The sequence below is a fragment of the Streptomyces sp. SudanB182_2057 genome, assembly GCF_964272715.1.
Taxonomy (GTDB): domain Bacteria; phylum Actinomycetota; class Actinomycetes; order Streptomycetales; family Streptomycetaceae; genus Streptomyces; species Streptomyces rubradiris.
Genome location: NZ_OZ186798.1, coordinates 6,836,264 through 6,893,934, shown reverse-complemented (window position 1 = coordinate 6,893,934; position 57,671 = coordinate 6,836,264). Strand labels below are relative to the sequence as shown.

At 71.3% G+C, this 57,671-nt stretch carries 45 protein-coding genes, 3 rRNA genes, 1 pseudogene and 1 riboswitch (2 of these 50 running past the window's edge); of the genes and pseudogenes, 22 read left to right on the top strand and 27 right to left on the bottom strand.

Features of this window, described 5'->3' with window-relative positions; genetic code table 11:
• Positions 1 to 130, bottom strand: the beginning of a protein-coding gene (locus ACSURM_RS30640) for a Clp protease N-terminal domain-containing protein (RefSeq protein ID WP_436959005.1). 494 nt of this gene lie to the left of the window's left edge; 130 of the gene's 624 nt are visible here — the first part of the coding sequence; its start codon is at positions 128 to 130; its stop codon lies beyond the left edge, outside the window.
• A 269-nt stretch (positions 131 to 399) separates the two neighbouring features.
• On the opposite strand from ACSURM_RS30640, the gene ACSURM_RS30635 reads away from it, so the two are divergent.
• The gene (locus ACSURM_RS30635) at positions 400 to 828 is read left to right on the top strand and encodes a type II toxin-antitoxin system Rv0910 family toxin (RefSeq protein ID WP_436959004.1); all 429 of its coding nucleotides are present in this window, start codon (positions 400 to 402) and stop codon (positions 826 to 828) included.
• A gap of 81 nt (positions 829 to 909) precedes the next feature.
• Here ACSURM_RS30635 and ACSURM_RS30630 read toward each other — a convergent pair whose 3' ends face one another.
• Positions 910 to 1,557: a PadR family transcriptional regulator gene (locus tag ACSURM_RS30630; protein WP_436959003.1), complete on the bottom strand. Its 648-nt coding sequence runs from the start codon at positions 1,555 to 1,557 to the stop codon at positions 910 to 912.
• A gap of 283 nt (positions 1,558 to 1,840) precedes the next feature.
• Here ACSURM_RS30630 and ACSURM_RS30625 point away from each other — a divergent pair, with 283 nt between their 5' ends.
• Both ACSURM_RS30625 and ACSURM_RS30620 read left to right on the top strand, forming a co-directional pair.
• Entirely contained in the window at positions 1,841 to 2,521 is a 681-nt protein-coding gene (locus tag ACSURM_RS30625) for a class I SAM-dependent methyltransferase (RefSeq protein ID WP_436959002.1), read from the top strand.
• Positions 2,522 to 2,949: 428 nt separating this feature from the next.
• A complete protein-coding gene (locus ACSURM_RS30620; RefSeq protein ID WP_436959001.1) occupies positions 2,950 to 3,762 on the top strand; it encodes a PhzF family phenazine biosynthesis protein in 813 nt (270 codons plus the stop codon).
• Between the two features lie 24 nt (positions 3,763 to 3,786).
• On the opposite strand, the gene ACSURM_RS30615 is transcribed toward ACSURM_RS30620, so the two are convergent.
• Positions 3,787 to 4,599, bottom strand: coding sequence for a CPBP family intramembrane glutamic endopeptidase (locus ACSURM_RS30615; RefSeq protein ID WP_436961214.1), 813 nt, complete (start codon positions 4,597 to 4,599; stop codon positions 3,787 to 3,789).
• Between the two features lie 201 nt (positions 4,600 to 4,800).
• Positions 4,801 to 6,318 (bottom strand): glutamate--cysteine ligase, encoded by a 1,518-nt coding sequence (locus tag ACSURM_RS30610; RefSeq protein WP_436959000.1) that lies wholly within the window; start codon positions 6,316 to 6,318, stop codon positions 4,801 to 4,803.
• 570 nt (positions 6,319 to 6,888) lie between these two features.
• Here ACSURM_RS30610 and ACSURM_RS30605 point away from each other — a divergent pair.
• The 10 genes from ACSURM_RS30605 (at position 6,889) to ACSURM_RS30560 (ending at position 15,756) form a co-directional block, all read left to right on the top strand.
• Complete coding sequence (locus tag ACSURM_RS30605) at positions 6,889 to 7,491, top strand: hypothetical protein (RefSeq protein ID WP_436958999.1); 603 nt, start codon at positions 6,889 to 6,891, stop codon at positions 7,489 to 7,491.
• A 309-nt stretch (positions 7,492 to 7,800) separates the two neighbouring features.
• Positions 7,801 to 8,007, top strand: a complete 207-nt coding sequence (locus ACSURM_RS30600) for a DUF5999 family protein (protein WP_030603474.1) — start codon at positions 7,801 to 7,803, stop codon at positions 8,005 to 8,007.
• 214 nt (positions 8,008 to 8,221) lie between these two features.
• Positions 8,222 to 8,725: a universal stress protein gene (locus ACSURM_RS30595; RefSeq protein WP_436958998.1), complete on the top strand. Its 504-nt coding sequence runs from the start codon at positions 8,222 to 8,224 to the stop codon at positions 8,723 to 8,725.
• A 119-nt stretch (positions 8,726 to 8,844) separates the two neighbouring features.
• Positions 8,845 to 9,402, top strand: coding sequence for a hypothetical protein (locus tag ACSURM_RS30590; RefSeq protein ID WP_436958997.1), 558 nt, complete (start codon positions 8,845 to 8,847; stop codon positions 9,400 to 9,402).
• A 427-nt stretch (positions 9,403 to 9,829) separates the two neighbouring features.
• Positions 9,830 to 11,782, top strand: a complete 1,953-nt coding sequence (locus ACSURM_RS30585) for an amino acid transporter (RefSeq protein WP_436958996.1) — start codon at positions 9,830 to 9,832, stop codon at positions 11,780 to 11,782.
• Positions 11,783 to 11,880: 98 nt separating this feature from the next.
• The gene (locus ACSURM_RS30580) at positions 11,881 to 12,276 is read left to right on the top strand and encodes a TOBE domain-containing protein (protein ID WP_436958995.1); all 396 of its coding nucleotides are present in this window, start codon (positions 11,881 to 11,883) and stop codon (positions 12,274 to 12,276) included.
• Between the two features lie 226 nt (positions 12,277 to 12,502).
• Positions 12,503 to 13,324 carry a molybdate ABC transporter substrate-binding protein gene (gene modA, locus ACSURM_RS30575; RefSeq protein ID WP_436961213.1) on the top strand — a complete coding sequence of 274 codons (822 nt, stop codon included), beginning with the start codon at positions 12,503 to 12,505 and terminating at the stop codon, positions 13,322 to 13,324.
• Positions 13,321 to 14,181: a molybdate ABC transporter permease subunit gene (gene modB / locus ACSURM_RS30570; RefSeq protein ID WP_436958994.1), complete on the top strand. Its 861-nt coding sequence runs from the start codon at positions 13,321 to 13,323 to the stop codon at positions 14,179 to 14,181. Before modA ends, modB begins: the two co-directional genes overlap by 4 nt.
• A complete protein-coding gene (locus ACSURM_RS30565) occupies positions 14,178 to 15,308 on the top strand; it encodes an ABC transporter ATP-binding protein (RefSeq protein WP_436958993.1) in 1,131 nt (376 codons plus the stop codon). The genes modB and ACSURM_RS30565 overlap by 4 nt, the downstream gene beginning before the upstream one ends.
• A gap of 28 nt (positions 15,309 to 15,336) precedes the next feature.
• The gene (locus tag ACSURM_RS30560) at positions 15,337 to 15,756 is read left to right on the top strand and encodes a TOBE domain-containing protein (protein WP_436958992.1); all 420 of its coding nucleotides are present in this window, start codon (positions 15,337 to 15,339) and stop codon (positions 15,754 to 15,756) included.
• 64 nt (positions 15,757 to 15,820) lie between these two features.
• Here the strand turns inward: ACSURM_RS30560 and gcvP are convergent, their stop codons facing one another.
• Positions 15,821 to 18,706 carry an aminomethyl-transferring glycine dehydrogenase gene (gene gcvP / locus ACSURM_RS30555; protein WP_436958991.1) on the bottom strand — a complete coding sequence of 962 codons (2,886 nt, stop codon included), beginning with the start codon at positions 18,704 to 18,706 and terminating at the stop codon, positions 15,821 to 15,823.
• A gap of 174 nt (positions 18,707 to 18,880) precedes the next feature.
• Positions 18,881 to 18,975, bottom strand: a riboswitch (glycine riboswitch).
• Between the two features lie 119 nt (positions 18,976 to 19,094).
• On the opposite strand from gcvP, the gene ACSURM_RS30550 reads away from it, so the two are divergent.
• Positions 19,095 to 19,466 carry a PRC-barrel domain-containing protein gene (locus ACSURM_RS30550; RefSeq protein ID WP_436958990.1) on the top strand — a complete coding sequence of 124 codons (372 nt, stop codon included), beginning with the start codon at positions 19,095 to 19,097 and terminating at the stop codon, positions 19,464 to 19,466.
• Here the strand turns inward: ACSURM_RS30550 and ACSURM_RS30545 are convergent.
• The 13 genes from ACSURM_RS30545 to ACSURM_RS30485 form a co-directional block, all read right to left on the bottom strand.
• Complete coding sequence (locus ACSURM_RS30545) at positions 19,388 to 20,893, bottom strand: DNA polymerase IV (RefSeq protein WP_436958989.1); 1,506 nt, start codon at positions 20,891 to 20,893, stop codon at positions 19,388 to 19,390. The genes ACSURM_RS30550 and ACSURM_RS30545 overlap by 79 nt on opposite strands.
• 93 nt (positions 20,894 to 20,986) lie before the next feature.
• On the bottom strand, positions 20,987 to 21,670 hold the full coding sequence (locus tag ACSURM_RS30540) for a MerR family transcriptional regulator (protein WP_436958988.1): 684 nt from the start codon (positions 21,668 to 21,670) through the stop codon (positions 20,987 to 20,989).
• A 262-nt stretch (positions 21,671 to 21,932) separates the two neighbouring features.
• Entirely contained in the window at positions 21,933 to 22,406 is a 474-nt protein-coding gene (locus tag ACSURM_RS30535) for a bifunctional nuclease family protein (protein WP_026253112.1), read from the bottom strand.
• Positions 22,407 to 22,491: 85 nt separating this feature from the next.
• Entirely contained in the window at positions 22,492 to 23,229 is a 738-nt protein-coding gene (gene ftsR / locus ACSURM_RS30530) for a transcriptional regulator FtsR (RefSeq protein ID WP_436958987.1), read from the bottom strand.
• 44 nt (positions 23,230 to 23,273) lie between these two features.
• Positions 23,274 to 24,104, bottom strand: coding sequence for an FHA domain-containing protein (locus ACSURM_RS30525; RefSeq protein ID WP_189998659.1), 831 nt, complete (start codon positions 24,102 to 24,104; stop codon positions 23,274 to 23,276).
• 190 nt (positions 24,105 to 24,294) lie between these two features.
• Positions 24,295 to 25,176 carry a DUF881 domain-containing protein gene (locus ACSURM_RS30520; RefSeq protein WP_436961212.1) on the bottom strand — a complete coding sequence of 294 codons (882 nt, stop codon included), beginning with the start codon at positions 25,174 to 25,176 and terminating at the stop codon, positions 24,295 to 24,297.
• A gap of 5 nt (positions 25,177 to 25,181) precedes the next feature.
• Positions 25,182 to 25,514 (bottom strand): small basic family protein, encoded by a 333-nt coding sequence (locus tag ACSURM_RS30515; RefSeq protein WP_003988855.1) that lies wholly within the window; start codon positions 25,512 to 25,514, stop codon positions 25,182 to 25,184.
• A complete protein-coding gene (locus ACSURM_RS30510; protein WP_436958986.1) occupies positions 25,511 to 26,419 on the bottom strand; it encodes a DUF881 domain-containing protein in 909 nt (302 codons plus the stop codon). The genes ACSURM_RS30515 and ACSURM_RS30510 overlap by 4 nt, the downstream gene beginning before the upstream one ends.
• 175 nt (positions 26,420 to 26,594) lie before the next feature.
• The gene (locus ACSURM_RS30505) at positions 26,595 to 29,090 is read right to left on the bottom strand and encodes a sugar phosphate nucleotidyltransferase (RefSeq protein ID WP_436958985.1); all 2,496 of its coding nucleotides are present in this window, start codon (positions 29,088 to 29,090) and stop codon (positions 26,595 to 26,597) included.
• A gap of 115 nt (positions 29,091 to 29,205) precedes the next feature.
• Positions 29,206 to 29,814 carry a CDP-alcohol phosphatidyltransferase family protein gene (locus ACSURM_RS30500; protein WP_030603418.1) on the bottom strand — a complete coding sequence of 203 codons (609 nt, stop codon included), beginning with the start codon at positions 29,812 to 29,814 and terminating at the stop codon, positions 29,206 to 29,208.
• Between the two features lie 107 nt (positions 29,815 to 29,921).
• Positions 29,922 to 30,038: ribosomal RNA gene (gene rrf, locus ACSURM_RS30495) — 5S ribosomal RNA — on the bottom strand.
• A gap of 91 nt (positions 30,039 to 30,129) precedes the next feature.
• Positions 30,130 to 33,249: ribosomal RNA gene (locus tag ACSURM_RS30490) — 23S ribosomal RNA — on the bottom strand.
• Between the two features lie 299 nt (positions 33,250 to 33,548).
• A 16S ribosomal RNA gene (locus ACSURM_RS30485) occupies positions 33,549 to 35,075 on the bottom strand.
• Together the 16S, 23S and 5S rRNA genes form the textbook arrangement of a ribosomal RNA operon.
• Before the next feature lie 557 nt (positions 35,076 to 35,632).
• On the opposite strand from ACSURM_RS30485, the gene ACSURM_RS30480 reads away from it, so the two are divergent.
• Both ACSURM_RS30480 and ptsP read left to right on the top strand, forming a co-directional pair.
• Positions 35,633 to 36,082: a PTS sugar transporter subunit IIA gene (locus ACSURM_RS30480; protein WP_189996376.1), complete on the top strand. Its 450-nt coding sequence runs from the start codon at positions 35,633 to 35,635 to the stop codon at positions 36,080 to 36,082.
• A gap of 75 nt (positions 36,083 to 36,157) precedes the next feature.
• Entirely contained in the window at positions 36,158 to 37,828 is a 1,671-nt protein-coding gene (gene ptsP, locus ACSURM_RS30475) for a phosphoenolpyruvate--protein phosphotransferase (RefSeq protein ID WP_436958984.1), read from the top strand.
• 107 nt (positions 37,829 to 37,935) lie between these two features.
• On the opposite strand, the gene ACSURM_RS30470 is transcribed toward ptsP, so the two are convergent.
• Both ACSURM_RS30470 and ACSURM_RS30465 read right to left on the bottom strand, forming a co-directional pair.
• Complete coding sequence (locus ACSURM_RS30470) at positions 37,936 to 38,829, bottom strand: hypothetical protein (protein ID WP_436958983.1); 894 nt, start codon at positions 38,827 to 38,829, stop codon at positions 37,936 to 37,938.
• 198 nt (positions 38,830 to 39,027) lie between these two features.
• Positions 39,028 to 41,004: an acetoacetate--CoA ligase gene (locus ACSURM_RS30465; RefSeq protein ID WP_436958982.1), complete on the bottom strand. Its 1,977-nt coding sequence runs from the start codon at positions 41,002 to 41,004 to the stop codon at positions 39,028 to 39,030.
• Positions 41,005 to 41,217: 213 nt separating this feature from the next.
• On the opposite strand from ACSURM_RS30465, the gene ACSURM_RS30460 reads away from it, so the two are divergent.
• Positions 41,218 to 43,578 (top strand): glycoside hydrolase family 31 protein, encoded by a 2,361-nt coding sequence (locus ACSURM_RS30460; protein WP_436958981.1) that lies wholly within the window; start codon positions 41,218 to 41,220, stop codon positions 43,576 to 43,578.
• Positions 43,579 to 43,588: 10 nt separating this feature from the next.
• On the opposite strand, the gene ACSURM_RS30455 is transcribed toward ACSURM_RS30460, so the two are convergent.
• Complete coding sequence (locus ACSURM_RS30455; RefSeq protein WP_436958980.1) at positions 43,589 to 44,125, bottom strand: NUDIX domain-containing protein; 537 nt, start codon at positions 44,123 to 44,125, stop codon at positions 43,589 to 43,591.
• Positions 44,126 to 44,349: 224 nt separating this feature from the next.
• Between ACSURM_RS30455 and ACSURM_RS30450 the strand changes: the two genes are divergently transcribed.
• The 3 genes from ACSURM_RS30450 (at position 44,350) to ACSURM_RS30440 (ending at position 47,745) form a co-directional block, all read left to right on the top strand.
• The gene (locus tag ACSURM_RS30450) at positions 44,350 to 44,796 is read left to right on the top strand and encodes a Zn-ribbon domain-containing OB-fold protein (RefSeq protein ID WP_436958979.1); all 447 of its coding nucleotides are present in this window, start codon (positions 44,350 to 44,352) and stop codon (positions 44,794 to 44,796) included.
• On the top strand, positions 44,793 to 45,983 hold the full coding sequence (locus tag ACSURM_RS30445; protein ID WP_436961211.1) for a lipid-transfer protein: 1,191 nt from the start codon (positions 44,793 to 44,795) through the stop codon (positions 45,981 to 45,983). The genes ACSURM_RS30450 and ACSURM_RS30445 overlap by 4 nt, the downstream gene beginning before the upstream one ends.
• A 112-nt stretch (positions 45,984 to 46,095) precedes the next feature.
• The gene (locus tag ACSURM_RS30440; protein ID WP_436958978.1) at positions 46,096 to 47,745 is read left to right on the top strand and encodes a GGDEF domain-containing protein; all 1,650 of its coding nucleotides are present in this window, start codon (positions 46,096 to 46,098) and stop codon (positions 47,743 to 47,745) included.
• Positions 47,746 to 48,067: 322 nt separating this feature from the next.
• Here ACSURM_RS30440 and ACSURM_RS30435 read toward each other — a convergent pair whose 3' ends face one another.
• From ACSURM_RS30435 to ACSURM_RS30415, 5 genes and pseudogenes are all read right to left on the bottom strand, one after another.
• Complete coding sequence (locus tag ACSURM_RS30435) at positions 48,068 to 48,673, bottom strand: GTP-binding protein (protein ID WP_436958977.1); 606 nt, start codon at positions 48,671 to 48,673, stop codon at positions 48,068 to 48,070.
• Positions 48,654 to 48,899: pseudogene (locus ACSURM_RS30430) on the bottom strand (hypothetical protein); the annotation flags it as partial. The gene ACSURM_RS30435 and the pseudogene ACSURM_RS30430, both read right to left, overlap by 20 nt.
• Positions 48,900 to 49,076: 177 nt before the next feature.
• Positions 49,077 to 49,472 carry a DUF742 domain-containing protein gene (locus tag ACSURM_RS30425; protein ID WP_436958976.1) on the bottom strand — a complete coding sequence of 132 codons (396 nt, stop codon included), beginning with the start codon at positions 49,470 to 49,472 and terminating at the stop codon, positions 49,077 to 49,079.
• Between the two features lie 9 nt (positions 49,473 to 49,481).
• Entirely contained in the window at positions 49,482 to 49,916 is a 435-nt protein-coding gene (locus ACSURM_RS30420; RefSeq protein ID WP_030793366.1) for a roadblock/LC7 domain-containing protein, read from the bottom strand.
• Positions 49,913 to 52,696, bottom strand: a complete 2,784-nt coding sequence (locus ACSURM_RS30415; RefSeq protein ID WP_436958975.1) for a nitrate- and nitrite sensing domain-containing protein — start codon at positions 52,694 to 52,696, stop codon at positions 49,913 to 49,915. Before ACSURM_RS30415 ends, ACSURM_RS30420 begins: the two co-directional genes overlap by 4 nt.
• A gap of 417 nt (positions 52,697 to 53,113) precedes the next feature.
• Here ACSURM_RS30415 and ACSURM_RS30410 point away from each other — a divergent pair, with 417 nt between their 5' ends.
• Together ACSURM_RS30410 and ACSURM_RS30405 are read left to right on the top strand one after the other, a co-directional pair.
• On the top strand, positions 53,114 to 53,629 hold the full coding sequence (locus ACSURM_RS30410; RefSeq protein ID WP_436958974.1) for a hypothetical protein: 516 nt from the start codon (positions 53,114 to 53,116) through the stop codon (positions 53,627 to 53,629).
• Positions 53,630 to 53,720: 91 nt separating this feature from the next.
• Positions 53,721 to 54,560 carry an IclR family transcriptional regulator gene (locus ACSURM_RS30405; RefSeq protein WP_436958973.1) on the top strand — a complete coding sequence of 280 codons (840 nt, stop codon included), beginning with the start codon at positions 53,721 to 53,723 and terminating at the stop codon, positions 54,558 to 54,560.
• Positions 54,561 to 54,717: 157 nt separating this feature from the next.
• Here ACSURM_RS30405 and ACSURM_RS30400 read toward each other — a convergent pair whose 3' ends face one another.
• Positions 54,718 to 57,671, bottom strand: the 3' portion of a protein-coding gene (locus tag ACSURM_RS30400) for a hypothetical protein (protein WP_436958971.1). 1,687 nt of this gene lie beyond the right edge of the window; 2,954 of the gene's 4,641 nt are visible here — the last part of the coding sequence; its start codon lies beyond the right edge, outside the window; the stop codon is at positions 54,718 to 54,720.

The following is a 57,671-nucleotide window of genomic DNA, read 5'->3' as shown; positions in this document are numbered from 1 at the left end:
CCCCGTCCCGGACGGCCCTCCTGCGGGCACCGGCGACCACCGCCGCCAGCTCCGCGTCGAGCCCGGCGGCGCCGTCCTGGTGCGGAACCGCTTGGTCGGGGGCGGTCCGGTCGGCTGTACGGGGTTGCACATCCCCTACCTCATCAGCCCCAACGGGACGGGACATCCGCGACAGGAACCATTTTCGCGTCCCACGCGGAGTGGACATCACCGGCCCCGATTTCATCCTTACGGAGGAGATCCGGCCGGTGTGCCGCCACTCCGCGCGCGCCGCCTTGCCGTCCGCGCGCCGAACCTCCGGGGCCTTCCTGACGGTTCGTCAGTATTGAATGTTCGCGCCCCTGCGGCTACGTTCCGCGGCACCGCAGCCCGGTACGCCGGATCCGAAGGGGTGGTCGCATGGCCGAAGTCAGCGCGGAGGCACGCATCCAGGCGCCGGCCGGGGAGGTGTGGGCCCGGCTCACCGACTGGCCGTCGTACGGGGCGTGGAACGCGACCCACACCGGCTTTCCGCAGGGCGGCCCCGCGAGCCTGGCCGTGGGCGGGACGTTCCGGGAGAACATGAAGCTGATGGGCTTTCCGGCGGAGGTCGACTGGACCATCGAGGAGCTGGAGCCGGCCCGGGTCCTCGCCATCCGCGGCAAGGGCCCGATGGCGGTGACCGTCGCCACCCGCTACACGCTGACCCCGGACGGGGACGCCACGACGGTCCGGATCGACGGCGAGTTCACCGGCGCCGCCGTGACGCTGATGGCGGCCAGGCTCAAGGACTCGGCGACGACCGCGCTGACCGAGTCACTGCGCAGGCTGGGCGAGCTGGTGACCTGAGGGCGAACCCCGCCGGACGCGGACCGCGAGGCGAACCGTACGGGCCGGCCGGGGTCGACGGGACCGGTTCTCACGCAGACCTCAGTGCTCGTCGGCGAGGATCAGATACAGCTTCTTGCGGGCGTCGTTGAGGACGGCCAGCGCCTTCTCCCGCTGCTCCTTGCTGCCGGTCTTCCAGACCTGGCCGAATGCCTCCATCAGACCGAAGCCGGCCTGCCGGATCTCCCCGAGGGCCTCCCAGTCGACCCCGCGCGAGGCCTCCTCCCAGGGGGCGTCGGGCCCCTCCTCGGCGGCGGCGCGCCCGCTCTCGGTGAGCGCGAACAGTTTCTTGCCGCCCTCGCTCCGGCTGGCGATCAGGCCCTCGTCCTCCAGCAGCTGGAGGGTGGGGTAGACCGAGCCGGGACTGGGCTTCCAGGCGCCGCCGCTGCGTTCGGCGATCTCCTGGATCATCTCGTAGCCGTGCATGGGCCGCTCCTTGAGCAGGGCCAGGAGCGAGGCGCGCACATCACCGCGCCGGGCCCGCCCCCGCGGACCGCCGCGCCCGCGCGGCCCCCAGGGACCGGCCCCGAACCCGGGCCCACCGGCCCCGAACCCGGGCCCACCGGGCCCGAACCCCGGCCCGCCCGGCCCGAACGGCCCGAAGGCGCCCCGCCGCCCCTCGAAGCCGCCCACACCCCACCGTCCGGCCCCCTCGTGCCGGTGCCCACGCTCGAATCCATGGCCGCGCATGGCGATCACTCCATCCCATCGCTGATCAGTCACGTACACATCACGTATCGTTCGCGATGCTTCAACGATATATCGGAACAGTGGCTATGCCAATACCCACGCGGGTGGTTCGTCAGCCGCGCGCCACGCGCGGACTACCTCCTCTGACCGGCCTGCCCGTTTGCCGCCGGAAGTCGATTTCCCAGTGCGGCCGCGCCCGGCTGTTCCTCGCTCCCTGGGCGCCGTTTTGCCGGAGCGGCAACAGGAGTGGCGTGGCCGGGCCGCGATGGGTGACGTTGGGCCCGTGACCGAGAACATCGCAGCGGGATCGCCCGCGTCTGACACTTCCTGGCCTGCCGACGGCTACGTCGGTGACCCCGCGGTGCGGGCGGAGTGGGACAACCGGTACGCCGACCGGCAACAGCTGTGGAGCGGCCGGCCCAACGGTGCGCTCGTCGCCGAGGTCGCCGGGCTCACGCCCGGGCGGGTGCTCGACGTCGGCTGCGGCGAGGGCGCGGACGCCGTCTGGCTCGCGCGCGGCGGCTGGGACGTGACCGCGCTCGAGGTCTCGGGTGTGGCGCTGGAGCGGGCGGCCGGGCACGCGCGGGACGCGGGCGTCGCCGTTCGCTGGGTACACGCCGCGCTGACGGAGGCGGCGCTCCCGCCGGCCTCCTTCGACCTGGTCTCCGCACAGTATCCGGCCCTGCTGCGCACCCCCGACGCCGCGGCCGAGCGGGCGCTGCTCGCGGCCGTCGCGCCCGGCGGCGTGCTGCTGCTCGTGCACCACGCGGGGATGGACACCCAGCAGGCGCACGACGGCGGCTTCGACCCGGCTGACTACGTCTGGCCCTCGATGGTCGCCGCCCTGCTCACCGACGACTGGACGGTGGAGGTGAACGAGCAGCGCCCCCGCGTGGCACCGGAAGGCGGCGCCGGCGCGCACCACACCGACGACGTGGTACTGCGTGCCCGACGGCTGCGCTGAACCCCTCCGTCCACAGCAGGCCCGGCATCCGGGCAAACCCGGTGTCCGCACGAACCGGGCGCCGTACGGGCCCTGCTCGACGCGGCGTCGGACAGGGGCCGGCGGCCGGACGAGCCGCGGGCGGTGGAGGTCGACGGCCGGCCGCCGCTGGAGACGGTGACGGCCGGGACCGCCGAAGGCGCCGGCCCGTCGGCCGAACCGTGCCGATCGCTCCTGCGGAACTTCCAGGTCGTACCGAGCGGTTGCCGCACCGCGGCCACAGTGGCCGGCCACGCCCCTCCCGGCCGGCTCCGTCCCGCACCGGACGCGCACACCGGCGCACGGCGGCCCGGAAGATCCGGTCCAGCCCCTCGTGGCCCGGGAAACCAGTCCGGGCGTCGCGAATTGGCCTTGGTCCCGGCGCCGGCGCAGCCGCTAGCGTCGGCGTCATGCGCATTCGAATCGTGGACGCTTTCGCCGACCGCCCGTTCACCGGCAACCCGGCCGGAGTCCTGCTCCTGGACGACGTCTTCCCGGACGACGACTGGCTCCAGAACGTCGCCATGGAGGTGAACCACGCGGAGACGGCGTTCGCCCACCCGCTGCCCGAAGGCGGTGACGCCGACTGGGCGCTGCGCTGGTTCACCCCCGTCACCGAGGTCGCCATGTGCGGGCACGCCACCCTCGCGACGGCCCACGTCCTGCACACCACCGGCGCCCACGAGGGGCCGGTGCGGTTCGCCACCCGCAGTGGCGTGCTGATCGCCACCCCCGGCGCGGACGGCTCGCTCACCCTGGACTTCCCGACCGCCCCGCTCACCCGGGCCGACCTGCCGGCCGGGGTCGCCGAGGCGCTCGGCGCGCAGCCGCTCGCCGCCTTCGACACCGGGCCCGACGTCGGCGACCTGCTGGTGGAGCTGGCCGACGAGAAGACCGTGCTCGGCCTCTCCCCCGACCACAAGGCCCTCGGCGCCTACTCCGCGCGCGGCCTCATCGCCACGGCCCGCGCCGAGGATCCCGCCCGCGGGTACGACTACGTCTCCCGCTGCTTCTTCCCCAACGTCGGCATCGACGAGGACCCGGTGACCGGCAGCGCCCACACCGCGCTCGCCCCGTACTGGTCGCCCCGGCTCGGCAGTGACGACCTCACCGGGCTCCAGGCATCCCGCCGTACCGGAGTGGTCCGTACCGGCCTGCGCGGCGCGCGGACGCTGCTCACCGGCCGCGCGGTGACGGTCATCGAGGGCGACCTGCGCGCCTGAGCCGCCCGCCGACGGCCCGCGCGGTCAGGCCGTCGGCAGCCAGCCCACCTTGCCCGCGAGCAGGGCGTAGCCGACGAACGCCCCGATGTCGAGCAGGGAGTGGGCGACGACCAGCGGGCCGACGCGCCCCCAGCGGCGGTACAGCCAGACGAACACCACGCCCATCGCCAGGTTGCCGAGGAAGCCGCCGATGCCCTGGTAGAGGTGGTACGAGCCGCGCAGGACCGCGCCGGCCAGCAGGGCGGCGCCCGGGCCCCAGCCCAACTGGCCCAGCCTGCGCAGCAGATAGCCGACGACGATGACCTCTTCGAGGACCGCGTTCTGCACCGCCGACAGCACCAGCACCGGGTACTTCCACCAGACGTCCGGCAGGGCCTCGGGGACGACGGTGAGGTTGAAGCCGAGGCCGCGGGCGGCCAGGTAGAAGGCGATGCCGGTACTGCCGATCACGGCCGCGACCCCGGCGCCCCGGGCCAGGTCGCTCCAGGGGCGGGTGCGGTCGAAGCCGAGGACGCGCAGGCTCGCGCCCTCGCGCAGCAGCAGGTGGGCGACGAGGGCCACGGGGACCAGCGCGGTGGCGATGCCGAAGAGCTGCCAGGCCAGGTCCAGCCAGGGGCGGCCCGGCGCGGCGGAGGCGTTGAGGGTGGCCGCCTGGTCCTTGAGGCCGCCCGGCCTGGTGACCGAGCCGATGAAGCTGATCAGCGCGGACACCCCGCTCGCCCCGAGGGAGAGCGCCAGCACGAGCAGCGTCTCGTCCCGCAGCGTCCGCCGCGGGTCACGTGCCCGCGCCGGGGATCCGGCCCCCGCGTCCGTCTCCACCCGCACTCCCGCCTCCAGCCGGCTCATGGGCCCCCGGCCCACCTTCGCCTGGCAAGGATCGCAGAAGCGTACCCGCACCTCGCACACCAGCCCGCACCCGAACGCACCCGGATCCCCGGCGCCGGCCCGCACAGGCCGCCGGGCGGCGTCGCGCGGTGCGACGGCCTCGCCCCCGTCCGGCGTGCGCCCCTTCGCTCCGTTACGCCTCGCGTCCCGCCCTCAGCCCAGCGGCACCGGCTCCGGCAAGCCAACCGGCCAGGTGTGGACCGGTTCGCCGCCGTGCATCAGCTCGGCGTACCGGCGGGTCGTCGCCGCCAGGGCCGCCTCGCGGGACAGGCCCCCTTCCAGCGCCCGGTGGAAGGTGGCCGCCTGCCAGGACGCCCCGTTGACCCGGCGCCGGCAGCGCTCCTCGATCACACCCAGGTAGAGGTCCCGGTCGGCGGCCTCCACGCCCCACGCGTCCAGCCCGGCCGCGGCGAGCGGCAGCAACTCGTCGCGGACCAGCGTCACCGCGTCGACCTCGCCCGTGCCGCCGTAGCGTCCCCGGCGGGGCCAGACGAAGCGCGCGTCGATCCCGTACCGGCACGCCGCGTCGAAGTTCGCCTCGGCCGCGGCGAACGGCAGCCGCGTCCACACCGGCCGGGACTCCTCGGCGAGCGCCCGGACCAGGCCGTAGTAGAAGGCGGCGTTGGCGATGACGTCGGTGATGGTGGGCCCGGCGGGCAGCACCCGGTTCTCCACGCGCAGATGCGGGCGGCCGTCCGCGATGCCGTACACCGGCCGGTTCCAGCGGTAGATCGTGCCGTTGTGCAGCACGAGTTCGCCGAGCCGGGGCACTCCGCCGGCCTCGACGACCTCCAGCGGCTCCTCGTCGTCGCAGATCGGCAGCAGCGCCGGGAAGTAGCGCAGGTTCTCCTCGAACAGGTCGTACGCCGAGGAGATCCACCGCTCGCCGAACCAGGTACGCGGCCGTACCCCCTGTGCCTGCAACTCGGGCGGCCGGGTGTCGGTGGACTGCAGGAACAGCGGGGGCCGGGACTCGCGCCACAGCTCGTGCCCGAAGAGGAACGGTGAGTTGGCGCCTACGGCGATCTGCGCGGCGCTCGCCGCCTGGGCCGCGTTCCACACGTCCGCGAACCGGTCCGGGGTGACCTGGAGGTGCAGCTGCACCGAGGTGCACGCGGCTTCGGGCACGATCGACTTGGACGTGCAGACGAGGTGTTCCACGCCGTCGATGTCGAGCCGGAAGTCCTCGCCGCGGGCGGCGACGATCTGGTCGTTGAGGAGGGTGTAGCGGTCGACCTCGGAGAGGTTGGAGGAGACCAGGTCGTCCCGGCCGAGGGTGGGCAGGATGCCGATCATCACGATGCCCGCGTCCACCTCGCCGGCCTTGCGGTCGGCGTAGGCGAGCGAGGTGCGCAACTCCTCGGCGAGCCGGTCGAACACCCGCCCGCCCAGCCGGTGGGGCGCTATGTTCACTTCAAGGTTGAACATGGCGAGTTCTGTTTGGAAATCACGGCTCGCTATACGTTCCAGCACCTCACCGTTCAACATTTTAGGCATACCGTCGGGCCCGGCGAGATTCAATTCTATCTCCACCCCCATAAGATTCTTGGGGCGGTCGAATCGCTTCTCCCGCAGCAATCGCTCCAGTCCCGTCAGACACTTCTGGAGCTTTTCGCGATAGCGCTGGCGATCGGACAGGTCGAACTGCCCCGCCACGACCTTTTCCCCCATCGAAGTGTCCCTCCTCGGATGGGCGGGCCGGCGCTCCGGCCGCCAGGCTCCCGGTCAGGGGGGATGATGCCCAGCCGAAGCGATCGATAACGTCACGTGCCGGCCCGCCGCCGGTTACTCTGTCGGAATGTTCCCGGCGGCACATTCACGAGGCATGCCGCAGGGTGCCCCCTCGGGTGCCCCGTACGCCTCGTGAAAAACGCCGACGACATCCGGCCTACCGCTACCGGTGCGTAATGCGAGGTCAGCGGTGACCGGCCGGCCCGGAAATCGGGATGAGTTCGGCAAATCGACGGCCTAATTCATCCTTGCCCCCGGAACGGGAATCGGTTAGCCGAAACATCGGCCGAACAAACGTCGTATAAACTTCGTGCGCACGGCAGAGGTGGCACCCTCGGTCCCGGTTGCCGAGGCGTTACCGCCCTCCCGGTTGACGGGGGGCGGGCCGAGCCGCACCCTCGTTCACACCCGACCCGGGCCCCCACCTCTCCGGCTTTCCGTGAGCAGACAGCGCCGTCCGCCCCACCCCCTCCTCGCGCCGCCGCGCCTGTCGAACGAGAGGCGACCCACATGCCGCTGCACGTGCCCCCTGCCCCCGCGCCCGCCCTGCGCTCCGTCCTCGCCGCCCTCGGTTCTCCCACCGCGGTCCGTGAGGCGCGCACCCCTTCCCTGCGCGCCGCGCAGGGACCCGCGACCCCCGAACTCCCGTTGCCGGTCCATGTGTGGGACCGCATCTCCGAACAAGGCCTGTCCGCGACCCGGCTGGCCGGCTGGCGCTTCCTGATCCGGTGCGGCGACCGCGCGGTGGCCGCGGCCGACACCATGCTCACCCCCGACGGCTGGACCTTCTCGCACTTCTTCGAAGGCCCGTACATCACCTCCACCGAACGCGCCCTGGCGCAGGCCGAGGCACTCCAACTCCCGTACCAGCCAAGGCTGTTGTCCGTACCCGGGCTGTACATGCTCACCCTGTGGCTGCACACCGACCACTCCGGCGACGGCACGGAGGGCCATCCGGCCGCCGCCGATCTGCTGGTCCCGCTGGCCCCGGCCCCGCCTGGCATTCCGGCCCACCGTCCCTTCCGTGTCGCCGAGCTGCTTCCGGTGCTGACCCAGCGGGCGACTCCTCTCCCGCTGCTCGGCCCGACCGCGCTCGGTTCACCCGCCGCCTGACCGACACCCGCCTACCCCGCTTCCCGCCCGGGAAGCGGGGTAGGGCTGTTTCGGGATCCGGGGGGCGGCCGTACCCGTACCCGGAGCGTTCCCGCCGGCCGTACTAGTCCCTTCCGGTCAGTGCGAACCACCCGAAGTGACCGGGGGGTTGGGCTGAACCGCCCGCGCGGGTGACGCGTCTTGAACCTGTGAGAAGCGGTGGTGGGAAAACCCTGCGGAACGCGACGCAGGAGAGAACACTGGATGTACAGACCGACTCTTTCATCACGGGGGACGGACATGATCACGACAGAGCGAAAGATCCCGCCCATGTGCCAGCACCAGCCGCCGTGCCCGCCAGCCGAATCCGCCGACCGGGAGTCCGCCCGCCTTGTGGCGCACCACCCGGAGCAGGGGTGGAGCCTGCTGTGCAACGGCGTCCTGCTCTTCGAGGACACCGGTGAGCTGCTGCCCGACGGCCGCATCATCGCCCCGCACCGCCCGCTCGGCGCGGAGCAGGTGATGACCGCCGCCTGAGCAGGCACAGCAATCCAGGGGCCGGCCGCACGCACCCGTGCGCACCGGCCCCGACGCATGCCGGGACGCTCCTCGCGGATCGGGCGGCACCGGTGCCGCCCGGCTGGTCGGATCCCCGATCCCGGGGTGGGATGGAGACAAGGAGCCTCGGCAGGCGGGCACCCCGCTCGTGCCCGTACCCGTGGTGCCGGTGCCCGTGCGGAACGGTGGAGCGATGTCCGGTGACGACACCTCGGCGGTGGCCCGGGTGGTGGTCGGGGTCAGCGGTTCCCTGAGCAGTGTCACGGCCCTGTGGTGGGCCACCACGCCGGCCCGACGGCTGGGCGCCGAGCTGTGGCCGGTGCCGGCCTGGGCACCACCGGGTGGTGACGCGGCCGCGCGGCGCTCCGCCGCCGGGGAGTGGCAGCGACCGGCCGAGCAGCGGCTGGCCGCGGTGCTCGACGAGGTCTTCGGCGCCGAGCCGGCCGGCGTGCCGACGCACCCCGTCGTCGTACGCGACTCCCCGGGCCGGGCGCTGGTGCGCATCGCGGACCGGGAGGACGACGTCCTGGTGGTGGGCGCGGGACGGCGCGGCCTGCGGCGGGCCTTCACGGGACGGGTCTCCCGGCACTGCCTGGCCCACGCGAGCTGCCCGGTCCTGGCGGTCCCCCCGTCCCCACTCCAGACGGTCCACCGCCGCAACGCCTGGCACCTGCGCATCGACACCCGCGACCTGTGAGCCGGGACCGGGTCGCGCCGGGCCCCGGCGATACGGTTCCGTCAAGAACGGCCGCCCGGCCGTCAGGGCGCCGTCAACGGAGGGCCCTGAGGGCCGCCCGCGGGACTACCGTTTCTCGCATGGAGCACCGCGACGACACCCGCCCCCTGGCGACCGGCCGGGACCTGTCCGGCACCGCGGCCGTGGCGTACGACCGCAGCTGGGCCGGGGAGGTACGCGGCGCGGTCCGCTACGCCGCCGCGCTGCTCGGGCTGTCGCTGTGTCTGGACGGGGCGGCCGGCTCGCTGACCTGGTGGCGCGGCGTCCTGTGGCTGGTGACGGCCCTGCTGCTGCTCCTCGTCCTGTACCCGGCGCGCGTGTCGGCCGGGCAGGGCTGGCTGGCCTCCCGCCGCCTGGGGCGCACCCGCCGGGTCCGTACCGATCTGCTGATCGCGGTGCGCCCGCTGGACGGTGTCAGCCGGCGGCTGGTGCTGCGCGACGCCCTGGGCCACCGGGTGGAGATCGACCCCGAGGTGCTGGTCCGCAACCCGGACCTGTGGTACCGGCTCGACGAGGGTGCCCGGCGCGCCGAGACCGCCGGCATCCTGCTGACCGGTACGACCGCCCTGCACGCCCTCGCCCGCCGCGTGGACCGCGAGACCGCGCTCAGCGTGTTCCGCGCGTCCGGCATGGAGTAGCGGCTCCCGGGCCGGCCGGCGGCGGCCTCGGACACCGAAGGCCCGCTGGCCCTCGACCTCGAACACCACGGAGCCGGGTCCCCCTTCGGCGACGGTACGTGCTCCGTGCCCCGTGCCGCATGACACCGGGCGACCTCACCCCCCCGGCACGCCCCCTCGTACGCCCCTCGTACGCCATGACCCTCAGTGGCCGTCGCCCAGTCGTACCCGGCAGCCCCACCGTCAGGTCGCCCACTCGGCGCCGGCTCGGTGGACCGGTCCCGGCCTCCCCTTCTTCCTGCGCCCCCGGCGTTCGCGGGCCATTCTTAACGCAAGCTTGACGCCGTCGACCCGATGATCCGCAGGCCCGAGCGTCACTCTCTGCTTACGCTGGTGCCGCCGTCCGGGTGATGGCCGGAAAGAGCCGCCGTACGTCAGGAGCACGCCGATGGCCACGACCGAACGCCCTCCCAGTACCGGCCGCCTGCGCGCCTGGATGCTGGAGGGTCTGTCCGACCTGGCCAAACAGCATCCGGGTCCGCACGCCGAGCCGGAGCCCGCCCACAAGGGCCAGCGCTGGTGGCGGGTGATGTGCCTGACCGGTGTCGACTACTTCTCCACCCTCGGTTACCAGCCCGGCATCGCGGCCCTGGCGGCCGGTCTGCTGTCACCGGTGGCCACCATCGTGCTGGTCGTCGTCACGCTGGCCGGCGCCCTGCCGGTCTACCGGCGTGTGGCCGAGGAGAGCCCGCGCGGCGAGGGGTCCATCGCGATGCTGGAGCGGCTGCTCTCCTTCTGGAAGGGCAAGCTGTTCGTCCTCACCCTGCTGGGATTCGCGGCGACCGACTTCCTGATCACCATCACGCTCTCGGCCGCCGACGCCTCCACCCACCTGGTGGAGAACCCGCATCTGACGGAGGCCCTTCAGGGCAAGCAGATGCTGATCACCCTGTTCCTGGTGGCCCTGCTCGGCGCGGTGTTCCTCAAGGGCTTCCTGGAGGCCATCGGCGTCGCGGTCGCGCTGGTCGGCGTCTATCTCCTGCTCAACGTCGTCGTCGTGATCACCGGCCTGTGGCACGTCGTCACCGCCGGGCATGTGATCACCGACTGGACCGGCGCGCTGACCACGGAGCACGGCAACGTCTTCGTGATGATCGGCGTGGCGCTGATCGTCTTCCCGAAACTCGCCCTCGGCCTGTCCGGCTTCGAGACCGGCGTCGCCGTCATGCCGCACGTCCAAGGCGACCCGGGTGACACCGACGAGCGGCCGGCCGGCCGGATCCGGGACACCAAGAAGTTGCTGACCACCGCCGCGCTGGTGATGAGCTGCTTCCTGATCACCACCAGCTTCATCACGACGCTGCTCATCCCGGAGCGGGAGTTCAAGCCGGGCGGCGACGCCAACGGCCGCGCGCTCGCCTACCTCGCGCACGAGTACCTCGGCAACGCCTTCGGCACGGTGTACGACGTCTCGACGATCGCCATCCTGTGGTTCGCGGGCGCCTCCGCCATGGCCGGACTGCTCAACCTGATGCCGCGCTACCTGCCCCGCTACGGCATGGCCCCGCACTGGGCCCGGGCGGTACGCCCGATGGTCATCGTCTTCACCCTGGTCGCCTTCCTGGTGACGTGGATCTTCGACGCCGACGTCGACAAGCAGGGCGGTGCCTACGCCACCGGTGTGCTGGTGCTGATCAGCTCCGCCGCGATCGCCGTGACCATCGCCGCGCGCAGGGCGGGCCAGCGCGGCTGGACCCTGGCGTTCGGGGCGATCTCGGCGGTGTTCCTCTACACGACCGTGGTGAACGTCATCGAGCGTCCCGACGGTGTGAAGATCGGTGCCTGCTTCATCGTCGGGATCATGCTGATATCGCTGCTGTCCCGGCTGGCCCGCGCCTTCGAGCTGCGCGTGACCCACGTGTCGCTCGACCCGATGGCGGAGCGGTTCGTCCGGGACATGGCCCACCGGCGCATCCGTTTCATCGCCAACAAGCCGGGGCGGCGGGACCAGGCCGAATACCGGGACAAGGCCGAGCAGATCAGGGCCGACAACGACCTGCCGGAGCAGGAGGACTTCGTCTTCGTCGAGGTCACCGTCACCGATCCGTCCGAGTTCGAGGCGGGGCTGGCCGTGCGCGGCGAGGTGCTGCACGACCGCTACCGGGTGCTGACGCTGGAGTCCGCCTCCGTCCCGAACGCCCTCGCCGCGCTGCTGCTGCACGTCCGGGACACCACGGGCCGCACCCCGCACATCTACTTCGAGTGGACCGAGGGCAATCCGTTCGCCAACTTCCTCCGTTTCTTCCTCTTCGGCCAGGGCGAGGTCGCCCCGGTCACCCGTGAGGTACTACGCGTGGCGGAACCGGACCGCGAACGCCGCCCCCGGGTGCACACCGGTTGAGCCGGCCGTAACACCAAGCAGCCACGCTATATCGCGTTATACCGGTGTGGTCGGCCCCGAACACATGGTTCCCGGCGGTTGCCCCTATCGTGACCGGCATGCAGTCCTACACGATCGGCCAGGCCGCGCGGCTGCTCGGCGTCAGCGCCGACACCGCCCGCCGCTGGGCCGACGCGGGCCGGGTGGCCACCCATCGCGACGAGTCCGGGCGCCGGCTCATCGACGGCAGGGACCTCGCCGCGTTCTCCGTCGAACTCGCCAAGGGTGACAGCGGCGAGGAAGAGACCTCGTACACCTCCGCCCGCAACGCCTTCCCCGGCATCGTCACCGCGATCAAGCTCGGCGACGTAGCCGCCCAGGTGGAGATCCAGGCGGGCCCGCACCGGCTGGTGTCGCTGCTGACCCGGGAAGCCGTGGAGGAACTGGGCCTGGAGGTCGGCATGGAGGCCACCGCGCGCGTGAAGTCGACCAACGTGCACATCGACCGCGTCTGACCGGCCCGCGCCCCGGGGCCGCTCCCCCTGTCTCCACCGCCCCGGCCACGCCCCCGACACCCATGCCGTACGAACGCACATGCAAGCTACAAGCCCCGTACTCCCGGCTCATGCGATGCGACAGGAGACTTCTGCCTCGCAGATGCGGCAGTATCATCGCCGCACGGCCGATCAACGGGCGTGCCAGGGCGCGACCGTTGTCCCAGAACCGAGGAGTCGATCCGTGATGACCCGTTCCGTGCGCCGGACCCGGCGGATGCTGCGACTGGCCGGAGCCGGAGCCGCCGCCGCGCTGGCCCTGAGCGCCTGTTCCTCCTCGTCGGACTCGTCCGGGAAATCCGGCTCCTCGGGCCCGTCGGCTTCCCCGGAGCTGTCCGGCACGGTCACCGTGTTCGCCGCCGCCTCCCTGAAGGAGAGCTTCACGGCCCTCGGCAAGGAGTTCGAGCACCGGCACCCCGGGACCAAGGTCAGCTTCAGCTTCGGCGGCAGCGACACCCTCGCCGCGAGCATCACCGGCGGCGCCCCCGCCGACGTCTTCGCCGCGGCCAGCTCCAGGACGATGAAGACCGTGTCGGACGCGGGAGAAGCGTCCGGCGCCCCGGTCACCTTCGTGCGCAACCAGTTGGAGATCGCCACCCGGCCGGGCAACCCCGCGAAGGTGTCCTCCCTGAAGGACCTCACCAAGTCCGGGCTGAAGGTCGTCCTGTGCGACAGGACCGTGCCCTGCGGTGCCGCCGCGCGAAAGGCCCTGGACGCCGCCGGGATCGAGCTCACCCCGGTCTCCTACGAGCAGGACGTCAAGAGCGCCCTGAACAAGGTGGAGCTGGACGAGGCGGACGCCGCGGTCGTCTACAAGACCGATGTGAGGGCCGCGAAGGGCAAGGTGCAGGGCGTGGAGTTCCCCGAGTCCGCCGGCGCCGTCAACGACTACCCGATCACCGTGCTGAAGAACGGGCAGAATGCCGAGGCGGCCCGGGCATTCATCGCCCTCGTGCGGTCCGCCGACGGCCAGAAGGTGCTGGGCGAGGCCGGGTTCCTCAAGCCGTGACCTCGCCCGACAAGCCCGGCGCCGCGGCCGGCCTCCGCACGGGCCCGCCGCGACGCCGCCGCGCCGGCGCGGGCGGCCGGCGCGGGGTGCCGTTGCCGCTGCTGCTGCCGGGCCTGCTGGCGCTGGCGTTCCTGCTGCTGCCGCTGCTCGCGCTGCTCGTCCGCGCGCCCTGGCGCTCCTTGCCGGAGCAGCTGGGCAGCACCGAGGTGTGGCAGGCGCTCCAGCTGTCGCTGATCAGCGCCACCGCGGCGACCGCCGTGAGCCTCGTCCTCGGCGTGCCGCTGGCCTGGCTGCTGGCCCGTACGGACTTCCCCGGCCGTGGCCTGGTACGGGCCCTGGTCACCCTGCCGCTGGTGCTGCCTCCGGTCGTCGGCGGCGTGGCGCTGCTGCTGGCCCTGGGCCGCAACGGGGTCGTCGGGCGGTGGCTGGACGCGTGGTTCGGGATCACGCTGCCGTTCACCACCACCGGGGTCGTGATCGCGGAGGCGTTCGTGGCGATGCCGTTCCTGGTGATCAGCGTCGAGGGCACCCTGCGCGCCGCCGACCCGCGCTACGAGGAGGCGGCCACCACGCTCGGCGCCTCCCGCTTCACCGCGTTCCGCCGGGTCACGCTGCCGCTGATCGCGCCCGGCATCGCGGCCGGCGCGGTGCTGGCCTGGGCGCGGGCGCTCGGCGAGTTCGGCGCGACGATCACCTTCGCGGGCAACTTCCCCGGCCGCACCCAGACCATGCCCCTCTCGGTCTACCTCGCCCTCCAGAACGACCCGGAGGCCGCCATCGCCCTCAGCCTCGTGCTGCTCACCGTGTCGATCGCGGTCCTGGCAGCCCTCAGGGACCGCTGGATGACAACCCCATGACCCACACCGACCGCCACCCCGACGAGCGACCCGCCGACAGCACCACCCCCACCCCACCCGAACCCGCCGACAGCGCTCCGCCCCCGTCGACCGGCCTCGACGCCCGCCTCGTGGTCGACCGCCCCGCCTTCCGCCTGGACGTGACCCTCACGGCCGCCCCCGGCGAGGTCGTCGCCCTCCTCGGCCCCAACGGCGCCGGAAAGACCACCGCCCTGCGCGCCCTCGCGGGCCTCACCCCCCTCACGGACGGCCACCTGCGCCTGGACGGCACCCCCCTGGAGCACACGCCCCCCGAGGCCCGTCCGGTCGGCGTCGTCTTCCAGGACTACCTGCTCTTCCCCCACCTGTCCGCCCTGGACAACGTCGCCTTCGGCCCCCGCTGCCAGGGCGTGGGCAAGGCCGAGGCCCGCGCTCAGGCGGCGGCCTGGCTGGACCGCATGGGCCTGGCCGGCCACGCGGCCACCAAGCCACGCCGTCTGTCCGGCGGCCAGGCCCAGCGCGTGGCCCTCGCCCGCGCCCTCGCCACCCGCCCCCGCCTGCTGCTCCTGGACGAGCCGCTGGCGGCCCTGGACGCCCGTACCCGCCTGGAGGTCCGCGCCGGGCTCCGCCGCCATCTGGCCGAGTTCGAGGCGGTCTCCGTACTGGTCACGCACGACCCGCTGGACGCCATGGTGCTCGCGGACCGCCTGGTGGTCGTGGAGCACGGCCGGGTCGTACAGCGCGGCGCCCCTGCCGACATCGCCCGGCACCCGCGCACGGACTACATCGCCCGGCTCGTCGGCCTCAACCTCTACCGGGGACAGGCCGCCGGGCACACCGTACGGCTCGACTACGGGCCCGCGATCACTACGACGGAGGAGCTGTCCGGACCGGCCTTCGTGGCGTTCCCGCCGTCCGCCGTGACCCTGTTCCGGGACCGGCCCTCCGGGGTGAGCGCCCGCAACCTGTGGCGTTGCGAGGTCACCGGCCTGGAGACGCACGGCGACCGGATCCGCGCCGACCTCACCGGCGAACTCCCGCTCGCCGCGGACCTGACGACGGTGGCCGCCGCCGAGCTGGGCCTGCGCCCCGGTGCACCGGTCTGGGCGACGGTGAAGGCGACCCAGACCCACGCATACCCGGCCTGACCGGACCCGCGCCCTACGGTGGGTGCCCATGACCCTGAGCATCCGCAACCAGTTGCCCGGCACCGTCACCGAGGTCCACGCAGGCCAGGTCATGGCCACCGTCGACGTCCGGCTGGACGGCGGCCCGCACCTGTTGGCCGCCATCACCCTGGAGGCCGCCGAGCAGCTCTCCCTCGCGCCCGGCCGGCCCGTGCACGCCCTGGTGAAGTCCACCGGGGTCGCCCTCGCCGCCCGCCCGGCCGAAGGGCTGTCCATCCGCAACCGGTTCCCCGGCACCGTCACCGAGGTCCGTCCGGGCGAGGTCATGGCCTCCGTGAAGGTCGCCACGGCCGCCGGCGAACTCACCGCCGTCATCACCAGGGACGCGGTCGCCGACCTCGGCCTCTTCGCGGGCTCGGAGGTCATCGCCCTGATCAAGGCGACCGAGGTCGCGCTGGCGGCCCCGTAACAACGGAAAGGCCCCGCCCGGGGAACCTGACGTTCCGGGCGGGGCCTTACGAGCGGCGGTTCGCTCAGTCCTCGTAGGCGTCCAGCGGCGGGCAGGAGCACACCAGGTTGCGGTCGCCGAAGGCCTGGTCGATGCGGCGCACCGGCGGCCAGTACTTGTCGGCGGCCGAGCCGCCGGCCGGGAAGACGGCCTGCTCACGGCTGTAGGCGTGCGCCCACTCGCCGCCCAGCGCCGCAGCGGTGTGCGGGGCGTTCCGCAGCGGGTTGTCCTCCGCGGGCCACTCGCCCGAGCCGACCTTCTCGATCTCCGCGCGGATGGCGATCATCGCGTCGCAGAAACGGTCCAGCTCGGTGATGTCCTCCGACTCGGTCGGCTCGATCATCAGGGTGCCGGCCACCGGGAAGGACATGGTCGGCGCGTGGAAGCCGTAGTCGATCAGGCGCTTGGCGACATCGTCCACGCTCACGCCGGTCGCCTTGGTGATCGGGCGCAGGTCGATGATGCACTCGTGGGCGACCAGTCCGCCGGGGCCGGTGTAGAGCACCGGGTAGTGCGGCTCCAGGCGCTTGGCGATGTAGTTCGCCGACAGCACGGCCACCTGGGTGGCCCGCTTCAGGCCCTCGCCGCCCATCAGCCGGACGTACGCCCAGGAGATGGGCAGGATGCCCGCGCTGCCCCAGGGGGCCGCCGAGATCGGGCCCACGCCCGTCTCCGGGCCGGCCTCCGGCTGGAGCGGGTGGTTCGGCAGGTACGGCGCGAGGTGCGACCGGACCGCGACCGGACCGACGCCCGGACCGCCGCCGCCGTGCGGGATGCAGAAGGTCTTGTGCAGGTTCAGGTGGGAGACGTCACCGCCGAAGTGGCCCGGCTTGGCGAGGCCGACGAGCGCGTTGAGGTTGGCGCCGTCGACGTACACCTGACCGCCGGCCTCGTGGACCTGGGCGCAGATGTCGGCGACGTGCTCCTCGAACACACCGTGCGTCGACGGGTAGGTGATCATCAGCACGGCCAGCTCGTCGCGGTGCCGCTCGATCTTGGCGCGCAGGTCCTCGACGTCGATCTCGCCGTCCTCGGCGGTCTTGACGACGACGACCTTCATGCCGGCCATCACGGCGCTGGCGGCGTTGGTGCCGTGCGCGGAGGACGGGATCAGGCAGACGGTGCGCTGGTCGTCGCCGTTGGCGCGGTGGTAGCCGCGGACGGCGAGCAGACCGGCCAGCTCGCCCTGGGAGCCGGCGTTCGGCTGGAGGGAGACCTTGTCGTAGCCGGTGACCTCGGCGAGACGGTCCTCCAGCTCGCGGATGAGGGTGAGGTAGCCCTGCGCCTGCTCGGCGGGCGCGAAGGGGTGCAGCTGCCCGAACTCGGGCCAGGTGACCGGCTCCATCTCGGTGGTCGCGTTGAGCTTCATGGTGCAGGAGCCCAGCGGGATCATGCCGCGGTCGAGCGCGTAGTCGCGGTCGGCCAGCCTGCGCAGGTAGCGCAGCATGGCGGTCTCGGAGCGGTGCTGGTGGAAGACCGGGTGGGTGAGGTAGTCGTCGGTGCGCAGCAGCGCCTCGGGCAGGGCGTCCTCGGCGGTCGCGTCCAGCGCCTCGATGTCGGCCTCGGCGCCGAAGGCGGACCAGACGGCGTCCAGCCCGGCCCGGTCGGTGGTCTCGTCGCAGGCCATGGAGACGTGGTCGGCGTCGACCAGCCGCAGGTTGACGCCGTTGTCCCGGGCGGCGGCGACGATCCCGGCGGCCTTGCCGGGCACGCGCGCGGTGACCGTGTCGAAGAAGGCGCCGTGGACGATCTCGACACCGGCGGCCTTCAGGCCCTCGGCGAGGAGGGTGGCGTAGCGGTGCGTGCGCCGCGCGATGGTCTTCAGTCCCTCGGGCCCGTGGTAAACGGCGTACATGCCGGCCATGACGGCGAGCAGCACCTGCGCGGTACAGATGTTGCTGGTGGCCTTCTCACGGCGGATGTGCTGCTCACGGGTCTGCAGCGCGAGCCGGTAGGCCTTGTGGCCGTCGGCGTCGACGGAGACGCCGACCAGGCGGCCGGGCAGGCTGCGCGCGAACTTCTCGTGTACGGCCATGTAGCCGGCGTGCGGACCGCCGAAGCCCATGGGCACGCCGAAGCGCTGGGTGGTGCCCACGGCGATGTCCGCGCCCAGCTCGCCCGGCGAGGTCAGCAGGGTCAGGGCGAGCAGGTCGGCGGCCACCGTCACCAGGGCGCCCAGCTCGTGCGCCTGGTCGATGACGGGCTTGAGGTCCCGTACGGCACCGGAGGCGCCCGGGTACTGGAGCAGCACGCCGTTGATCTCGCGCTCGGCGATCTCCGCCGGGATGCCGGCGGACAGGTCGGCGACGACGACCTCCACGCCGGTCGGCTCGGCGCGGGTCTCGATCACGGCGATGGTCTGCGGCAGCGCGTCCGCGTCGACCAGGAACAGGCCCTTCTTGTTCTTGCCCATGCGCCGGGACAGGGCCATCGCCTCGGCGGCCGCCGTGCCCTCGTCCAGCAGGGAGGCGCCGGAGGTGGGCAGCCCGGTCAGCTCGGCGACCATCGTCTGGAAGTTCAGCAGGGCCTCCAGACGGCCCTGGGAGATCTCCGGCTGGTACGGCGTGTAGGCCGTGTACCAGGAGGGGTTCTCCATGACGTTGCGCAGGATGACGGGCGGGGTGAAGGTGCCGTGGTAGCCCAGGCCGATCATGGAGCGCAGGACCTGGTTGCGGTCGGCGAGCGAACGCAGTTCGGCGAGCACCTCGGCCTCGGTGCGGGCGCCCGGCAGGTCCAGGGAGTCGGCGTTCTTGATCACATCCGGGACCGCGGCGGCGGTCAGTTCGTCCAGCGAGCCGTAGCCGACCTGCGCGAGCATCTTGGCCCGCGCCTCCTGGTCGGGCCCGATGTGGCGCTGCTCGAACGGGATGCCCGCTTCGAGTTCGGAGAGCGGAATGCGATGGGCGGTCATTGCGGAGGCCTCCTGGTCTGACGCGACCTGCGAGGGGCACCCCGGCACGGGCACCCCGACGGCCTCCCCCTCTGTCATCTGCACCTGAGAGCTTCACCGGACACCCGTGGGCTCCGGCTTTCACCGTCGGTGAGGGCGGGAGCCGTCGACACCCGCCCTGCTTTCCAGAGTGACCTCGTCCGTGCGGTACGTGAGCCTGAGAGATTCCGGGGAGGAGTTGCTCCTTCGGCGCCTCCGAGGTGGTCGGAGGACTCTCCCGCGCGGGGTCAGCAGCCGCTGTCAGCCTACCAGCGAGGTCAATGGGGCAGCCTTCGAGTGGCCGCCGCCTCCAATGTGCTCTTTCGTAGTGCTTACGGATGAGTTGCGACCACGTGGAGGGAGAGGGAGCGTGCAGACCGACATCGATCCGCGCAGCCTGATCGGCCGCAAGGCGTTCGACCGCGAGGGCACCAAGATCGGCACGATCGACGAGGTGTACCTGGACGACGCGACCGGCGTGCCAGAGTGGGCGGCCATACGCACCGGACTGTTCTCCCGGGACGCCTTCGTGCCCCTGGAACCCAGCGAACTCGTCGACGGCACCCTGCGCGTCCCCTTCGACCGCGCCCTGATCAAGGGCGCACCGGACGTCGGCGTGGGCCGCCATCTCTCCCCCGAGCAGGAACTCCGGCTCTACCACCACTACGGCCTCGACACGGCCTCCCCTCCCCCGCTCCCCGACCACGACTTCGGCAGGCTGGCGGGCTCCGAAGAAACCTGACCACGCTCCTCCCGACCCCTGGACTCCTCCGGGGTCCGGGGCAAAGCCCCGTGCCGGTCACTGTCGGGCGGACCGAGAAGGGCGGACGGGCGGGAAAGGTCCGCGACCAACGGCAACGGGTCCGCGGACGCCAGCGCGGGATCGTCGACAGCAAAGGTCCGCACCCGCCCCGGCTCCGACTGAGGCGTCTCGAACCGCACCGTCACCCTCCCCAGCCCGCTCCCCTGCACCCAGCCGGGCCCGTACTCGGCGTGCCGCACATCCTGCCCGGCCCGCCAGTGCCGCTCCGCGGCCTCCGGCTGCTCCGTCTCCGCCTCGACGGCGGCCTCGTCCGGCTCCTCCACCACCGGCACCGGCATGGCCTGCGCGAACAGGTCCTCCTGGGTGTAGTCGGCGAGCCCGGACACCCCGACCCCGAGCAGCCGGACCCCGCCGGTGGTGTCCACGGAGTCCAGCAGCCGCGCCGCCGCCTCGCGGATGACGGCGGGATCGTCCGTGGGCCCTCTGAGCGTCTCGGAACGGGTCAGGGTCGAGAAGTCGTACCGCCGTACCTTGAGCACGATGGTCCGCCCGGACAGCCCGGCCCCGCGCAGCCGCCGCACGCACCGGTCGGCCAGCCGCTGCACCTCCAGGCCGACCCGCACCCGGTCGTGGATGTCCACGTCGTACGTGTCCTCCACCGACACCGACTTGGCCTCCCGCTCGGCCACCACCGGCCGCTCGTCCCGGGCGTGGGCCATCGCGTACAGCGCCTGCCCGTGCGCTTTGCCGAGCAGCCGGACCAGCTCGTCCTCGCCCGCCTCCGCCAGCTCCCGCACCGTGGTGATCCCGGCTCTGCGCAGATGGTCCCCGGTGGCCGGACCGACCCCCGGGAGCGTACGCACCGGCATGGGCGCCAGCATGTCCCGCTCGGTACCCGGCTCGATCAGCACCAGTCCGTCCGGCTTGGCCTGCTCGGAGGCGATCTTGGCGAGCATCTTGGAGGCGGCGAGCCCCACCGAACCGGTGAGCCCGGTGACCGCGCGGATGTCCGCCCGCAGCCTCTCTCCGGCCCGGCGCGCCGACTCCTCGTCCCAGGCCGCTCCCCCGGCCTCCAGGTCCACGAACGCCTCGTCCAGGCTCAGCGGCTCCACCAGCGGCGACAGCTCCCGCAGCAGCGTCATCACCTGCTCGCTGATCGCCCGGTACAAGGTGAAGCGCGGCACCAGATAGGCGGCGTTGGGGGCCAGCCGGCGCGCCTGCGCCATGGGCATCGCCGAGTGGACCCCGAACACCCGGGCCTCGTACGACGCGGTGGCAACCACACCGCGCGGTCCGAGCCCGCCCACGACGACCGCCTTCCCGCGCAGGCTCGGCTTGGACGCCTGCTCCACCGCGGCGAAGAAGGCATCCATGTCGAGATGCAGGATCGTGGGCGCGTTTCTCACATCTCCGATGCTGCACCACGCCACTGACAACGCGGTGGCACCGGGGCACCCCTCGGCGGAACCGGCCGGTGCTGAAACCGCCCGTGCGTCGCGTCAGACCGCCCGGTTGCGCCGCCGCGCCAGCTCGTCCGCGGGGTTGTGCCCGACCAGGGTCTCGCCGGTGTCGACGCGCTCGCCGTGCAGCTGGGAGAGGGCGCTTTCCACGTCCCGCCACACCACGCCGACGGCGATGCCGAAGATGCCCTGACCGCCCTGGAGCAGGGCGTGGACCTCGTCCGGCGAGGAGCACTCGTACACGGTGGCGCCGTCGCTCATCAGGGTCATCCGCTCCAGGTCACGGAAACCGCGTTCCCTCAGGTGCTGCACGGCCGTGCGGATGTTCTGCAGGGACACGCCCGTGTCGAGAAAGCGCTTCACGATCTTCAGGACGACGACGTCCCGGAAGCTGTACAGCCGCTGGGTGCCCGACCCGTAGGCGGGCCGCACGCTGGGCTCGACCAGACCGGTGCGGGCCCAGTAGTCCAGCTGTCGGTAGGTGATGCCGGCGGCAGCGCAGGCCGTGGGCCCGCGGTAGCCGATCTCCTCGGACGTCATGGACGCCACCCCTCCGCCGTTCGGCACCGCCGTCGGCAGCTGCGGAGCGTGCTCCACCGCGCCGCCGGGATGGGCATGTCCCCCGCCTGAGCGCAGCCGCGAGCTCGGGGGCGGGTACGGACCGCTTTCCCCGAAACCGCGTCCCGGGGCACCCCCGACCGTACCGTCGCCGCTGGTTCTCACGCCGACCTCCGTCCTTGACCTGCCTTCTCGACGGTAGGCAGTCACCAGGGGTGCGTCAACGATCGCCACACTCGGCACGCCGAGTGATAATCACCCTAGGAGTGGTTTCCCGTGTCCCACCGCGGGGAAAGGCTAGCCGAATGCGCTCGGGGCGAGCCGTAGGACGCTCATACTGCCGCAGGCATGTGCCAGAGCCACGGGCGTACCGAAGCCACCGGCCCCGCCGGGCGAAACCCCTGGTCCGACGGGCCGGCCGGGCCGCTCACTGGCTGCTGGTGCCGAAGTCCTCGGGGGAGATCTGGTCCAGGAACTCCCGGAACTTCTCCACCTCGTCCTCCTGCTCGTCGGGAATGGCGATGCCCGCGTCGTCCAGCACCGTGTCGCTGCCGTAGATCGGCGTACCGGTGCGCAGAGCCAGCGCTATGGCATCGGAGGGGCGGGCGCTGACCTCGACCCCACTGGCGAACACCAGCTCCGCGTAGAAGACACCTTCTCGCAGATCGGTGATGCGCACCTCGGTCAGCTCCTGGCCGACGGCCTCCAGCACGTCCTTGAACAGGTCGTGGGTCAGCGGTCGCGCGGGGGCCATGCCCTGCTGGGCGAAGGCGATCGCCGTCGCCTCCCCCGGCCCGATCCAGATGGGGAGATAGCGGTCGCCCCCCACTTCGCGCAGGAGCACGATCGGTTGGTTGGAGGGCATTTCGACCCGGACACCTACGACATCGAGCTCGTTCACACAGCAACCCTAGGCCGTGCCCGGGACGTTTGGGTAGTCGGGCCGGGAACAGGTGCCCGATCCGGCCGCCCGCGGACCCCCCGTTTCACGGGATCCGCACCCCGAGAGCGGTCTTCACCAGGGCCGCGTGCAGCTTCATCGTGAGGTCCGCCAGCTCCTTCGTACGGGCCTCGGCGTGCGCCCGGGTCTGCGGGTTGCGGTGGCGCTTGAGCGGGGCCACGATCTGGTCGACCAGACCCGCCTCGCGGTCCGCGGCCGCCTTCATCACCCTGAGGTGGCGGGGCTCGATCCCGAACCGGCCCAGCTCGGCGACCAGCGCGGCCACCGTGACGGCCTCGGCGTCGTACGCCCCGTCCTCCAGCGGAGCGATGAGCCCGTAGGACTCCCACTCCTTCAGCTCGCCCTCGTCGATGTCCGCCGCGGCCAGCAGCTCGGCCCTGCCCACCCTGGCCACCGTGGGGCCCTCCACGGCCGCGGGGGCGTCCTGCGCGGTGCGCTGGCGCCCGACCAGGGGCAGCGGGACGGCCTCGCCCCGCTCCATGGCGTCCAAGTGCTCCCGGATCACCTTGAGCGGCAGGTAGTGGTCCCGCTGCATCCGCAGGATGTGGCCGAGACGCTCGACGTCCCCGGCGCTGAACTTGCGGTACCCCGACGGGGTCCGCCGCGGCTCGACGAGCCCCTCCGACTCCAGGAAGCGGATCTTGGAGATGGTGACTTCGGGAAACTCGTCGCGCAGCACGTTCAGCACCGTGCCGATGCTCATCAGCCCACTGTCCCTGGCGGCGGTACCGCTTCCGGCACCGCCGCTCGGTGTTTGAAGCATGGACCTTCCCTCTGGGGTTCCCCCGGACACCGTCCGGGGGCGGGTCAGTAGCCCTGCCGGCTCGCGTAGAAGACCAGCCGGTACTTGCCGATCTGCACCTCGTCACCGTTCGACAGGGCGACCTGGTCGATGCGCTCGCGGTTGACGTACGTGCCGTTCAGGCTGCCCACGTCGGCCACCGTGAAGGAGCCGTCCGGGGAGCGCCGGAACTCCACGTGCCGCCGGGAGACCGTCACGTCGTCCAGGAAGATGTCGCTCTGCGGGTGCCGGCCGGCCGTCGTCAGGTCACCGTCCAGCAGGAAGCGGCTGCCCGAGTTCGGCCCCCGGCGCACGACGAGCAGCGCCGAGCCCGGCGGCAGCGCGTCCACCGCGGCCTGCGCCTCCGGGGAGAGCATCGGCAGCGGCGTCTGACCGGTCGCCTCGGAGTCGTACGCCTCCAGCCCGGAGATGGAGATCGTGGACGTCGTCTCGGAAGCCCGCTCCGGCGTCAGCCCGGGACGCAGCGGCGCCCCGCAGTGGGAACAGAACCGCGCGTTCTCCGGATTGCGGTTACCGCACCTCGTACACACCAGGACCGACATCGACGGATCCTCCTGCCGCGGCTGCCCCGCCGGGGCATTGGACGCGTACGGGCCGGAGGCGAACCCTCCACCCGTACCTGAGGTTGACGGTTGCCCGAAACCTATGCCGCCGGACTGGGCAGGGTCAACCGACGCCGCGCCCTGACCTCCCTGAATGTCACCGCCCGGACCAGCGACCTGGTCCCGGAACAGCGGGCGCTGGCCCTCCGCGTCAGGCTGTGCGCGATGGCGAGCGGTCGCGTTGTCGCTGCCCTCTCGCGCGCTCTTGCCGAACAACTTCGCAAACAACTTCACGGGCGATTCCCCTTGACCGAAACAGACCCGCCCGTGGGGCAGGACGAACCCTGATTGCCTACACCGGCCGAGCCGGACATTCTCACAACGTCCGTATCCGCCAAACAGTTTCCACCACGCACCACCCCTTCGGTGCGCCGACCCCCCGCAACCTCATGCCCTTGCCCGACGGCACCCATGCACCGCCGGTTCACTGGGAGGACGACCGAGCGTAGTCAGGCCGCTCCGCCCGCCGCAAGGCGTCCACGACGATCTTGTCCGACCGCTCGACAGTCACCGTGGCCTGCTCTTTCTTCAGAGTCTGCACCACGCCTCCAGGGATGTTCAGCGCCGGCTCCAGGTCCTGCGGCTTGCCGATGACCCTGAAACGATACGGCGCGTTGATCTTGTTCCCGTCGACGCTGACACTCCTGTCGGAGTCGGCGAAATAGGTCTCGGCGACCACCCGGACCCCGTTGACCTGGATCGCCTCCGCGCCGGCCGCGCGCAACTCCTGGATCGCGTCGAGCAGCATGTCCGCCTTGACCGTCCCCTTCGTGTCCTCGATCGTCATGGTGATGCCGGGACCCTGTGCCGCCACGGTGCCCGCCAGGATGCCGAGTTGCCTCGCCTTCTCGGCGGTCTGCCGGCGCGCCTCCGCGGCCTGGTCGGAGCTGCTCTGCAGTTCCTGACGCTGCTTTTCGAGTCCCTGCTTCTCGTCCTCAAGACGCTGAGTACGCGAATCCAGTTCATCGAGGATACGTACAAGATCTTCTTGGCGTGCGCCGCGCAACGCGCTGTCGGTGTCGCTGTTCGACGCCACCTGCACGGCCAGGCCGAAGCCGAGACCGAACAGCAGCAGCGCGACGATGAGTTGCGCCCGGGTGAAACGCGGCGGCCACAGGCCCTTGACGAGCCGCTGCCGGCCCGTCAGCGGCTGCGGGGACCGCTCCTCGGCCCGCGGGCCGGTGCCGGGTGCGGGCACCGGCACCTCGGCCGGCAGCTCCCTGCGCAGCCCGTTCCCCGGCCGGTCGTCCCGGTCGGCGTGGGCGTGCCGTCCCTCTTCGATGTTCCGCTCGTTCCGGTCGCTCATGGTGGTCACGCCCGGAACACGTGCCGGCGGATCGCCGCCGCGTTGGAGAAGATCCGGATGCCCAGGACGACCACCACCCCCGTGGACAGCTGCGCGCCGACACCCAACTTGTCCCCGAGGAACACGATGAGGGCGGCGACGACCACGTTCGACAGGAACGACACCACGAAGACCTTGTCGTCGAAGATGCCGTCCAGCATGGCCCGCAGACCGCCGAAGACGGCGTCCAGCGCGGCGACGACGGCGATCGGCAGATACGGCTCGACGACGGCCGGAACCTCGGGCCGGACCAACAGGCCGGCCACGACTCCCACGACGAGGCCCAGTACGGCGATCACGATGTGCCCTTCCCGGTCTTCTCGAACATCGGCTGTGCTGTACGTACGATCACACTGGGAGCGGCGGGCAACCGGACCTCGCCCTCCGTCGAAATGGTGGCGCGGATGCCGTAGTTCTCCTCCAGGGCGTGCAGATACAGGCCGTCGGCGCTGTTCTGGAACCTGGTGCTCAACCTCTGCCCGTCCCCCACCGCCAGCACCGTGTACGGCGGCACCAGCGGCCTGTTGTCGACCAGTATCGCGTCTCCCGCGGCCCTGATCGCGGACAGGGCGGTCAGCCGCTGCCCGTTGACGGAGACCGCCTCGGCCCCGGACGCCCACAGTCCGTTGACCACGCGCTGCATGTCCCGGTCCCGGATCCGGCCGGTGTCGGAGAAGCCCGACGTCTCCCGGGGGTTGGAGCCGTCCCCGCCGCCGGCGGCCTCCTTGGCGTCGTTCACGACGAGTTCGACGCCGGGGCCGCGCACCGCGGTGGCGCCCGACAGCAGGCCCACCAGGTCCGCCTCGGCGCTGCCGCCGCTCGACCTCAGGGCCGCCCGCCGGCGCGCGTCGACGTCGTCGCGCAGCTTGTCGACGGTGCTCTCCAGCCGGTCCGCGTCCGCGGTCTCGCTGTCGACGCGGTCGATCAGTTCCTGGCGCTCCTTGGCCACCACGGGCGCCGACACCCGCGCCTGGGCCGCCCCCACGGTCACCACCAGTGCCGCGAGGACCAGTCCCCCGGCCAGGCCCAGCTTGGCCCGCAGGGTCTTGGGCAGACCGCCCTCGCCCGCGGACTTCCGCCGGGCGGCGGCCTCGGCGTAACCGTCGTCGAGGCTGTGGTCCATGACGTTGGTGATCAACGACATGGAGGCGTCCGGGCGCTGCGGCCGCGCGGGGCTGCTCCGAACGGGGGGTTGCTGCGGCATGCCGCACATCGTCGCATGTCGCGAGCGGTACCTCCGAACGGCCCCACCGGCGTGCCGGACAGGCCCCCTTGGGGGACACTTGTCCGGCACGCGCGCGTGCGGGGGGTCTACGCGGTCCCGAGCCGTCCGGAAGCGCCCGGGGACGCCGTGCCGATGTCCCCGGGCGCGTGCGCGATCACCGGCCGGCGCTGTCCACGACCTCCGCCCACTCGTCCAGCAGGGCCTGCGCGGAGGCGTCGTCGGGGCCCTCCGCCCACAGATGGGTGACCGCCTCGGCCGGGTCGGGCAGCACCATCACCCAGCGTCCGTCGGTCTCCACCACCCGCACCCCGTCGGTCGTGTCGACGGAGCGGTCCCCGGCGGCCTCGACCACGCGCCGCATCACCAGGCCCTTGACGGCCCACGGCGTCGCCAGATCCCGCTTGAGGACGTGCGCCCGCGGGATGCGGGCGTCGATCTGGCTCAGGGTGAGCTGCGTGCGCGCCACCAGCCCGATGAGCCGTACGAAGGCCGCCGTGCCGTCGTACACGCCGCTGAACTCGGGGACGATGAACCCGCCCTTGCCGTCGCCGCCGAAGATGGTGCCCTCCTCGCGCCCGACGCGCGTGAGGTCGTCCGGCGACGTGGTGGTCCACTCGACCTGGGTGCCGTGGTAGGCGGCCACCTGCTCGGCGATCCGGGTCGTGGTGACCGGCAGGGCCACCCGCCCGCTGCGCCGCTCGGCGGCCACCAGGTCCAGCATCACCAGCAGGGCCCGGTCGTCCTCGATGATCCGGCCCTTCTCGTCCACGAGCGACAGCCGCTCGCCGACGGGGTCGAACCGCACACCGAACGCGGCCCCCGAGGACGCCACTATCTCGCCGAGCCGCACCAGCCCCTTGCGCCGCATCTCGGCCGTCTCCGTGGGCCGGGTCTCGTCCAGACCGGGGTTGATGGTCAGCGAGTCCACTCCGAGCTTGCCGAGCAGGCTGGGCAGCACCAGCCCGGCACTGCCGTTGGAGGCGTCCACGACGACCTTGAGCCCCGACTCGGCTATCCCGGTCGTGTCGACGTTGCGCAGCAGCGACCCGGTGTACGAGTCGAAGACGCTCGCCGGGAAGTGCAGGTCGCCGATCTCGCCCGGGAACGCCCGCCGGTACTCCTGGCGCGCGAACACGCGGTCGAGCTTGCGCTGGCCGCCCTGGGAGAGGTCTCCGCCCTGGCCGTCGAAGAACATGATGTCGACGGAGTCCGGGACACCGGGCGAGGTCCGGATCATGATGCCGCCGGCGCTGCCCCGCGCGGTCTGCTGCCGGGCCACGGGCAGCGGTACGTTCTCCAGGTCGCGTACGTCGATGGCGCTGGCCTGGAGCGCGGAGATCACCGCGCGCTTGAGGGCCCGGGCACCGCGGGAGTGGTCGCGGGCCGTGGTGACCGTCGAGCCCTTCTTCAGGGTCGTCGCATAGGCACCGGCGAGCCGTACCGCCAGCTCCGGTGTGATCTCCACGTTCAGGATGCCGGAGACACCGCGGGCGCCGAACAGATGCGCCTGACCGCGTGACTCCCAGATCACCGAGGTGTTGACGAAGGCGCCGGCCTCGATGGTCTTGAACGGGTACACCCGGACGTTGCCCTGGACGATCGACTCCTCGCCGATCAGGCATTCGTCACCGATGACCGCGCCGTCCTCGATCCGGGCGGCCCGCATGATGTCGGTGTTCTTGCCGACGACACAGCCGCGCAGATTGCTGTGCTGGCCCACGTAGACGTTGTCGTGGACGACGGCCTTGTGCAGGAAGGCGCCGCTCTTGACGACGACGTTGGAGCCGACGACGGTGTGCTCGCGGATCTCCGCGCCGGCCTCGACCTTCGCGTAGTCGCCGATGTACAGCGGTCCGCGCAGTACGGCGTCGGGGTGCACGTCGGCGCCCTCGGCCACCCACACGCCGGGCGAGATCTCGAAGCCGTCGATGTCGACGTCGACCTTGCCCTCGAGGACGTCGGCCTGGGCCTTCACATAGCTCTCGTGCGTGCCGACGTCCTCCCAGTAGCCCTCGGCGACATAGCCGTAGATCGGCTTGCCTTCCTTCATGAGCTGCGGGAAGACGTCACCGGACCAGTCGACGGGTACGTCGGGGTCGACGTAGTTGAAGACCTCGGGCTCCATGACGTAGATGCCCGTGTTGACGGTGTCGGAGAAGACCTGTCCCCAGGTCGGCTTCTCCAGGAAGCGCTCGACCTTGCCTTCCTCGTCGACGATGGTGATGCCGAACTCCAGCGGATTGGGCACGCGGGTCAGACAGACCGTGACGAGCGCGCCCTTCTCCTTGTGGAAGTTGATCAGTTCGGTGAGGTCGAAGTCGGTCAGGGCATCGCCGGAAATGACCAGGAAGGCATCGTCCTTCAACGCCTCCTCGGCGTTCTTGACGCTTCCGGCGGTACCGAGTGGCTTCTCCTCATTGGCATAGGTGAGCTCCATCCCGAGCTCTTCGCCGTCACCGAAGTAGTTCTTCACGAGCGATGCCAGGAACTGCACGGTGACGACGGTCTCGGTGAGCCCGTGCCTTTTGAGCAGCCGTAGCACATGCTCCATGATCGGGCGGTTGGCCACGGGCAGGAGCGGCTTGGGCATGCTAGAGGTCATGGGGCGCAGGCGTGTGCCTTCGCCCCCGGCCATCACGACGGCCTTCATGTCGGAAGCGTCCTCCTCCAAGAGACGACGGTCTAGCCGACTTCACCCGTCCAGATTGTCCCGCACTTTTACACCGCGGGCCATCGAGGCGTTATGTCTGGACAATCAGCCGAGCTCAATCGGCCATGGTGTCCGCTCGAACCAATCGGCGGACCTGTACCACGTAGAGCACTCCTGCCCACCAATACAGGGTTGTACCCCATCCGGCGAACGCCCATCCGAAAATAGCGGCGAGTGACGAGATCCAACCACTTCCGTCACTGAGGAGCAGGAGCGGGAAGGCGTACATCAAGTTGAACGTGGCGGCCTTCCCGAGGAAGTTCACCTGGGGCGGCGGATACCCGTGCCGGCGGAGGATGCCCACCATGACCAGCAGGACCAGTTCACGCGCGAGCAAGAGCGCGGTCAGCCAGATCGGCAGGATCTCCCGCCAGGTGAGCCCCAGGAGCGTGGAAAGCACGTACAGGCGGTCGGCGGCGGGGTCGAGGAGCCGGCCGAGGCTGCTGATCTGATTCCAGCGCCGGGCGAGCTTTCCGTCGAGATAGTCGCTGACCCCGCTGAATGCCAGCACGAGGAGGGCCCAGCCATCGCTCTTGGGGCCGCCGAACTCCGGCCTGAGGATCAACCACAGGAACAGGGGTACGCCGACGAGCCGTGCCATGCTGAGGATGTTGGGGATGGTGAGGACCCGGTCTGTTTGGACACGGGTCTCCTGGACCTCCACCCGGGGGCCTCCTGTGCGAAACGAGCCAATGATGCTCACTGACTTTACCTCAACGCAAAAAAGCTCCGGCTCCTGGGCAGTGCCCAGGAGCCGGAGCTTCAAAAGGAGTTCGGCGGCGTCCTACTCTCCCACAGGGTCCCCCCTGCAGTACCATCGGCGCTGTGAGGCTTAGCTTCCGGGTTCGGAATGTAACCGGGCGTTTCCCTCACGCTATGACCACCGAAACACTATGAAACTGTCGAACAATGCCGCACCGCATATGGCCATACGGGGCCGTTCGTGGTTTCAGAACCAACACAGTGGACGCGAGCAACTGAGGACAAGCCCTCGGCCTATTAGTACCGGTCACCTCCACACGTTACCGTGCTTCCAGATCCGGCCTATCAACCCAGTCGTCTACTGGGAGCCTTACCCCATCAAGTGGGTGGGAGTCCTCATCTCGAAGCAGGCTTCCCGCTTAGATGCTTTCAGCGGTTATCCCTCCCGAACGTAGCCAACCAGCCATGCCCTTGGCAGAACAACTGGCACACCAGAGGTTCGTCCGTCCCGGTCCTCTCGTACTAGGGACAGCCCTTCTCAAGACTCCTACGCGCACAGCGGATAGGGACCGAACTGTCTCACGACGTTCTAAACCCAGCTCGCGTACCGCTTTAATGGGCGAACAGCCCAACCCTTGGGACCGACTCCAGCCCCAGGATGCGACGAGCCGACATCGAGGTGCCAAACCATCCCGTCGATATGGACTCTTGGGGAAGATCAGCCTGTTATCCCCGGGGTACCTTTTATCCGTTGAGCGACGGCGCTTCCACAAGCCACCGCCGGATCACTAGTCCCGACTTTCGTCCCTGCTCGACCCGTCGGTCTCACAGTCAAGCTCCCTTGTGCACTTACACTCAACACCTGATTGCCAACCAGGCTGAGGGAACCTTTGGGCGCCTCCGTTACCCTTTAGGAGGCAACCGCCCCAGTTAAACTACCCATCAGACACTGTCCCTGATCCGGATCACGGACCCAGGTTAGACATCCAGCACGACCAGACTGGTATTTCAACGACGACTCCACCCACACTGGCGTGCGAGCTTCACAGTCTCCCAGCTATCCTACACAAGCCGAACCGAACACCAATATCAAACTGTAGTAAAGGTCCCGGGGTCTTTCCGTCCTGCTGCGCGAAACGAGCATCTTTACTCGTAGTGCAATTTCACCGGGCCTATGGTTGAGACAGTCGAGAAGTCGTTACGCCATTCGTGCAGGTCGGAACTTACCCGACAAGGAATTTCGCTACCTTAGGATGGTTATAGTTACCACCGCCGTTTACTGGCGCTTAAGTTCTCAGCTTCGCCCACCCGAAAGTGAGCTAACCGGTCCCCTTAACGTTCCAGCACCGGGCAGGCGTCAGTCCGTATACATCGCCTTACGGCTTCGCACGGACCTGTGTTTTTAGTAAACAGTCGCTTCTCGCTGGTCTCTGCGGCCACCCCCAGCTCGAACAGCAAGTGTTCTCACCAGGTGTGGCCCCCCTTCTCCCGAAGTTACGGGGGCATTTTGCCGAGTTCCTTAACCATAGTTCACCCGAACGCCTCGGTATTCTCTACCTGACCACCTGAGTCGGTTTAGGGTACGGGCCGCCATGAAACTCGCTAGAGGCTTTTCTCGACAGCATAGGATCATCCACTTCACCACAATCGGCTCGGCATCAGGTCTCAGCCGTATGCAAGGCGGATTTACCTACCTTGCGGCCTACACCCTTACCCCGGGACAACCACCGCCCGGGATGGACTACCTTCCTGCGTCACCCCATCACTCACCTACTACCAACTTGGGTCAGCGGCTCCACCACTTTCCATTCCCCGAAGGGTCCGGAACGGCTTCACGGCCTTAGCATCACTGGATTCGATGTTTGACGCTTCACAGCGGGTACCGGAATATCAACCGGTTATCCATCGACTACGCCTGTCGGCCTCGCCTTAGGTCCCGACTTACCCTGGGCAGATCAGCTTGACCCAGGAACCCTTAGTCAATCGGCGCAAACGTTTCTCACGTTTGTATCGCTACTCATGCCTGCATTCTCACTCGTCAACCGTCCACGACTACCTTCCAGTGCCGCTTCACCCGGCAGACGACGCTCCCCTACCCATCACAGCGGGCGTTGGCCCTCATGCTGCAATGACACGACTTCGGCGGTACGCTTGAGCCCCGCTACATTGTCGGCGCGGAATCACTAGACCAGTGAGCTATTACGCACTCTTTCAAGGGTGGCTGCTTCTAAGCCAACCTCCTGGTTGTCTCTGCGACTCCACATCCTTTCCCACTTAGCGTACGCTTAGGGGCCTTAGTCGATGCTCTGGGCTGTTTCCCTCTCGACCATGGAGCTTATCCCCCACAGTCTCACTGCCGCGCTCTCACTTACCGGCATTCGGAGTTTGGCTAAGGTCAGTAACCCGGTAGGGCCCATCGCCTATCCAGTGCTCTACCTCCGGCAAGAAACACACGACGCTGCACCTAAATGCATTTCGGGGAGAACCAGCTATCACGGAGTTTGATTGGCCTTTCACCCCTAACCACAGGTCATCCCCCAGGTTTTCAACCCTGGTGGGTTCGGTCCTCCACGAAGTCTTACCTCCGCTTCAACCTGCCCATGGCTAGATCACTCCGCTTCGGGTCTTGAGCGTGCTACTGAATCGCCCTATTCGGACTCGCTTTCGCTACGGCTTCCCCACCCGGGTTAACCTCGCAACACACCGCAAACTCGCAGGCTCATTCTTCAAAAGGCACGCAGTCACGAGAACAAGGCAAGCCTCGTTCCGACGCTCCCACGGCTTGTAGGCACACGGTTTCAGGTACTATTTCACTCCGCTCCCGCGGTACTTTTCACCATTCCCTCACGGTACTATCCGCTATCGGTCACCAGGGAATATTTAGGCTTAGCGGGTGGTCCCGCCAGATTCACACGGGATTTCTCGGGCCCCGTGCTACTTGGGTGTCTCTCAAACGAGCCGCTGACGTTTCGACTACGGGGGTCTTACCCTCTACGCCGGACCTTTCGCATGTCCTTCGCCTACATCAACGGTTTCTGACTCGTCCCACGGCCGGCAGACCGTAGAAGAGAGATCCCACAACCCCCACGACGCAACCCCTGCCGGGTCTCACACGTCGTAGGTTTGGCCTCATCCGGTTTCGCTCGCCACTACTCCCGGAATCACGGTTGTTTTCTCTTCCTGCGGGTACTGAGATGTTTCACTTCCCCGCGTTCCCTCCACTTGCCCTATGTGTTCAGGCAAGGGTGACAGCCCATGACGACTGCCGGGTTTCCCCATTCGGAAACCCCCGGATCAAAGCCTGGTTGACGACTCCCCGGGGACTATCGCGGCCTCCCACGTCCTTCATCGGTTCCTGGTGCCAAGGCATCCACCGTGCGCCCTTAAAAACTTGGCCACAGATGCTCGCGTCCACTGTGCAGTTCTCAAACAACGACCAGCCACCCATCACCCCCGGACGAATCCGGAGTGCACTGGGGCCGGCAACTGAGGAAAGTTCATTCCCTCAGACACCCAACAGCGTGCCCGACACCCTCGCCACCCGGCCGTTCCGTTCCACGCCGAAGCAGTACTAGGAAGACCAGAAGGTCAAGTGTGCCGAGTAGTCAACGTTCCACCCATGAGCAACCAGCATCAGACATTCGCTGATGTACTGGCCTCTGAACCAGGCAAGCCCGGCTTAGAAGTGCTCCTTAGAAAGGAGGTGATCCAGCCGCACCTTCCGGTACGGCTACCTTGTTACGACTTCGTCCCAATCGCCAGTCCCACCTTCGACAGCTCCCTCCCACAAGGGGTTGGGCCACCGGCTTCGGGTGTTACCGACTTTCGTGACGTGACGGGCGGTGTGTACAAGGCCCGGGAACGTATTCACCGCAGCAATGCTGATCTGCGATTACTAGCGACTCCGACTTCATGGGGTCGAGTTGCAGACCCCAATCCGAACTGAGACCGGCTTTTTGAGATTCGCTCCACCTCACGGTATCGCAGCTCTTTGTACCGGCCATTGTAGCACGTGTGCAGCCCAAGACATAAGGGGCATGATGACTTGACGTCGTCCCCACCTTCCTCCGAGTTGACCCCGGCGGTCTCCCGTGAGTCCCCAGCACCACAAGGGCCTGCTGGCAACACGGGACAAGGGTTGCGCTCGTTGCGGGACTTAACCCAACATCTCACGACACGAGCTGACGACAGCCATGCACCACCTGTACACCGACCACAAGGGGGGCACTATTTCTAATGCTTTCCGGTGTATGTCAAGCCTTGGTAAGGTTCTTCGCGTTGCGTCGAATTAAGCCACATGCTCCGCCGCTTGTGCGGGCCCCCGTCAATTCCTTTGAGTTTTAGCCTTGCGGCCGTACTCCCCAGGCGGGGCACTTAATGCGTTAGCTGCGGCACGGACAACGTGGAATGTTGCCCACACCTAGTGCCCACCGTTTACGGCGTGGACTACCAGGGTATCTAATCCTGTTCGCTCCCCACGCTTTCGCTCCTCAGCGTCAGTATCGGCCCAGAGATCCGCCTTCGCCACCGGTGTTCCTCCTGATATCTGCGCATTTCACCGCTACACCAGGAATTCCGATCTCCCCTACCGAACTCTAGCCTGCCCGTATCGACTGCAGACCCGGGGTTAAGCCCCGGGCTTTCACAACCGACGTGACAAGCCGCCTACGAGCTCTTTACGCCCAATAATTCCGGACAACGCTTGCGCCCTACGTATTACCGCGGCTGCTGGCACGTAGTTAGCCGGCGCTTCTTCTGCAGGTACCGTCACTTTCGCTTCTTCCCTGCTGAAAGAGGTTTACAACCCGAAGGCCGTCATCCCTCACGCGGCGTCGCTGCATCAGGCTTTCGCCCATTGTGCAATATTCCCCACTGCTGCCTCCCGTAGGAGTCTGGGCCGTGTCTCAGTCCCAGTGTGGCCGGTCGCCCTCTCAGGCCGGCTACCCGTCGTCGCCTTGGTGAGCCGTTACCTCACCAACAAGCTGATAGGCCGCGGGCTCATCCTGCACCGCCGGAGCTTTCCAGAATCACCGATGCCGATGAAACTCGTATCCGGTATTAGACCCCGTTTCCAGGGCTTGTCCCAGAGTGCAGGGCAGATTGCCCACGTGTTACTCACCCGTTCGCCACTAATCCCCTCCCGAAGGAGGTTCATCGTTCGACTTGCATGTGTTAAGCACGCCGCCAGCGTTCGTCCTGAGCCAGGATCAAACTCTCCGTGAATGTTTTCCCGTAATCGGGATGAACACATCACGAGAGCGGTGCGAGAGGAGGAATAGTCCTCTCGCACACAGCGTCCTCGCTGTGTTTTTTCAAAGGAACCTCGTCCCAGCGGATGCTGGAGACGGGGTATCAACATATCTGGCGTTGACTTTTGGCACGCTGTTGAGTTCTCAAGGAACGGTCGCTTCCTTTGTACTCACCCTCTCGGGCTTTCCTCCGGGCGCTTCCCTTCGGTGTTTCAAACTCTACCAGGCTTTTTCCGTCTCTCTGACCACCCTCCTGCGAGCACGCAGAAGAAGATCCAGAGATCAGGATCTGATGAGTTTGGTTGCCGCCAGGGGCTGGGCACTGTTTCGTGCCTCTCTGCCCCGAGCAGGGTTACGACTGTACACGCGGCCTTGAAGGCCATGCAAATCGCCTTGGTTGGTGGTCTAGACCACTAGCTGGTAGCTTCTATCCGGAACCGCCAGTTCATTTGACATACGCTGCTGCTCAGTGCGCCGTCCGGGACAGGCTGTGACGGCCCGCGAGCAGCTCCACTCCTTGGGAGGCTTCCCATGACCACCGTGACGTCCCCTCTCGCTGGACGGGCCATCGGACTGGCCGCAGTGCCGGACCCGGTCTTCTCCGGGGCCATGGTCGGCCCGGGTACCGCGATCGATCCCGTGCGCGAGGCCTCCGAGGCGGTGGCGCCCGTGGACGGTGTCATCGTCTCCCTGCACCCGCACGCGTTCGTCGTCGTCGACGAGAGCGGCCACGGGGTGCTCACCCACCTCGGCATCGACACGGTGCAGCTCAACGGCGAGGGCTTCGAGCTGCTCGTCAACAAGGGGGACAAGGTCACCCGCGGTCAGGCCGTCGTCCGCTGGAACCCGGCCGCCGTCGAGGCCGCCGGCAAGTCCCCGGTGTGCCCGGTCGTCGCCCTGGAAGCCACTGCCGAGTCCCTCTCCGAGCTGCGTGACAGTGGTGACGTGAAGACCGGCGACAGCCTCTTCTCCTGGAACTGACGGCCGGGCCGTCCCAGGGCGGCGCACAGGACAACCACCGCGGCGGGACCCGCCGCACTACCGGAGACGGGTGAGATGGAGACAACGCTGCGAGGCGTCGGCGTGAGCCATGGCGTGGCGATCGGCGAGGTTCGGCACATGGGCACGGCGGTGCTGGAGCCGCCGGCCAAGCAGATCCCCGCCGAGGACGCCGAGCGGGAGCAGGGGCGCGCCCGGCAGGCCGTGGACGCCGTGGCCGCCGACCTGATGGCGCGCGGCAATCTGGCGGGCGGCGAGGCCCAGGCCGTGCTCGAAGCGCAGGCCATGATGGCCCAGGACCCCGAGCTGATGGCGGACGTGGACCGGCGGATCGCCGTCGGCAGCACCGCGGAGCGCGCGGTCTACGACGCGTTCGCGGCGTACCGGGAGCTGCTGGCCGGTGCCGGTGAGTACCTCGCGGGGCGCGTGGCCGACCTGGACGACGTGCGGAACCGTATCGTCGCGCGGCTGCTGGGCGTGCCGATGCCGGGTGTCCCGGACAGCGACCAGCCCTACGTACTCGTGGCCCGGGACCTGGCTCCGGCCGACACCGCGCTGCTGGACCCCTCCCTCGTGCTCGGTTTCGTGACCGAGGAGGGCGGTCCGACCAGCCACAGCGCGATCCTGGCGCGGGCGCTGGGGGTGCCGGCCGTCGTGGCGCTGCCGGGTGCCGGTGAGCTGGCCGAGGGCACGGTCGTCGCCGTGGACGGCAGCACGGGCGATGTCTTCGTCGGCCCCAGCGAGGAGAAGAAGGCGCAGCTCGCGGCCGCGGCTGCCGAGCGCAAGGCGGCGCTGGCCGCCTCGACGGGTCCCGGTGTGACCGCGGACGGGCACAAGGTGCCGCTGCTGGCCAACGTGGGCGGGCCGGCGGATGTGGCGGCGGCGGTCGAGGCGGGTGCCGAGGGCGTCGGTCTGTTCCGTACCGAGTTCCTGTTCCTGGACGACAGCAAGAAGGCTCCTTCCGAGGAGAAGCAGGTGGAGGCCTACCGGCAGGTGCTGGAGGCGTTCCCCGAGGGTCGTGTGGTCGTACGGGTGCTGGACGCGGGCGCGGACAAGCCGCTGGACTTCCTGACGCCGGCGGACGAGCCGAACCCGGCGCTGGGTGTGCGGGGTCTGCGGACGCTGCTCGACCACCCGGAGGTGCTGCGTACCCAGCTGACGGCGCTGGCGAAGGCCGCCGAGGGGCTGCCGGTCCACCTCGAGGTGATGGCGCCCATGGTGGCGGACCGCCGGGACGCCAAGGCGTTCGCGGACGCCTGCCGGGAGGCGGGGCTGCAGGCCAAGTTCGGTGCGATGGTGGAGATCCCGTCGGCCGCGCTGCGGGCGCGTTCGATCCTGCGGGAGGTCGAGTTCCTGTCGCTGGGCACCAACGACCTCGCGCAGTACACGTTCGCGGCGGACCGGCAGGTGGGTGCGGTGTCGCGGCTGCAGGACCCGTGGCAGCCGGCGCTGCTCGACCTGGTGGCGCTGTCGGCCGAGGCGGCGCGGGCCGAGGGCAAGAGCTGCGGGGTGTGCGGTGAGGCCGCGTCCGACCCGCTGCTGGCCTGTGTGCTGACCGGTCTGGGGGTCACCTCCCTGTCCATGGGGGCGGCGTCGATTCCGTATGTCCGCGCCACGCTGGCGAAGTACACGCTGGCGCAGTGCGAGCGGGCCGCGGCGGCGGCGCGTGCGGCGGACAGCGCCGAGGAGGCGCGCGCCGCGGCCCAGGCGGTGCTGTCCGGCGAGTAGCCGACCGGTGCCGTGAGCCGTGCCGGTGCCTTCGGGTGCCGTCGGTCAGGGGCGTCCTGCCTTCGGGCGGGGCGCCCCTGTCGTGTGTTGTGGCGGTGGCCGGTGTGTCAGTGGCGGTGGGCCGCGGCCGTGCCGTCGTCTCCGAGGTCGGGGGGTGCGCCGTAGTCGACGCCGGACTCGGGTGGGATGAGGTCGCCGGATTCGACGTCGGTGCAGTAGGCGTCGAAGACTTCCGAGGCCGTCAGGGGTTCGAGGGTGCCGCCGCGCAGTCGCCAGCCGTAGACGCGGTCGGCGGTGCCGGCGGTGCTGGTGCGGATGACGAGTCCGCCGGGGCTGCGGGTGGCCAGTCCGAGGGCGAGGACGCTGGTGAACTCCAGGGCCTCCGCCTCGTCCAGGCGGGTCGCGCCGGTGTCGTCCTGGTCGCCGTGCAGGACGGAGACGAGGGTGTCCGGTGGTCCGGAGACGGTGCAGACGAGGTGCCTCTCCCCGGGCGGGGCGGTGTCGAGGATGCGGACCACGAGTTCGGAGGCGCGGGTGAAGGCGGCGCGGCCGATGTCCTCGCCGCAGGTCGGGCAGGGGCCCAGGCGGGTGAGGAGGGTGGTGGCGTATTCCCAGGTGGCCTGGCGTACGGCTTCGTCCACGAGCTGGGGCAGGAGGTCGGTGAGCGGGCGGCCGTCGTAGGGGATGGTGGGGCCGGTAGCCGCGAGCCGGGCGGTGAAGCGGCTGCGGCTGGCCGGGGCGTCCGGGTCGAGTCCGGTGTCCGCGCAGTACGCGGCGTAGTCCTCCGGGTCGAACAGGGCGAGTGTGGTGTGGCTGCCCTGTTCGGCGCGGGTCTTCAGGACCGTCTCCAGTTGCCGGAGGTAGGTCGTGTGGTCGTCGAAGGTGAAGGTGCGGTAGCGCCGCATGGCGCGGAAGTCGTGGTCGTCGGTGAGGACGCCGATGGTGCCGGCGATCTCGCGGCGCAGGACGCGTCGCAGGGTCTGGTGGTCGGTGTGCGCCATGATTCCCCCAATGCGCGGTCGATCAATGCTCACTCACCGTAACGGTCGGCACTGACAACGGCGGTCCGCCGGTGCTCGCGGGCCGGGGTGTGGGGGGTGTCTTCGCTGGTCATGGCTGGTGTGGGTGGAGCGGGTCCCGGACGTCGCGGTGGGGTTCGGCGGGTCCGAAACCTGTGCGAGGGGCGAGGTTGCGGTGGGTCAGGCGCGCTTGCGGGCCAGTTCCTCGTAGAAGGCGAGCAGGGCGAGGTTGTCGATGGAGCCGGGGTTGACCGCCTTTTCCAGGGGGGTGCCCTGCAGGAGGCGCTTGACCGGGACCTCGATGCGCTTGCCGGTGAGGGTGTGCGGGATGCCGGGGACCTCGATGATCTCGTCGGGGACGTGCCGGGGTGAGAGCTGTTCGCGGATGGCCCGCTTGACGCGGTTCAGGAGCGTCTCGTCCAGGACGGCGTCCGGTGCGAGGTGGACGAACAGCGGCATCCAATAGCCGCCGTCGGGCTGTTCGACGCCGATGACGAGTGATTCCCTGATCTCCGGCAGGCGTTCGACGACCTCGTAGATGTCGGCCGACCCCATGCGTACGCCCTGCCGGTTGAGGGTGGAGTCGGAGCGGCCGTGGATGATCACGGAGCCCCGGGAGGTGAGGGTGATCCAGTCGCCGTGGCGCCAGACGCCGGGGTAGGTGTCGAAGTAGCTGTCGTGGTAGCGGCTGCCGTCGGGGTCGTTCCAGAAGTGGATCGGCATGGACGGCATGGGCTGGGTGACGACCAGTTCGCCGACCTCGTCCACGAGGGGTCGGCCGCTCGGGTCCCAGGAGTGCAGGTCGGTGCCGAGGCCGGGTGCCTGGAGCTCGCCGGTGTACACGGGCAGGGTGGGTACGGCGCCGGCGAAGCAGGAGCAGACGTCCGTGCCGCCGCTGACGGAGGCGACCCACAGGTCGGCCCCGCTCTCGGCGAACTCGTCGTGCAGCCAGCGGAAGCCGTCGGGCGGCAGCGGGGAGCCGGTGGTGGCGACGCAGTCGACTGCGGACAGGTCGTAGTCGCGGGCGGGGTGGACGCCGGCTTTGCGGCAGGCCATGACGTAGGCGGCGGAGGTGCCGTAGAGGGTGGCGCGGGTGCGTTCGGCGATCCGCCACTGGGCGCCGGTGTCCGGGTGGCCGGGGCTGCCGTCGTACAGGACGATCGTGGTGCCCGTGAGGAGGCCGGAGACGAGGAAGTTCCACATCATCCAGCCGGTCGAGGTGTACCAGAAGAAGCGGTCCCCGGGGCCGAGGTCGCAGTGCAGGCCGAGTTGTTTGAGGTGCTCGACCAGGATGCCGCCCTGCGACTGGACGATGGCCTTGGGCAGGCCGGTCGTGCCGGAGGAGTACAGCACCCACAGCGGGTGGTCGAAGGGGACCTGTTCGTAGACCGGCTCGGTGTCCCCGGCGGTCAGCGCCGACCAGTCCAGGGCGCCTTCGGGGGCGTCGGTGCCGAGCAGCGGGATGTGGACGACGGCGCGCAGGGTGGGCAGTTCGCGGCGCAGTTCGGCGACGACCTCGCGGCGGTCGTGTTCCTTGCCGCCGTAGCGGTAGCCGTCGACGGTGAACAGGACGACGGGTTCGACCTGCTGGAAGCGGTCGAGGACGCTGCGGGCGCCGAAGTCGGGGGCGCAGGAGGTCCATACGGCGCCGACGGCGGCGGTGGCGAGGAGGGCGACGACGGCCTGTGGGATGTTGGGGAGGTAGCCGCTGACGCGGTCGCCGGGGCGTACGCCGAGCGCGCGGAGTTCGGCGGCGAGGGAGCCGACCTGGCGGCGCAGCTCGGACCAGGTCACCGGGCGGGGTTCGTGGGTCTCGTCCACGCACAGGAGGGCGGGTTCGTCGGCGCGGTCGGCCGCGGCGCGCAGGGCGTGTTCGGCGTAGTTGAGGGTGGCGCCGGGGAACCACCGGGCGCCGGGCATGGCGCGGTCGTCGAGCACGCGCGCGTAGGGGGTGGAGAAGCGTACGCCGAACCACTCCGTGACGGCTTTCCAGAAGGTGTCGAGCTGGTCGACGGACCATCGGTGCAGGGCCGGGTAGCCGCCGTCGGCAGGGGCGCCGTGGTGTTCGGCGGCCCATGCCTGGAACCGGGTGATGCGGGCCTTGGCGATCCGTTCGGGGTCGGGCTGCCAGAGCGGCTGGGGGTTCGCGGTCGACATGGGAGGCTCCCGGGCTGTGCGCGTCGTGTGCGTCGGTCCGCGCACGGGCTGGGGTGTGCGCGTGACGCGGCTGACACGGACGATGCCATGTGATCGACTTCTGCACCAGGGTTCGCCCCACATAGTCGGTGCCGTGAAGATGTGGCCCGGGCACGGGTGAACGGCAGTTGAACGGCACGCGCGCGTGGGGCGCTCAGTGGCAGGGTGAGCAGCATGGACGGTCGTGACCTGGTGCGTTCGGTGAGTGTGGTCGGTTCGGGGCGGGGGGCTCGGGGGTTGCGCACCGTGCGGGCCGCGTGGCGCAGGCGGCGTATCGACGCGGCGGGGCTGCCGCGGCGGGGGCCCGAGCGGGCCCGGGTGCCGGGGCAGGTGCGGGACGTGGAGCCGGGTCCGGGCGGTGGTCTGATCCGGTTCGGCCGTTCCGAGCTGCGGATCGTCGTGGCGGCGAACGGCGCGGTGTTCTGGGGGTGGGACGGGGCGGGTGCGCTGCCGTCGTACGCGCTGGCCGGGAGTGGTCCGGAGCCGGATCCGCGGGCGGTGCTGGAGCCGGACAAGGACGGCGGCTGGCGGGTGGTGGCCGAGCGGGTGACGGTGGTCGTGTCGCGGCACGGCGCGGTGCAGGTGTGCACGCCGGGCGGGGTGGTGCTGCGGCGGGAGCTGCCGCCGCGCTGGTGGGAGCCGGTGGGCGGGGGTGCGGCGCGGTGGGTGCAGCGGTCGGAGGTGGCGGCGGACGCCCGGTTCTTCGGGCTGGGCGGGCGGGCGTCCGGTCCGCGGCTGCGGGACGGCAGGTACCGGCTGTGGAACACCGATCCCGGCCGGGCGTTCGGGCCCGGTGACGATCCGCTGTATCTGACCATGCCGGTGCAGCTGGTGGTGGCGGACGCGGGCACGCACCTGGTGTTCCATGACACCACTTGGGACGGTTCGGTGGTGCTGCGGGAGGGCGAGGAGGGTGCCGGGTCCGGGCACGACCGGGCGGGGCGCTGCGAGGTGCACATGGACGGGGGCCCGCTGCGCTGCTGGGCGATGGTGGGGACCCCCGCGCGCGTGCTGTACACGTGGGCCTCGCTGACGGGGGCGCCCGCGCTGCCGCCCGCGTGGGCTCTGGGGCACCAGCACGCGCGGTGGGGCTCGGACAGCGAGCAGGAGGTGCGCCGGATCGTCGCCGGCCATCATGAGCGGAGGCTGCCGCTGGACGCCGTGCACCTCGGTGCCGGCCACTACGACGGACATCGGGTGTTCACCGTCGACCAGGAACGTTTCCCCAAGCTGCCGGTGCTGGCGGAGGAGCTGCGCCGGGACGGGATCCGGCTGGTGTCGGTCGTGGAACCGGCGGTGCGGGCGGAACCGGGCGAAGCCGTGTACGACGGCGGCGACGCCATGGACGCGTTCGTGCGGGACGCGCGGGGCCGCACGGTGGAGGGTCTCACGTGTGCGGGCGAGTCGGTCTTCCCGGACTTCACGCACGCGCGCGTGCGCGCGTGGTGGGGCGGGCTCTACAAGGAGCGGCTGGGGCAGGGCTTCGCGGGGTTCTGGCACGACATGAACGAGCCGACGTCGTTCGGCGCCTTCGGTGAGCCGACGCTGCCGCGTTCGGCCCGGCACGCCCTGGAGGGGCGCGGCAGTGACCATCGGGAGGCGCACAACGTGTACGCGCTGTGCATGGCGCGGGCGGCCTACGAGGGGCTGCGCGAGCTGGTGCCCGAGGAGCGGCCCTTCGTGCTCTCCCGTTCGGGCTGGGCGGGGTCGCAGCGGTACGGCGGCACGTGGTCGGGGGACGTGGCGACGGGCTGGCCGGGGCTGCGGGCGTCGCTGTCGCTGGTGCTGGGGCTGGGGCTGTGCGGGGTGCCGTACTCGGGTCCGGACGTGGGCGGGGCCGACGGCAGTCCGTCGCCGGAGCTGTATCTGCGCTGGTTCCAGCTGGGCGCGTATCTGCCGTTGTTCCGGACTCACGCGGGTCCGCGGGCGGGGCGCCGGGAGCCGTGGGAGTTCGGTGCCGAGGTGCTGGAGCACGCGCGCGTGGCGCTGCTGGAACGCCGGCGGCTGCTGCCGTACTTCGTGACGCTGGCGCAGCTGGCCCGGCGTACCGGGGCGCCCTATGCGCGGCCGCTGTGGTGGGGCTCGCCGGAGGACCGGGCGCTGCGCGACTGCGAGGACGCGTTCCTGCTGGGCGACGGTCTTCTGGTGGCGCCGGTGCTGGAGCCCGGTGCCGTCCGGCGTGCGGTGCGGCTGCCGCGGGGCCGCTGGTACGACACGGTGACGGAGGCGGCCTACGAGGGGCCGGCGCGGGTCGTGGTCGACGCGCCGCTGTCCCGGGTGCCGGTCTTCGCGCGCGCGGGGTCGGTGCTGCCCGTGCGGGGCGCCGACGGCGGGCTGGAGCTGGAGGTGTGGGCGCCCGCGCGCGGGCGGACCGGGGGCGGTCTGGTGGTGCCGGACGCGGGCGACGGGTGGGACGAGCCGGAGATCGAGCGGTACGCGGCCCGCGAGCGCGACGGAGGGGTGGTGGTGACCCGGGAGCGGGAGGGCGGCCCGGCCGAGCCGCCCTACCCGGTGCGCGTGCGCGGGCTGGGCTGAACCCGCCGGCTCACACGTAGCGGCCCTCGAACCAGGCTGTGACGGCCGCGGTGTGCAGCGGGAAGGCGAGTTCCTCGGGCCTGCGCAGCAGGTGCCATCCCTCGGTCTCGTCGGTGGGGCCGGAGGCCGGCAGTCCGTCGGCCGGGCGTTCCGGCAGCAGCCCGAACAGCAGCAGGTGCCCGTCGGGCGCGCTCATGGCGTCCACGAGCCGTACGTCGCGGGCGGCCGCGTCGATGCCGGTCTCTTCCTTGAGTTCGCGGACGACGGCCTGCTTCCAGTCCTCGCGGTCGTCGATGTAGCCGCCGGGCAGGGCCGTGCCTCCGCGCGCGGGGGCGACGGTGCGGGTGATGACGACCAGGGCCGTGCCCTGGGTGTCGTACACGGGCTGGAGCGCGATCGCGACCGGCAGCGGGTTGCGGTAGGCGACGGTCCCGCAGGACGGGCAGGTGCGCGGCCAGCCCGAGATGCCCTCTCCAAAGGGCGCTCCGCAGCTCGAACAGTGGGAGTCCGGAGCGGAGTTGGCAGTGGGTTGTTGAGTTTCGGACACGCGCGGACTGTATCCGATCACGGGAGGGACGCGTTCCGGCAGTGAGCCGTCAGGAACGGGCGGATCGGGAAGTGGCGGCCGGGATCACCCCCGTCGTTCCCGGCCGCCCCCGCTGTCACACGACGCCGCCCGGGGCCATGCGGTCGACCGCTCGGGCCTGCCCATTTCCGGCTGCCCGTGGCACACTCCTGACGGATCGTCAGTTCCCCTTCCAAGGAGGCGCCTTGCCGTACACACGCGAACCGGCGGTCGCCGGCTGGTTCACCGGCGAGGGTGACGGCTTCCGTCTCCTGGGCACCCGCTGCTCGGCCTGCGCCTCGGTCTTCTTCCCGCGCGAGGACGTCCACTGCCGCAATCCGTACTGCGTGGGCGGCTCCCTGGAGGAGGTTCCGTTGTCACGAAAGGGGCGGATCTGGTCGTATACCGACAGTCGTTACCGGCCTCCGTCACCCTATGTGAGTAATCCGGAACTTCCGTGGGAGCCGTACGCGTTGATCGCGGTGGAGCTGGCGGCCGAGCGGATCGTGGTGCTGGGGCAGGCGGCTCCCGGGGTCACCGTCGCCGGTCTGACGGTGGGCATGGAGGTGGAGGCCGTCCCCGGCGTGCTGTACGAGGACGGGGAGACGGCCTGGACGGTCTGGCGGTGGCGGCCGACGGGGGTGACGGAGTGACGGCCGACGTGGCGGTGCTCGGTGCGGGCATGCACCCGTGGGGCAAGTGGGGCCGCGGCTTCGTGGAGTACGGGACGGCGGCGGCCCGCGCGGCGCTCGCGGACGCGGGCCTGGACTGGCGGGACATAGGCTCCGTGGTGGGCGCGGACACCGTGCGCGGCGGCTATCCCGGGTATGTCGCGGGAGCCACGTTCGCCAAGGCCCTGGGCTGGCAGGGCGCCAAGGTGACCAGCGTGTACGCGGCGTGCGCGTCCGGGGCCCAGGCCATCGCCACGGCCCGCGCGCAGATCCTCGCCGGTCTCGCGGACGCCGTCCTGGTGGTGGGCGCGGACGCCGCCCCCAAGGGGTTCTTCCGGCCCGCGGGCGGGGACCGCCCCGACGACCCGGACTGGCTGCGCTTCCGCCTGCTCGGCGCGACGAACCCCACGTACTTCGGGCTGTACGCGCGACGGCGGATGGCCCTGCACGGGGACACGCCCGAGGACTTCGCGCTGGTCAAGGTGAAGAACGCGGCCCTGGGGGCGCTCAACCCGTACGCCCGCTACCGCAGGCGGGTCACCGCCGGGGAGGTGGCCGCCTCCGCGGTGGTGGCCGACCCGCTGCGGCTGCTGGACATCTGCGCCACCTCCGACGGCGGGGCCGCCCTGGTGCTGACGAGCCTGGACTTCGCCCGCCGGCACGGTGCCGCCCGGCCGGTGCGGATCCGGGCGGTCTCCACGGTGACCCCCCGCTTCCCGAACACGGTGCCGGACCTGCCGGACATCGCCACGGACTCCGCGGTCTCGGTGGCACCCCCGGCCGAGACGTTCCGGGCCTCCGTCGCCCGGGCCGCGTACGAGGAGGCGGGCATCGGCCCCCGGGACCTGTCCCTGGCGGAGGTGTACGACCTGTCGACCGCGCTGGAGCTGCAGTGGTACGAGGACCTGGGGCTGTGCGCCGAGGGCGAGGGCGCGAAGCTGCTCCGGGAGGGCGCGACCGCCCCGGGCGGCCGGATACCGGTGAACACCAGCGGGGGGCTGGCCTCCTTCGGGGAGGCCGTGCCGGCCCAGGCGATCGCCCAGGTGTGCGAGCTGACCTGGCAGTTGAGAGGCGTGGCGGGCGACCGCCAGGTCGCCGGGGCGCGGGTGGGCATCACCGCCAACCAAGGGCTGTTCGGACACGGGTCCTCGGTGATCGCCGTGCGGTGAGCGCGGCCCGGCCGGCGCGGGACGGACCACCCGGTGTGACCGCCACGGAATCCTGCGTGAACGTCTCATGAACTGAGCGCGGGCGCGCGCGGGCGGTGCACATCATGCTCCCGTGCACTCCTGGACGGATACTCTCCGCTTCGCCTTCCAGCCGGTGGTCAACCTGAGGACGGGCGCGGTCGCCGCCCTGGAGACACTCGCCCGCCCGGAAACCGGCGACATCCTGGCCGAGGCCCGCCGGAATCCGGAACTGGACGGCAGGCTGGCCGTACTGGCCTTCCGCGCGGCGGCGCGCAAGGAGACGCTGCTGCCGCTGCACCTGAACGTGTTCGCGGCCACGCTCGCCGACCTCGGCGGCCTCACCCCGCTGCACGACGCCGTCCGCGGCGCGGGGCGCATGCCCTGGGAGGTGACGCTCGACATCGTCCCGCCCTACACGCACGTACCGCACCGGGCCCTGCTGGACGCGGTGGCCGTGCTGCGCGAGCAGGGGTTCCGGATCAGCGCGGACGGCATCGGGGACGGCGACGTACCGCTCAGACTGCTCACCGACCTCTCCCCCGGCCTGGTCAAGCTCGACGCCTCGCTGCTGGCGCGGCCGGCCGCGGTCCGGGCGATGCGGACGCTGTGCGAGGAACTGGACGCCCTGGTGGCGGTGGAGGGCGTGGAGACCGAGCACCAGTGCGCGGCGGCCCTGGCGGCCGGGGCGCAATTGGCGCAGGGCGAGCTGTTCGCGCCGCCGGCCCGGATTCCCGCCGTGGACGTGTACGTTCCCTCCCTCGCGCCCGGTGCCCCGACCGCGCCCCGCTCCGGGCCGTCGGTGCGCGAGTTCGTGCGGCCCGCCGCCGTACTGCCGCTGTCCGCCTCGGCGGAGCGGGTACGGGCCCTGCTGACCGGTTCCCCGGATGTCTCCGGGGTGCTGCTGGTGGACCCGGCCGGGCGGCCCGTCCGGTCGGTGCACCGCTCGCGGTTCCTGCTGTCGATGTCCACCCGCTACGGACACGCCCTGTACGCCGACCGGCCGGCGTACAAGCTGGGCGACACGCCCCGCACGGTCGGGGTGGACGCGACCGCCTGGGAGGTGCTGGACGTGGTGGCGGTGGGCGGCCGGGACCGGACCTCGGACGACGTGGCGGTGGTGGACGAACAGGACCGGTGCGTGGGGGTCGTACGGCTGGCGGACCTGGTGCGGGCGCTGGCCGAGAGCCGGGTGGAGGAGGCGGCCGGGCTCAATCCGCTGACCAGGCTGCCCGGTTCGGACGCGATCGTGAGCGAGGTGGACCGGCGGATCGCCGAGGGGCGGGCGTTCGCGCTCAGCTGGCTGGACATCGACCACTTCAAGCAGGTCAACGACGGGGCCGGGTTCGCCGCGGGCGACGAGCTGATCCGGGCGGTCGGCGGTGCGCTCCAACGGGCGGCGGGGCAGGCGCGGGTGGGGCACATCGGCGGGGACGACTTCCTGGTGCTGGCCGACGAGGAGGCGCTCGATCCGCTGGTGGCGGCCGTGCTGGACGCGTCCTGGACGGCGGGCGGACGGCCGGTCACGCTGTCCCTGGCCACCGTCGTGTGCGCTCCGGGCAGCGTGGGCGACCACCACCAGGCCGCCGCCCAGCTCGCCCCGCTGAAGAAGGCGGCCAAGGCGCTGCACGGCACGAGCTGGGTGCTCGGCCGGGCCGGGCTGCCCGGCCACGAGGTCCGGCGCGGCCTGCCCGGGCCGGCCCCCGCGCAGGCCGGGTTCGCGGCCGCCGAGCCACAGCGGTGACCGGCCGTCGCGAGCACAGCGGCAACGGTCGTCGCGGGCACAGTGAGGAACGGCCGTCGCGGGCACAGCGGGTCACGGCCGTCGCGGGCACCCGGGACCGGGAGGCGGCCGGCGGGCCGGTGTGATCGTCGCCGTCCACAGCCTTGACGCCCCCTGCGACGCCGGTGAAAACTTCCCGGTGTCAGACGACATCGCCGTACATTTTCGGTGTTATCCGGCACCAGGGCACGGGTCTGTCCTGTCGCACGGCCCGTACCCCGGTCGGCGGGGGTACGGGCCGTGTCCGCGGGCCCGCGGCGAAGGAGGCGGCCCGGCGCGCGGGTCAGCCGATGGCGGCCCGGCGGCGTTCGGCCGTGTACGCCATCGCGTGCCGGACGAGGCCGATGAGCACCTCCTTGACCGACTCCCGGTCCCGGGCGTCGGTCAGCAGCAGGGGCACGTCGTCGTCCAGGTCCAGCGCCTGCCGGACGGCCTCGGCGGGGTACCGCGCGGCGCCCTCGAAGCAGTTGACGCCGACCACGAAGGGTATGGAACGCCGCTCGAAGTAGTCGACGGCGGCGAAGCAGTCCTCCAGGCGGCGGGTGTCGGCGAGGACGACGGCGCCGAGGGCGCCCTCGGACAGCTCGTCCCACATGAACCAGAACCGTTCCTGCCCGGGTGTGCCGAAGAGGTAGAGCACCAGGTTCTCGCGCAGCGTGATGCGGCCGAAGTCCATGGCCACCGTGGTGGTGTGCTTGCCCTCCACACCGCTGATGTCGTCGACCGGCCGCCCGGCCTCGGTGAGCAGCTCCTCGGTGCGCAACGGTCTGATCTCGCTGACCGCGCCGACGAGGGTCGTCTTGCCCACGCCGAAGCCGCCGGCCACCAGGATCTTGAGCGTGACGGGCTCGACCGGGGGCTTGCCGCGCTCAGAACGCCCGAAGATCATCGATCTCTTCTCCTGCTTGATGGGGGTCGGGCGACGGTCGGCCGCAGCCGCCGCCACCGGGGGTTTCGATGACGAGTACGTCTCCGGGGCCGACGTCGGCCGAGCCGTTCCGGCCGAGGTCGGTGACCGTGCCGTCGGCCCGCTCCAGCCGGTCGGCGCCGCCGCTCCCCCGCCGGACGGCGAACTCCTCCCGCCGCACCGGAAGCCGCCACTCCAGGACCTCCGGGCCGCGGACGACGGCGAGCGCGCGGATCCCGTCGTCGTACGCCTGCGGGAGCGGGCCGGACAGGGCGTCCCCGAAGCCCCGGGCGACGACCGGGAGGGTGCGTTCGCCCTCGCGTTCCAGCAGGGCGTCGGCCCGGAACCGCCAGCCAGTCACGTCACTACCCCGCTCTCGCGCCGGTCACAGCGCCCGGAGGCCGTTGATCACGTCGCGCAGAATACTCTCGTCCGGCAGCTCCGCCGGGGGCACCGGGCGCGTCACGTGGACGTAGCCGGTGTGCGCGAGATCGCCGATGAGCACGCGGACGACGCCGATGGGCAGGTCGAGTTCCGCGGCCAGTTCGGCGACCGACTGGGGCTCGTCCCGGCAGAGCCCGACGATGTCCACGTGCTCGGGGGACAGCGTCGGGTCCGTTTCCGGGTCGTCGGCGTCGAGCTCGGTGACGACCACCGCGATCAGGTCGAGGCGGTGCTGGCCCTCACTCGTGGTGCGGCCACGCGTCATGGCGTACGGCCGGACGACCGGCCCCGCCTCGTCGTCGAACCAGTGGTTTCTTCCCTGACCGTCTGCGCTCATGCCATCCCACTACCCGCCTGCGGGCAGATCGGTGCGCGGGGCGGTGCCCAGATGCACGCCGACCCGCTTGACCAGCAGCGTCATCTCGTAGGCGACCTGTCCGACGTCGGAGTCGGCGTCCGAGAGGACGGCGAGGCAGCTGCCGTCGCCGGCGGCGGTGACGAAGAGGAAGGCACCGTCCAGCTCCACGATGGTCTGCCGGACGCCGCCCGCGTCGAAGTGGCGGCCCACGCCCTTGGCGAGGCTGTGGAAGCCGGACGCGACGGCGGCCAGGTGCTCGCTGTCCTCCCTGGTCAGGTCCTTGGACACGCCGGTCGGCAGTCCGTCGCCGGACAGGATGACGGCCTTGCGGATGCTGGCGACCCGGTCCACCAGGTCGTCCAGGAGCCAGTTCAGCTCCCCTTTGTTCGTCGTCGTGTGGCCGGTGGCCTTCGGTGCGGTCATCGACCGTCTCCCTTGGTCGTTCCTTGTGCTGTGCCGTTGTGGGCCCCGTCGCCGGCGGCGTTCTCCTCCCGGCCGCGCTGCCAGCCGCGCTGGAGCGAGGCCATCCGGCTGCGGACCTCGTCGGCGTCACGGTCGGCGGGCTCCGCCGCGCGTCCGGCGCGCCGTTCGGTGTCCTGCTTGAGCTGCGGGGCCAGGTTCGCCTGGCGTACGCGCCGGGGCAGCGAGCCGACGCCCGGTTCCGGGGCCGGATCGCCGGAGGACGCGGTGGTGCCGCCGGAGAGCGGGGCCGGGTCCGCCGGACCACCGGGGCCGGATGTCCGGGGCCGGGTGCGCCTGGGCAGCGCCGGGGCCCCGGGCGTCTCGCCGCCGCTCTCGGTCCGGGCTCGCTCGCCGGCGGGGTCGGCCGGGGAGCGCCGGGCGGCGGTGCCGCGGCGGCGGGTGGGCAGCGGGGCCAGTCCGCCCGGGTCGGAACCCTGCGGGCCGGCGGTGGGTTCCGGGGCCGGTTCGCCGCGGCGGGGCCGCTGGTCGATGACGGGCTTGCCGTGCGAGCTGACCAGCTTGGGCGTCTGCCGCCGGGGCAGCGGTACGGCCCCGTGGTCGCCGGTGTCGTGGTGCGGCGGCTGCTCGTCGCCGCCCGGCCGGGACCGGCGGGGGCGGAACAGGCCGCCGCGCTCGCTGTCCTCGTCCGGGAGGGCACCGGGGAAGTCCTCCAGCGCGTCGAGATCGACGGGCGCCTCCAGCTCGACCGGGCCGTCCAGCACGGAGGTCGGCGGACCGGGCAGCCGCAGCGGTTCCGGGGACCGCCCGCCGCCGCGGCCGAGCGCCTGCTCGGCGCCGTTGCCCGCGCGGTCCCGGTCGAGCCGGAAGCCGACGCCGTTGGTGTCCGGGACGTCCTCGGTCAGCAGCGCGTCGGGGATGAACACCACGGCGGTGGTCCCGCCGTAGGGCGACGGCTGGAGGGAGACCCGCACGTTCTGGCGCTGGGCGAGACGGCTGACGACGAACAGGCCCAGCCGGTCGGTGTCGGAGAGCTCGAACTCGGGCGTCTCGGCGAGGCGGAGGTTGGCGTCGAGGAGCGCCTCGGCCGTCATGCCGAGACCCCGGTCGTGGATCTCCAGGGTGAAGCCGTTGGCGACCCGCTCGCCGACCACCTGGACGGCGGTGTGCGGGGGCGAGAAGACCGTGGCGTTCTCCAGGAGTTCGGCCACGAGGTGGGTGAGGTCGGCGACGGCGGGCCCCGTGACGGCGACCCGCGGCAGGCGCCGGACCTCGATGCGCTCGTAGTCCTCGACCTCGGCGACGGCGGCGCGGACCACGTCCATCAGCTGCACGGGGCGGCGCCACTGCCGGGAGGGCGCGGCACCGGAGAGGATCACCAGGCCCTCGGCGTGCCGGCGCATGCGGGTGGTGAGGTGGTCCAGGCGGAACAGGTCGGCGAGTTCGTCGGTGTCCTCGGTGCGGCGCTCCATGCTGTCGAGCAGGGTGAGCTGCTTGTGCAGCAGCACCTGGCTGCGGCGGGCGAGGTTGACGAAGACCTCGGAGACGCCGGCGCGCAGTTCGGCCTGCTTGACGGCGGCCTCCACGGCGGCCCGCTGGAGGGTGTTGAGGGCCTGCCCGACCTCGCCGATCTCGTTCTTGTCGTACTCCAGGCGCGGCACCTCGGTCTCGACGTCGACCTGCTCGCCGACGGACAGCCGGCGCATCACGCTGGGCAGCCGGACGCCGGACGCCTCGTGGGCCTCCAGCCGCAGCTGGCGCAGGTCGCGGATGAGGGCGCGGCCGATCCGGATGGACAGGAAGATGGAGACGAGAAGGGCGATCAGGCCGAGGAGGCCGACGACGGCCGCCTGCGCGATGACGCCGAAGGCCACCGGGCGCATGCGGTCCTGGTAGCGGTCGCTCGCCTGGTCCTCCATGGTGCCGAGTTCGTCCAGGACGGTGGCCGCGGCGGAGTCCCAGCTCTTGGCGGTGACCCCGCGGGGGGTGCCGGAGTCCATGGCGGCGACGGTCCGTTCGGCTCCGCGCAGGGGTGCCGTGGTGGGGTTCTTCCAGAAGCGTTCGTAGCGTGCGCGTTCGGCGGCGGGCAGCAGCGGGAGGCTGATGTCGTACAGGAGGGTGCGCTGGGCGACGAGGTCGGAGACCTGGCGGGTCTCGTCCCGGGTGAGCCGGCCGACCACGAGGGACGAACCGAGCAGGGCATCCTCGCGGGCGAGCAGTTCGCGGGCCCGGGTGAGGTTGACCAGGGCGCGGGCCTGCTTCTCGACCTCGACGTCGTCGATGCCGACGAGGGAGGCGAGCAGCGCGTAGCAGGGGTCGACGAGGCGGTTGTAGAGGCCGAACGCCTGGGCCCGGGTGAGGGAGCGCTGCTCGACGCTGTGGCGCAGGGAGTCGAGGTCGTCCAGGGAGTCCAGGACGGCGGTCAGGTGTTCGCGGCCGTCCGCCTCCAGGTCGTCCCGGATGTCCTGGTCCCCGGCGTTCCGGCGGAGCTGGGCGATCGACCGGTCGGTGGCGGCGCGGGTGCGGTGCAGCGCGGACAGGGACTCGGAGGCCCGCGGGTCGGCGAGGTAGACGAGGGCCTGGCGGCGTTCCTGCTGGAGGACGCGGACGGTGTCCTCGGCCGGGTAGCCGATGTCCTCGACGACGTCGGACACGCGGAACAGCTGGGCCACTTCCCGGCCCGCGAACACCGTGGCGAACGCCCAGACGCCGGTCAGGGACACCAGCGGCACGAGAAGCAGCGCCACGATCTTCCGGCGGATCGACTTCCCGCGAAAGCGCATGGCCTCCCCCAGCTCGACCCCCGCAGGTCGGGGGTGTTCATGTCCGTCAGCAAACGGCGCGAGCCTACTACCGCACCACAGGTAACTCGAAGACACGTCCGGTGGGTGAAGTTCCGCACCGCAGGCGAGAGATGGCGAGTTGTCCGGGCATTAGGGGAGATTGCCACCGCGTTCCGGAGGGCCATGACCGGCCGCTTGTGGCAAGTTTGACGGGCGGTTGGCCGGATTTTTTCGGTGTGCGGGAATCTTCGCACGGTCTCGTTCGTCCTTCTCTATGGGAATTGGGGGCGGAATAGGCCACAGCGGCCGCATCCCGCGCCCCGGCGGCGTAAAGCGGCGCAAGCCGGGCAGCCACTGGGGAGACGGGGTCCTGGGACTCCGGGGGCGAGCGGTCTGCCGGCGGTGGGGAGTGACACGGTGACGGGCACGGCGGAATGGCGCGAGGCACCCGGGAACGGCGGGGCGAGGCACGCGCGGACACAGTGGGGCCGTACGGCGTCGCGGGGCGGCGGGACGCCCGGCGGCGAGGAACCGCGGTACGACTACCGGCCGTTGTGGGTCGAGGAGCCCGCGCGCCGGCATCCGGTGCCCGATCCGGTGCGTTCGGCGGCGGTGCGGGCCGTCCTCGTCATCGCGGTGACGCTGATCCAGGCGATGATCGCGTTCCTGTGCGCGCTGGCCGGGTCCTGGCTGGCGTTCCCGATGGTGATGGCCAGCGTGGCCGCCACGGTGGTGGCCACGTGGGCCGCGGTCGACGTGTGGGTGACCCGCCAGGTGTGGAACCAGCGGCACGGCGTGCTCTCGGAGCCGAGCAGCACGGCCCGGGCCCTGCGCCGGGAGCGGCGGGCCCGTCGCCGCGAGGAGCGCGCGGCCCTGCGGGACCAGGAGCGGATACGGCGCAGGGGTGGGGCGGGGCAGCTGTCGCACTCCTGACGGGGCGCTTCGATAGCATCGAGTTCCGTATGGCGCACGACGAGGCGCTGTGCGCAACGAACCCGGTCCCCCAGGTGACGAGAGCCGAGCCATGCCCCGTACGCAGAACCAGCCCGACGGCGGCGAGGAGGCCGGCCGGGAGCCGGGACGCGCGGAGCGGCGGGGCGGCCGTGGGGCGGCCGGCGCGGTGCAGTCGGTGGACCGCGCCGTGAGCGTGCTGGAGATCCTCGCCCGGCACGGCGAGGCGGGCGTCACCGAGATCGCCGCGGAACTGGACGTCCACAAGTCCACGGCGTTCCGGCTGCTCGGCGTCCTGGAGAACCGGGGCCTGGTGGCCCAGGCCAAGGACCGCGGGAAGTACTACCTGGGGGCCGGTGTGCTGCGCCTGGCGGGGGCGGCGGCGGTGCGTCTCGACATCTCCCAGGAGGGCGTCCCGGTGTGCCGGGAGGTCGCCGACGAGCTGGGTGAGACGGTCAACATCGCCGTCCTCGACGACGACGCGGCGGTCAACATCATGCAGGCCCGCGGTACCGCGGCCGTGACCGCGCAGAACTGGCTGGGCCGGCGCACCCCGCTGCACGCCACGTCCAGCGGCAAGGTGCTCCTCGCGCACCTGTCGCCGACCCTGCGCGAGGGCCTGCTCGCGCGGCCGCTGGCGCGGTTCACGGATCGTACGGTCACGGGTGCGGCGATGCTGCGCGCCGAGCTGGAGACCGTGGTCCGGCAGGGGTACGGCGTCACGGTGGAGGAGCTGGAGCTGGGTCTCGCGGCCGTCGCGGCCCCGGTGCGCGCGCACGACGGCGAGGTGATCGCGGCGATCAGCGTCTCGGGCCCGGTGTACCGGCTCGACGCGCGCCGGTTGCCCGGGGTGGCCCGGCGAACGGCCGCGGCGGGCGCCGAGCTGTCCCGGCGCATGGGGTACGGCTTCTGACGGCGGCGGCGCTCCACGGCGGCACTCCACGCGCCGGGCCGCGCCGCTCTGTTCCGCCGCGCGGTGTTCCGTATCGCGCTCTGTTCCGCATTGCGCGGCGTTCCGCATCGCACGGTGTGCTGCGCGATGCGGAACAGTCCGGGCGGACGTGAGCCCGCTACGGAGCGCTCGGCGCCGGCTTCTTGTACATCCGCGTCGCCGTGATCTCGCTGTGCACCGTCTCCCCCGCCTGAGGCGGCTGGGGGAGACCGGGCCGCAGGTGCTCCTCGACGCTGATGTACTTCAGGCCCGCCCGGAGGTCGGCGTCGTTGCGCAGGCGGATGACCAGCGGGAACTCGGCGAGGGCGGTCGTGTCGAACAGGCCGGTGGTGTACAGCAGCTGGACGCCCAGCGCGTCGGACACGGCCCGCTGGAGCTCCAGCAGATACGTCGCGTTGGCGCGGCCGATCGGGTTGTCCAGGAACAGCGTGCCCGCGTGCCGGTGCTTGTCGCGGCCCCGGTCGTTCGAGCGGAGCGCGGCCATCGTGCAGTACAGGGCGATGGCCGCGGTGAGCAGCTGACCGCCGGAGAACACATCGCCCATCTGGCCGACGGGGACGCGTTCGGCGCGCAGCACGGCGTCGGGCTTGAGGATCTCGACGGCCACGCCCTTGGGCTGGAGGGCCGCGGCGACGCCCCGCAGCAGCAGGGACATGCCGTCGCGGCGCAGGTCGGAGTTCTTCTTCACGGCCGCGCGGGTGGCCTCGTCGATGACCTCGCCGAGCCGTTCGGTCAGCGTGGCCTGGTCGGGTTCCTCGAAGCGGATGCGCAGGAACTCCTGCCCGGACCACTCGCCGAGCCCCTCCGGCAGCCGGGAGAGCCGCTGGGCGGAGCGCAGGGTGGCGAGGGCCGACTCCACGAGGCCGCGCAGCCGGTCCACGATGGAGTCGCGGTTGCGTTCGAGCTGGGCCAGCTCGTCGGTCAGCACGCGCAGCCGGGGCGCGAACGCGTCCGCCCACTTCTGGGCGTGCTCGGGCAGCGCGGAGGCGGGCAGTTCCCGGATCTGCCGGCGGGCGGGGGTGCGGACCTGCTCGTAGCGCGTGGAGTTGGCGTGCCGGACGAGGACGTCGCTCGCCTCGCGCACGGCCGCCTCGGCGGCGGACAGGTCGGCGGCGCAGCCGCGCAGGGAGCGGCGGGCCTCGGCGGCGGACTGCCGGGCCTCCTCCAGGGTGCCGGGGTAGGGCTCCGGCTCCTCCGGCTCCTCCTCGGGGGCCTGTTCGCGCAGCAGGTCGCGGAGCATGGCGGCGATCTCGTCGAAGCCGCCGGCCGCGTCCTCGGCGGCGCGGTGGGCCTCCAGCAGCTCCGTGTGCGCCGCCCGGGCCTCGGCCAGCGCCTCGGTGCGGGCGGCGAGTTCGGCCGTGGCGGTGCGCAGCAGCGCCTGGGCGTGCTCGGCGTCGCGCGGGATCAGTTCCTCGGGCAGCTCGGTGTGCGCCTCGCCGTCCTCTGGGGCGAGCCGCTCGGCCTCGCCGCGCAGCCGCCCGAGCTGCTCGCTCGCGGTCGACATCCGGCTCTCCAGGAGCTGCACCAGCTCCTCCGCGCGTGCGGCGGCGGCCTGCCGGGACGGCCCGTCGGAGCCGTCGGGCGACTGGAGCAGCTGCTCGGCGCGGGTGCGGACCTTGTTGCTGAGCCGGTCCAGTTCGGCGCGGGCGGCGCTCTCGTCGCTCTCCGCGCGGGCCTGCTCGGCGCGCAGGTCGGCGCCGACGCCGACCTTCTCGTACACCTGGGAGGCGGCCCGGTAGGCCTCGCGCAGGGCGGGCAGGGACGCCTTCGGGGCGTCCGCGTCCGTGACGGGTACGTCGTCGGGGGCGCCGGCGATCTCGGAGCGCTCGGCCCGCAGGGCACGCGCGGTGCGGCGGGCGTCGTCGGCGGCGCGCTGCGCGGCCCGGCGGTCCTCGTCGGCGGCGCGGGCGCGCTCCAGGCATGCCTGGGCGCGGGCCTCGGACTCGGCGGCCTCGTCGGCGAGTTCACGCAGTTTCGCCTGCCAGCCGGCGCGCTCGCGCAGCCGGTGGGCGAGACCGGCGAGGGCGTCGGCGGCGCGCCGGGCCTTCTGCGCGGCCTCCTGCCGCTCGTCGCGGACCCGCGTGGCCTCGGCCGCGGTCTCCTCCGCCTCCGCGCGGACGGTCCGCGCCTCGCCGAGTTCGGCCTCGGCCTCCTCGGCGAACGCGCGGGCCTCCTCGGCGGCCCGGGCCAGCTCGGTCAGCCGCCCGGCGGGGCAGCCGGTGCGCCAGGAGGCGAGCCGGGCGGCCAGTTCGCGGTCCTTGCCGAGGCGGGCGGCGAGGACGCGGATCTCCTCGTCGCGCTCGGTGGCCCGGGCGCGCAGTGCCTGCCGTTCCTCGTCGGCGGCGTGTTCGTCGTGCATGGCCGGGTTCGGCGGCACCAGGAACACGTCGGCGGGTGCGGCGTCGGCGGCGGGCGGCGGGGCGAGCAGCGCGGCGGCGGTGCCGACGGCCACCGCGGAGCGGGGCAGCAGGGCGGCGTCGCCGAGGGCCTCGCGAGCGCGCGCGTGGGTGTCCGGGTCGGTGATGATCACACCGTCGACCAGTTCGGGGCGGGCGGCGAGCACGCGCGCGTGGTCGGCCGGGTCGACGGCCTGGGCGAGGTAGCGCCAGCCGGGGAGCGCGGGGATGCCGTGCTCGCCGAGGAACTCGACGGTGGCCAGCACGTCCGGGCCGGGCGGCAGCAGTCCGCCGTCGCCGAGGGCGCCGAGGATCCGGGCGTCGTCGGCGGCGGCGGTGCGCAGGTCGAACAGGTGCCGTTCGGCGGTGGACACGGCGTCGTCGAGGAGTTCGCGCAGTTCGTCGGCGAAGCGGTCGAGCTCCTCGGGCGTGAGGGCGCCCTCCGCGGCCACGCGGGGAGCCGGGGCGGCGTCGTCGCCCCCGGTGCGCGGGCCGGGCACGCGGACGGTGCTCGGGGCCCCGGGCAGGCTCAGCAGTTCCGCCAGCCGCTCCTCGGCGGCCAGCGACTCGGCGAGGCGCCGCTCGGCGTCGTGGGCGCGCTCGGCGGCGGTGGCCGCGTCCGACGCGCGAGCCGCGGTCAGCTCGGCGCGGGACTCGGCGGCGGCGGCCTCGCGGG

Coding starts and splice junctions, on each gene's coding strand:
- ACSURM_RS30635 (WP_436959004.1), top strand. CDS start 400: ATGGCCGAAGTCAGCGCGGAGGCACGCATCCAGGCGCCGGCCGGGGAG.
- ACSURM_RS30630 (WP_436959003.1), bottom strand. CDS start 1,557: ATGCGCGGCCATGGATTCGAGCGTGGGCACCGGCACGAGGGGGCCGGA.
- ACSURM_RS30620 (WP_436959001.1), top strand. CDS start 2,950: ATGCGCATTCGAATCGTGGACGCTTTCGCCGACCGCCCGTTCACCGGC.
- ACSURM_RS30610 (WP_436959000.1), bottom strand. CDS start 6,318: ATGGGGGAAAAGGTCGTGGCGGGGCAGTTCGACCTGTCCGATCGCCAG.
- ACSURM_RS30605 (WP_436958999.1), top strand. CDS start 6,889: ATGCCGCTGCACGTGCCCCCTGCCCCCGCGCCCGCCCTGCGCTCCGTC.
- ACSURM_RS30600 (WP_030603474.1), top strand. CDS start 7,801: ATGTGCCAGCACCAGCCGCCGTGCCCGCCAGCCGAATCCGCCGACCGG.
- ACSURM_RS30595 (WP_436958998.1), top strand. CDS start 8,222: ATGTCCGGTGACGACACCTCGGCGGTGGCCCGGGTGGTGGTCGGGGTC.
- ACSURM_RS30590 (WP_436958997.1), top strand. CDS start 8,845: ATGGAGCACCGCGACGACACCCGCCCCCTGGCGACCGGCCGGGACCTG.
- ACSURM_RS30585 (WP_436958996.1), top strand. CDS start 9,830: ATGGCCACGACCGAACGCCCTCCCAGTACCGGCCGCCTGCGCGCCTGG.
- ACSURM_RS30580 (WP_436958995.1), top strand. CDS start 11,881: ATGCAGTCCTACACGATCGGCCAGGCCGCGCGGCTGCTCGGCGTCAGC.
- modA (WP_436961213.1), top strand. CDS start 12,503: ATGACCCGTTCCGTGCGCCGGACCCGGCGGATGCTGCGACTGGCCGGA.
- ACSURM_RS30565 (WP_436958993.1), top strand. CDS start 14,178: ATGACCCACACCGACCGCCACCCCGACGAGCGACCCGCCGACAGCACC.
- ACSURM_RS30560 (WP_436958992.1), top strand. CDS start 15,337: ATGACCCTGAGCATCCGCAACCAGTTGCCCGGCACCGTCACCGAGGTC.
- gcvP (WP_436958991.1), bottom strand. CDS start 18,706: ATGACCGCCCATCGCATTCCGCTCTCCGAACTCGAAGCGGGCATCCCG.
- ftsR (WP_436958987.1), bottom strand. CDS start 23,229: ATGCTTCAAACACCGAGCGGCGGTGCCGGAAGCGGTACCGCCGCCAGG.
- ACSURM_RS30520 (WP_436961212.1), bottom strand. CDS start 25,176: ATGAGCGACCGGAACGAGCGGAACATCGAAGAGGGACGGCACGCCCAC.
- ACSURM_RS30510 (WP_436958986.1), bottom strand. CDS start 26,419: ATGCCGCAGCAACCCCCCGTTCGGAGCAGCCCCGCGCGGCCGCAGCGC.
- ACSURM_RS30505 (WP_436958985.1), bottom strand. CDS start 29,090: ATGAAGGCCGTCGTGATGGCCGGGGGCGAAGGCACACGCCTGCGCCCC.
- ACSURM_RS30480 (WP_189996376.1), top strand. CDS start 35,633: ATGACCACCGTGACGTCCCCTCTCGCTGGACGGGCCATCGGACTGGCC.
- ptsP (WP_436958984.1), top strand. CDS start 36,158: ATGGAGACAACGCTGCGAGGCGTCGGCGTGAGCCATGGCGTGGCGATC.
- ACSURM_RS30470 (WP_436958983.1), bottom strand. CDS start 38,829: ATGGCGCACACCGACCACCAGACCCTGCGACGCGTCCTGCGCCGCGAG.
- ACSURM_RS30465 (WP_436958982.1), bottom strand. CDS start 41,004: ATGTCGACCGCGAACCCCCAGCCGCTCTGGCAGCCCGACCCCGAACGG.
- ACSURM_RS30460 (WP_436958981.1), top strand. CDS start 41,218: ATGGACGGTCGTGACCTGGTGCGTTCGGTGAGTGTGGTCGGTTCGGGG.
- ACSURM_RS30435 (WP_436958977.1), bottom strand. CDS start 48,673: ATGATCTTCGGGCGTTCTGAGCGCGGCAAGCCCCCGGTCGAGCCCGTC.
- ACSURM_RS30425 (WP_436958976.1), bottom strand. CDS start 49,472: ATGAGCGCAGACGGTCAGGGAAGAAACCACTGGTTCGACGACGAGGCG.
- ACSURM_RS30420 (WP_030793366.1), bottom strand. CDS start 49,916: ATGACCGCACCGAAGGCCACCGGCCACACGACGACGAACAAAGGGGAG.
- ACSURM_RS30415 (WP_436958975.1), bottom strand. CDS start 52,696: ATGCGCTTTCGCGGGAAGTCGATCCGCCGGAAGATCGTGGCGCTGCTT.
- ACSURM_RS30405 (WP_436958973.1), top strand. CDS start 53,721: ATGCCCCGTACGCAGAACCAGCCCGACGGCGGCGAGGAGGCCGGCCGG.